At 61.9% G+C, this 57,671-nt stretch carries 51 protein-coding genes and 1 riboswitch (2 of these 52 cut by a window edge); of the genes, 26 read left to right on the top strand and 25 right to left on the bottom strand.

Translation table 11 applies throughout. The annotated features are described in order from the left end of the window. The 9 genes in view from J5Y21_RS06110 to J5Y21_RS06070 are tightly spaced (at most 43 nt apart) and all read left to right on the top strand, a layout consistent with a single transcriptional unit that may run on beyond the window. Nucleotides 1–796: the 3' portion of an anthranilate synthase component 1 gene (locus tag J5Y21_RS06110; protein WP_210573678.1), read on the top strand. It extends 746 nt beyond the left edge of the window; 796 of the gene's 1,542 nt are visible here — the last part of the coding sequence; its start codon lies beyond the left edge, outside the window; the stop codon is at nt 794–796. Next, nucleotides 793–1,449 (top strand): gamma-glutamyl-gamma-aminobutyrate hydrolase family protein, encoded by a 657-nt coding sequence (locus J5Y21_RS06105; protein WP_210573677.1) that lies wholly within the window; start codon nt 793–795, stop codon nt 1,447–1,449. Before J5Y21_RS06110 ends, J5Y21_RS06105 begins: the two co-directional genes overlap by 4 nt. Next, nucleotides 1,442–2,470, top strand: coding sequence for an anthranilate phosphoribosyltransferase (trpD, locus tag J5Y21_RS06100; protein ID WP_210573676.1), 1,029 nt, complete (start codon nt 1,442–1,444; stop codon nt 2,468–2,470). The genes J5Y21_RS06105 and trpD overlap by 8 nt, the downstream gene beginning before the upstream one ends. Further along, complete coding sequence (trpCF, locus tag J5Y21_RS06095) at nt 2,463–3,932, top strand: bifunctional indole-3-glycerol-phosphate synthase TrpC/phosphoribosylanthranilate isomerase TrpF (RefSeq protein WP_210573675.1); 1,470 nt, start codon at nt 2,463–2,465, stop codon at nt 3,930–3,932. The genes trpD and trpCF overlap by 8 nt, the downstream gene beginning before the upstream one ends. A gap of 40 nt (nt 3,933–3,972) precedes the next feature. Next, a complete protein-coding gene (trpB, locus tag J5Y21_RS06090; protein WP_210573674.1) occupies nt 3,973–5,229 on the top strand; it encodes a tryptophan synthase subunit beta in 1,257 nt (418 codons plus the stop codon). After that, nucleotides 5,229–6,071, top strand: a complete 843-nt coding sequence (gene trpA, locus J5Y21_RS06085; protein ID WP_210573672.1) for a tryptophan synthase subunit alpha — start codon at nt 5,229–5,231, stop codon at nt 6,069–6,071. Before trpB ends, trpA begins: the two co-directional genes overlap by 1 nt. Then, nucleotides 6,068–6,451: a Rieske (2Fe-2S) protein gene (locus J5Y21_RS06080; protein ID WP_210573670.1), complete on the top strand. Its 384-nt coding sequence runs from the start codon at nt 6,068–6,070 to the stop codon at nt 6,449–6,451. The genes trpA and J5Y21_RS06080 overlap by 4 nt, the downstream gene beginning before the upstream one ends. Before the next feature lie 43 nt (nt 6,452–6,494). After that, on the top strand, nt 6,495–6,824 hold the full coding sequence (locus J5Y21_RS06075; protein ID WP_296145214.1) for a hypothetical protein: 330 nt from the start codon (nt 6,495–6,497) through the stop codon (nt 6,822–6,824). 26 nt (nt 6,825–6,850) lie between these two features. Next, the gene (locus J5Y21_RS06070; protein WP_210573751.1) at nt 6,851–7,390 is read left to right on the top strand and encodes a hypothetical protein; all 540 of its coding nucleotides are present in this window, start codon (nt 6,851–6,853) and stop codon (nt 7,388–7,390) included. Here J5Y21_RS06070 and J5Y21_RS06065 read toward each other — a convergent pair. From J5Y21_RS06065 to J5Y21_RS06025, 9 genes are all read right to left on the bottom strand, one after another. Beyond that, complete coding sequence (locus J5Y21_RS06065; protein ID WP_210573668.1) at nt 7,387–9,051, bottom strand: HNH endonuclease signature motif containing protein; 1,665 nt, start codon at nt 9,049–9,051, stop codon at nt 7,387–7,389. The two genes, J5Y21_RS06070 and J5Y21_RS06065, sit on opposite strands and share 4 nt — an antisense overlap. Before the next feature lie 269 nt (nt 9,052–9,320). Further along, nucleotides 9,321–9,893, bottom strand: coding sequence for a hypothetical protein (locus J5Y21_RS06060; RefSeq protein WP_210573667.1), 573 nt, complete (start codon nt 9,891–9,893; stop codon nt 9,321–9,323). A gap of 197 nt (nt 9,894–10,090) precedes the next feature. Next, the gene (locus J5Y21_RS06055) at nt 10,091–10,477 is read right to left on the bottom strand and encodes a hypothetical protein (RefSeq protein ID WP_210573666.1); all 387 of its coding nucleotides are present in this window, start codon (nt 10,475–10,477) and stop codon (nt 10,091–10,093) included. A 54-nt stretch (nt 10,478–10,531) separates the two neighbouring features. Continuing rightward, the gene (locus tag J5Y21_RS06050; RefSeq protein ID WP_210573665.1) at nt 10,532–10,894 is read right to left on the bottom strand and encodes a hypothetical protein; all 363 of its coding nucleotides are present in this window, start codon (nt 10,892–10,894) and stop codon (nt 10,532–10,534) included. Nucleotides 10,895–10,948: 54 nt separating this feature from the next. Beyond that, nucleotides 10,949–11,320: a hypothetical protein gene (locus J5Y21_RS06045; RefSeq protein WP_210573664.1), complete on the bottom strand. Its 372-nt coding sequence runs from the start codon at nt 11,318–11,320 to the stop codon at nt 10,949–10,951. Nucleotides 11,321–11,476: 156 nt separating this feature from the next. Continuing rightward, on the bottom strand, nt 11,477–11,794 hold the full coding sequence (locus tag J5Y21_RS06040) for an AzlD domain-containing protein (RefSeq protein ID WP_210573743.1): 318 nt from the start codon (nt 11,792–11,794) through the stop codon (nt 11,477–11,479). Nucleotides 11,795–11,826: 32 nt separating this feature from the next. Then, nucleotides 11,827–12,546 carry an AzlC family ABC transporter permease gene (locus J5Y21_RS06035; protein WP_210573663.1) on the bottom strand — a complete coding sequence of 240 codons (720 nt, stop codon included), beginning with the start codon at nt 12,544–12,546 and terminating at the stop codon, nt 11,827–11,829. A gap of 2 nt (nt 12,547–12,548) precedes the next feature. Further along, nucleotides 12,549–13,157: a YqgE/AlgH family protein gene (locus J5Y21_RS06030; protein ID WP_210573661.1), complete on the bottom strand. Its 609-nt coding sequence runs from the start codon at nt 13,155–13,157 to the stop codon at nt 12,549–12,551. Beyond that, complete coding sequence (locus J5Y21_RS06025; protein WP_210573741.1) at nt 13,150–14,619, bottom strand: CCA tRNA nucleotidyltransferase; 1,470 nt, start codon at nt 14,617–14,619, stop codon at nt 13,150–13,152. The genes J5Y21_RS06030 and J5Y21_RS06025 overlap by 8 nt, the downstream gene beginning before the upstream one ends. 157 nt (nt 14,620–14,776) lie before the next feature. Between J5Y21_RS06025 and J5Y21_RS06020 the strand changes: the two genes are divergently transcribed. The 7 genes from J5Y21_RS06020 (at nt 14,777) to J5Y21_RS05990 (ending at nt 24,765) form a co-directional block, all read left to right on the top strand. Then, on the top strand, nt 14,777–15,595 hold the full coding sequence (locus tag J5Y21_RS06020) for an NUDIX hydrolase (RefSeq protein ID WP_210573659.1): 819 nt from the start codon (nt 14,777–14,779) through the stop codon (nt 15,593–15,595). Further along, nucleotides 15,595–18,063, top strand: coding sequence for a DUF6049 family protein (locus tag J5Y21_RS06015; RefSeq protein ID WP_210573658.1), 2,469 nt, complete (start codon nt 15,595–15,597; stop codon nt 18,061–18,063). The genes J5Y21_RS06020 and J5Y21_RS06015 overlap by 1 nt, the downstream gene beginning before the upstream one ends. Nucleotides 18,064–18,117: 54 nt before the next feature. Continuing rightward, nucleotides 18,118–21,291, top strand: a complete 3,174-nt coding sequence (gene murJ / locus J5Y21_RS06010; protein ID WP_210573656.1) for a murein biosynthesis integral membrane protein MurJ — start codon at nt 18,118–18,120, stop codon at nt 21,289–21,291. A gap of 130 nt (nt 21,292–21,421) precedes the next feature. Further along, the gene (locus J5Y21_RS06005; protein ID WP_259901691.1) at nt 21,422–22,036 is read left to right on the top strand and encodes a sigma-70 family RNA polymerase sigma factor; all 615 of its coding nucleotides are present in this window, start codon (nt 21,422–21,424) and stop codon (nt 22,034–22,036) included. Between the two features lie 122 nt (nt 22,037–22,158). Further along, complete coding sequence (gene trxB, locus J5Y21_RS06000; RefSeq protein ID WP_246875012.1) at nt 22,159–23,124, top strand: thioredoxin-disulfide reductase; 966 nt, start codon at nt 22,159–22,161, stop codon at nt 23,122–23,124. Between the two features lie 44 nt (nt 23,125–23,168). Continuing rightward, a complete protein-coding gene (gene trxA / locus J5Y21_RS05995; protein WP_210573652.1) occupies nt 23,169–23,495 on the top strand; it encodes a thioredoxin in 327 nt (108 codons plus the stop codon). Between the two features lie 91 nt (nt 23,496–23,586). After that, nucleotides 23,587–24,765 (top strand): N-acetylmuramoyl-L-alanine amidase, encoded by a 1,179-nt coding sequence (locus tag J5Y21_RS05990; protein WP_349236955.1) that lies wholly within the window; start codon nt 23,587–23,589, stop codon nt 24,763–24,765. Here J5Y21_RS05990 and J5Y21_RS05985 read toward each other — a convergent pair. From J5Y21_RS05985 to rpmH, 8 genes are all read right to left on the bottom strand, one after another. Further along, the gene (locus tag J5Y21_RS05985) at nt 24,762–25,418 is read right to left on the bottom strand and encodes a hypothetical protein (protein WP_210573650.1); all 657 of its coding nucleotides are present in this window, start codon (nt 25,416–25,418) and stop codon (nt 24,762–24,764) included. The two genes, J5Y21_RS05990 and J5Y21_RS05985, sit on opposite strands and share 4 nt — an antisense overlap. Nucleotides 25,419–25,428: 10 nt before the next feature. Further along, nucleotides 25,429–26,487 (bottom strand): ParB/RepB/Spo0J family partition protein, encoded by a 1,059-nt coding sequence (locus J5Y21_RS05980; RefSeq protein ID WP_210573648.1) that lies wholly within the window; start codon nt 26,485–26,487, stop codon nt 25,429–25,431. Between the two features lie 4 nt (nt 26,488–26,491). Then, nucleotides 26,492–27,439: a ParA family protein gene (locus J5Y21_RS05975; RefSeq protein ID WP_349236957.1), complete on the bottom strand. Its 948-nt coding sequence runs from the start codon at nt 27,437–27,439 to the stop codon at nt 26,492–26,494. Between the two features lie 86 nt (nt 27,440–27,525). Next, complete coding sequence (rsmG, locus tag J5Y21_RS05970) at nt 27,526–28,167, bottom strand: 16S rRNA (guanine(527)-N(7))-methyltransferase RsmG (RefSeq protein WP_210573646.1); 642 nt, start codon at nt 28,165–28,167, stop codon at nt 27,526–27,528. A gap of 5 nt (nt 28,168–28,172) precedes the next feature. Then, nucleotides 28,173–29,366, bottom strand: coding sequence for a membrane protein insertase YidC (gene yidC, locus J5Y21_RS05965; protein ID WP_210573645.1), 1,194 nt, complete (start codon nt 29,364–29,366; stop codon nt 28,173–28,175). 7 nt (nt 29,367–29,373) lie between these two features. Beyond that, the gene (gene yidD / locus J5Y21_RS05960; RefSeq protein WP_210573644.1) at nt 29,374–29,658 is read right to left on the bottom strand and encodes a membrane protein insertion efficiency factor YidD; all 285 of its coding nucleotides are present in this window, start codon (nt 29,656–29,658) and stop codon (nt 29,374–29,376) included. Continuing rightward, a complete protein-coding gene (rnpA, locus tag J5Y21_RS05955; protein ID WP_210573643.1) occupies nt 29,655–30,017 on the bottom strand; it encodes a ribonuclease P protein component in 363 nt (120 codons plus the stop codon). Before rnpA ends, yidD begins: the two co-directional genes overlap by 4 nt. Before the next feature lie 27 nt (nt 30,018–30,044). Next, nucleotides 30,045–30,182, bottom strand: coding sequence for a 50S ribosomal protein L34 (gene rpmH, locus J5Y21_RS05950; RefSeq protein ID WP_076598259.1), 138 nt, complete (start codon nt 30,180–30,182; stop codon nt 30,045–30,047). A gap of 816 nt (nt 30,183–30,998) precedes the next feature. On the opposite strand from rpmH, the gene dnaA reads away from it, so the two are divergent. From dnaA to J5Y21_RS05910, 8 genes are all read left to right on the top strand, one after another. Then, on the top strand, nt 30,999–32,645 hold the full coding sequence (dnaA, locus tag J5Y21_RS05945) for a chromosomal replication initiator protein DnaA (protein WP_210573642.1): 1,647 nt from the start codon (nt 30,999–31,001) through the stop codon (nt 32,643–32,645). A 614-nt stretch (nt 32,646–33,259) separates the two neighbouring features. Continuing rightward, the gene (gene dnaN, locus J5Y21_RS05940) at nt 33,260–34,447 is read left to right on the top strand and encodes a DNA polymerase III subunit beta (RefSeq protein ID WP_210573641.1); all 1,188 of its coding nucleotides are present in this window, start codon (nt 33,260–33,262) and stop codon (nt 34,445–34,447) included. 3 nt (nt 34,448–34,450) lie between these two features. Continuing rightward, nucleotides 34,451–35,647, top strand: coding sequence for a DNA replication/repair protein RecF (gene recF, locus J5Y21_RS05935; RefSeq protein ID WP_210573640.1), 1,197 nt, complete (start codon nt 34,451–34,453; stop codon nt 35,645–35,647). Then, nucleotides 35,644–36,279, top strand: a complete 636-nt coding sequence (locus J5Y21_RS05930) for a DciA family protein (RefSeq protein ID WP_210573639.1) — start codon at nt 35,644–35,646, stop codon at nt 36,277–36,279. Before recF ends, J5Y21_RS05930 begins: the two co-directional genes overlap by 4 nt. Before the next feature lie 144 nt (nt 36,280–36,423). After that, a complete protein-coding gene (locus tag J5Y21_RS05925; protein ID WP_210573637.1) occupies nt 36,424–37,236 on the top strand; it encodes a hypothetical protein in 813 nt (270 codons plus the stop codon). A 149-nt stretch (nt 37,237–37,385) separates the two neighbouring features. Further along, nucleotides 37,386–39,476, top strand: a complete 2,091-nt coding sequence (gene gyrB, locus J5Y21_RS05920; protein ID WP_210573635.1) for a DNA topoisomerase (ATP-hydrolyzing) subunit B — start codon at nt 37,386–37,388, stop codon at nt 39,474–39,476. A 387-nt stretch (nt 39,477–39,863) separates the two neighbouring features. Further along, the gene (locus J5Y21_RS05915) at nt 39,864–47,375 is read left to right on the top strand and encodes a G5 domain-containing protein (RefSeq protein ID WP_210573633.1); all 7,512 of its coding nucleotides are present in this window, start codon (nt 39,864–39,866) and stop codon (nt 47,373–47,375) included. A gap of 120 nt (nt 47,376–47,495) precedes the next feature. Then, on the top strand, nt 47,496–48,395 hold the full coding sequence (locus J5Y21_RS05910) for an alpha/beta fold hydrolase (protein ID WP_210573631.1): 900 nt from the start codon (nt 47,496–47,498) through the stop codon (nt 48,393–48,395). Nucleotides 48,396–48,622: 227 nt separating this feature from the next. On the opposite strand, the gene bioB is transcribed toward J5Y21_RS05910, so the two are convergent. The 8 genes from bioB to J5Y21_RS05870 form a co-directional block, all read right to left on the bottom strand. Further along, nucleotides 48,623–49,699, bottom strand: coding sequence for a biotin synthase BioB (gene bioB / locus J5Y21_RS05905; RefSeq protein WP_210573629.1), 1,077 nt, complete (start codon nt 49,697–49,699; stop codon nt 48,623–48,625). Nucleotides 49,700–49,793: 94 nt separating this feature from the next. Then, entirely contained in the window at nt 49,794–50,456 is a 663-nt protein-coding gene (gene tenA / locus J5Y21_RS05900; protein ID WP_210573627.1) for a thiaminase II, read from the bottom strand. A gap of 4 nt (nt 50,457–50,460) precedes the next feature. Further along, nucleotides 50,461–51,111, bottom strand: coding sequence for a TenA family protein (locus tag J5Y21_RS05895; RefSeq protein ID WP_210573625.1), 651 nt, complete (start codon nt 51,109–51,111; stop codon nt 50,461–50,463). A 39-nt stretch (nt 51,112–51,150) separates the two neighbouring features. Beyond that, nucleotides 51,151–51,249: riboswitch (TPP riboswitch) on the bottom strand. Between the two features lie 57 nt (nt 51,250–51,306). Then, nucleotides 51,307–51,753 (bottom strand): hypothetical protein, encoded by a 447-nt coding sequence (locus J5Y21_RS05890; protein WP_246874996.1) that lies wholly within the window; start codon nt 51,751–51,753, stop codon nt 51,307–51,309. A gap of 217 nt (nt 51,754–51,970) precedes the next feature. Next, the gene (locus J5Y21_RS05885; protein WP_210573621.1) at nt 51,971–52,384 is read right to left on the bottom strand and encodes a hypothetical protein; all 414 of its coding nucleotides are present in this window, start codon (nt 52,382–52,384) and stop codon (nt 51,971–51,973) included. A 36-nt stretch (nt 52,385–52,420) separates the two neighbouring features. Beyond that, the gene (locus tag J5Y21_RS05880; RefSeq protein WP_210573619.1) at nt 52,421–54,319 is read right to left on the bottom strand and encodes a Rib/alpha-like domain-containing protein; all 1,899 of its coding nucleotides are present in this window, start codon (nt 54,317–54,319) and stop codon (nt 52,421–52,423) included. Between the two features lie 108 nt (nt 54,320–54,427). Further along, complete coding sequence (locus J5Y21_RS05875; RefSeq protein WP_210573617.1) at nt 54,428–54,700, bottom strand: TetR family transcriptional regulator; 273 nt, start codon at nt 54,698–54,700, stop codon at nt 54,428–54,430. 30 nt (nt 54,701–54,730) lie between these two features. Continuing rightward, on the bottom strand, nt 54,731–54,955 hold the full coding sequence (locus tag J5Y21_RS05870; protein WP_210573615.1) for a CopG family transcriptional regulator: 225 nt from the start codon (nt 54,953–54,955) through the stop codon (nt 54,731–54,733). Between the two features lie 101 nt (nt 54,956–55,056). On the opposite strand from J5Y21_RS05870, the gene gyrA reads away from it, so the two are divergent. Together gyrA and J5Y21_RS05860 are read left to right on the top strand one after the other, a co-directional pair. Further along, nucleotides 55,057–57,663 (top strand): DNA gyrase subunit A, encoded by a 2,607-nt coding sequence (gene gyrA, locus J5Y21_RS05865; RefSeq protein WP_210573612.1) that lies wholly within the window; start codon nt 55,057–55,059, stop codon nt 57,661–57,663. A gap of 3 nt (nt 57,664–57,666) precedes the next feature. Further along, nucleotides 57,667–57,671: the 5' portion of a DUF3566 domain-containing protein gene (locus J5Y21_RS05860; RefSeq protein ID WP_210573611.1), read on the top strand. It continues 337 nt past the right edge of the window; only the first 5 of its 342 coding nucleotides appear in the window; it begins with the start codon at nt 57,667–57,669; its stop codon lies off the right edge, out of view.

Genomic DNA, 57,671 nt, shown 5'->3' with positions numbered 1-57,671 from the left:
TAACGGCGATATCTATCAGGTGGTTCCTGCGCGCGCGTTCACTGCGGATTGTCCCGATGCTTTCGCCGCGTACCAGTGTTTGCGCGAGACGAACCCGTCGCCGTACATGTTCTACGTGCGTGGCCTCGACCGCAACGGGGAGCCGTACGAACTGTTCGGCGCATCGCCCGAGTCGAATCTGAAATTCGATGCCTCATCCCGCGAGGTTCAGCTGTACCCGATTGCCGGAACCCGCCCGCGCGGCGAGACCCATGAGCTCGATACCCGCATGGAGCTCGAGCTGCGCACCGACGCGAAAGAGATCGCGGAACACACCATGCTCGTCGATCTCGCCCGCAATGACCTCGCCCGCGTCGCCGTGCCCGGGACCCGGCAAGTCCGCGATCTACTGCAGGTCGACCGTTATTCGCGCGTCATGCACCTCGTTTCCCGCGTGACCGCGACACTCGCCGACGATCTCGATGCCCTCGATGCGTACCGCGCCTCGATGAATATGGGCACCCTGACCGGCGCACCGAAGCTGCGCGCCACGGAATTGCTCCGCGAGCTTGAGGGAGTCCGTCGCGGTTCCTACGGCGGCGCGGTCGGGTATCTGCGTGGCGACGGCGAATTCGACACTTGCATCGTGATCCGTTCCGCCTATGTCCACGGCGGGGTGGCCACCGTTCAAGCCGGTGCCGGAGTTGTGCGCGATTCCGTCCCCCAATCCGAAGCCGACGAGACTCTGCACAAGGCCTACGCAGTACTCAACGCCATTGCGACGGCAGCCGGCCAAGACGTGGAGGTGAACCGATGACCGCGCGCATCGTCCTACTGGATAACCGTGATTCCTTCGTCTACAACCTCGTCGACGCGCTGTCGACGCTGCCCGACGTCGAATTCACCGTCTTCCGCAACACCGTCACCGCAGACCACGTCCTCGCCCCGGAACCCGACCTCGTCATTCTCTCACCCGGCCCCGGCTACCCCGCCGACGCGGGCTGCATGATGGAACTCATCGAGCGCATTCACGGCGAGATCCCGATCCTCGGCATTTGCCTCGGCTACCAGGCCCTCATCGAGCATTTCGGCGGCCGCGTTTCACCGTGCGGACCAGTCCACGGGATTAGCGAAGCCATGCAACTCACGGAAGAGGGCATTGGGCATCCGCTTTTCGACGGCCTCACCACCGACTCCGGCCCCCAATACCGCGACACTCCCGGACGCCTCGTCCCGGTGGCTCGTTACCACTCCCTCGGAACCGTTGATGTGCCCCAGGGACTCGTTGCTCTCGCACGTGTACCCGCCAAGATCGGCGACGTGGTCATGGCTGCCGAAAGCACCGACGGAATGTCGATCGGCCTTCAATTCCATCCGGAATCGATTCTCACGCCTCAAGGACCTGTGATTTTGCAACGGTGCGTGGACCAACTATTGGCCCACTCTAAGAAAGGTGATTTCAATGGCTAGCAGTTCTTCACTCGATACGCTCCGCGCATTCCTCGACAACAAGACGCCGACTCTCGAGGAGGCGACTGAAGCATTCGTTCCGCTGACCGTGGGCGATTACGACGATGTCCACATCGCCGCACTACTCGCCACAGTGCGCACCCGCGGCGAAACATTCGCGGATATTGCGGGCGCCGCGAAGGCTTTCCTGGCTGCTGGCCGACCTTTCCCGATCACCGGCGAGGGGCTCATGGACACCGCCGGAACGGGCGGCGACGGCAAGAACACCATCAACATCACCACCGCCGCCTCCCTCGTCGCCGCGGCTGGGGGAGTGAAGATGATCAAGTGCGGAAACCGCTCCGTGTCCTCCAAGTCTGGGTCCGCCGACGTGCTCGAGGCACTGAATATCCCGCTCGACTTGGATCCTGAACGCGCCGTCCGCCAATTCGAGGCATCCAATTTCACGTTCCTCTTCGCCCCTGCGTACAACCCGGCCATCGCTCACGTGCAGCCCGTGCGCAAATCCTTGGGTGTCCCTACCTTGTTCAACACCCTCGGTCCGCTGCTCTCGCCCGGTCGCCCGGAGTACCAGATCATGGGCATCGCCAACCCCGCTCTCGGACAGACCATCGCTGAGACCATGCGCGAACTGGAACGCGGCCGCGCCATGATCGTTCACGGCGCCGGAACCGACGAGCTCGCCGTCCACGGCGATACCCTCGTGTGGGAGCTCGACCGTGAGGGAAATATCGAGCACTATACCATCACTCCCCAAGACATGGGTCTTCCCACCTATTCGCTTGAAGAGCTCGAGGGCGGCGACGGCAAGGAGAATGCCGCGGCCATCCGCGCCATTTTCGACAACACCGCCCCCGATGCGCACCGCGATGCAGTAGCCGCGACCGCCGGCGCCATTTTCTACCTCTACGGCACCGACCCCACGATTGCCGACGGCGTCGCACGCGCCCAAAAACTGCTTATCGACGGCTCCGTCGCCCAGTGGCTCTCCACCCACGAAGGAGCTGATTACAGTGGCTGATAAACAAGCCACTGACCAGAGCTTATCCGATACAGCTCCGTCTGCCGGCTTACCGACAATCCTTGAGGACATAGTCACCGGACGAAAACGTCACATTGACGAAATTAAGGCTCGCACCTCCCATGTGGACCCGGCAAGCCTGCCGCGCTCCGAGCGCTCCCTCTACGATTCGCTGGCACGGCCCGGAACTCGCTTCATCATGGAATGCAAGTCGTCATCGCCGTCGCTCGGCATGATTCGCGAGCACTACGAGCCGGGGGAGATCGCTTCCATCTACTCTCGCTATGCCGCCGGCATTTCCGTTCTGTGCGAACCGGAGCGATTCGGGGGAGACTACGACCACCTTGCCACCGTCGCCGCGACCACCCATCTTCCGGTTCTCTGCAAGGACTTCATCGTTGACCCAGTCCAGATTCACGCCGCCCGTTATTTCGGTGCCGACGCGATCCTCCTCATGCTCAGCGTCCTCGATGACGATGAGTACGCCTCTCTATCTGCCGAAGCTGACCGACTCGGCCTCGACGTTCTCACTGAGGTGATCGACGAAGATGAGGCAGCCCGCGCGACCAAGCTCGGCGCAAAGATCTTCGGCATCAATCACCGAAACCTGCACGACCTGACAATCGACCTCGAACGCTCTGCCCGGCTCGCACCACTCGCTCCGGAAGGTGCCCTGATTGTTTCCGAATCGGGCATTCGGAATGTCGAAACCGTCCGGCGACTCGGCGGTCACTCCGACGGCTTCCTCGTTGGGTCCCACCTCACGGGCGCACCAGATATCGACTGGGCAGCGCGAATGCTGGTCTACGGCCCAAATAAGGTCTGCGGCCTGACTTCTCACACCGCCGCACAGACTGCCCGTGCCGTCGGCGCCGTGTATGGCGGGCTCATCTTCGAGGAAATCAGCCCGCGCAATGTTTCACGTGAAACAGCGAAAAACATCGTTGCTCACGAACCCGGGCTCCACTATGTCGCCGCCAGCCGTCGCACCGACGGCTGGGACGAGCTGGTATTTCCAGGGATTCGCGCCGTGCAAATCCACTCGCCGTACCAAGGTTCGCTCGATGCCGAGCGTGACCTGATTGCGAAGATCCGCGATAGCGTCCGTGCCCTCGACCCGGATATTGAGATCTGGCGCGGAGTATCAATGTCAGATCCCGACGGGCCCGCGGTGGCAAAGGGGCTGGCAGCGGACGTCGATAAGCTCGTTCTCGATGCGAAGGACGGCGGGTCCGGGACTGGATTCGATTGGTCCACGATTCCCGATGACGTGCGGGGCCATTCCCTCCTCGCCGGGGGATTGGGGCCGGAAAATGTCGACGAGGCCCTTAACGTCGGATGCCTCGGCCTCGATCTCAATTCGGGCGTCGAGTATCCCTCTGGCGCAGGCACGTGGGCTGGCGCGAAGGACGCCGGCGCACTGCGCGTGACCTTCGACCGGATCCGCAATTTTCACTACTGATTAACGCTCAATAAAGACTTCCAACTACCAAGGACACTTCATGACTGACTCCACAGACACACGCAACGGGGGACGCACGATTCTGCCCGCGTATTTCGGTGAATTCGGCGGACAGTTCGTCGCTGAATCGCTGCTCCCGGCGCTCGACCAACTTGAAAAAGCATTCGTCGATGCCTGGAATGACGAGCAGTTCATGGACGAGTACCGCGCTCTGCTCCGCGACTATCTCGGCCGACCGACTCCGCTCACCGAAGCGAAGAACCTGACCAAGGGCAACGAGTTCGCGCGTATCTTCCTCAAGCGCGAGGACCTCGTTCACGGCGGAGCCCACAAGACCAACCAGGTCATCGGGCAGGCGTTGCTGGCGAAGAAGATGGGGAAGAAGCGCATCATCGCCGAGACCGGTGCCGGCCAGCATGGCACCGCGACCGCTCTCGCGTGTGCGTTGATGGACCTTGATTGCGTGATCTACATGGGTGCGAAGGACATGGAGCGCCAGGCACCGAATGTCTACCGCATGCGGCTCATGGGCGCGGAGGTGATCGGTGTCGATTCTGGCTCCGGCACCCTCAAGGATGCGGTCAACGAAGCCCTGCGCGATTGGACCGCTACCTTCCACGAATCGCACTACCTGCTCGGCACCGCCGCGGGCCCGCACCCGTTCCCGACTATCGTTCGCGAATTCCACAAGGTCATTTCCGAGGAGGCTAAAGCACAGCTCGCAGAGCGCACGGGAGCGCTTCCCGACGTGGTCGTCGCCTGCGTCGGCGGCGGATCCAACGCGATCGGCATGTTCGCGGACTTCATCGACGACGAGTCGGTCGAGCTCGTCGGCGCCGAGCCCGGAGGCGAGGGCATGGAATCCGGCAAGCATGGTGCCGCCATCGCCGCTGATACCGTGGGTATTCTGCACGGGACGAAGTCCTACCTCATGCGCGATGCCGACGGCCAGATCGAGGAGTCCTATTCGATTTCGGCGGGGCTCGATTACCCGGCCGTCGGTCCGCAGCACGCGCACCTCGCCAAATCCGGCCGCGCGAAGTATGTACCCGTCACCGACGGCGAGGCACTCCGCGCGTTCCAGCAGCTCTCCCGTCACGAGGGCATCATTCCCGCCCTCGAGTCCTCCCACGCGCTCGCGTACGCATTGCGCCGCGCCGAGGAGGCCCGCGACACCAGCACGCCGACGACCATCCTCGTCTCCCTGTCCGGCCGCGGCGACAAGGACATCGCCCACGTCCAGCAGACACTCGAGGAGCACCCGGAGTACGTCCTGAACAACTCGGAGGAGAAATAATGTCCCGCTTTGCCACCCTTTTCGCGGACCTCGACGCCAAAAACGAAGGCGCATTCGTCCCCTTCGTCATGCTCGGAGACCCCTCCGCCGAAGATGCCGTAAACATCATCAGCACGCTTATCGACGCCGGCGCCGACGCCCTCGAGCTCGGCATTCCCTTCTCTGACCCCGCAGCCGACGGCCCGACCATCCAGAAATCGCACTTGCGGGCGTTGGACGGGGGCGCCACCGTCGATAAGTGCTTGGACCAGATCCGTGAGATCCGTCGCCGCTACCCGAATGTCCCGATCGGCATGCTCGTCTACGCGAATGTGCCCTACGTTCGCGGACTCGAGAAATTCTACTCTGACCTGCACGAAGCCGGCGCCGATGCCGTATTGATTCCCGATGTTCCGGTCCGCGAGGGCGCTCCCTTCATCGAGGCCGCGACCGCAGCCGGCATCGACCCAGTCTTCATCGCCCCCGCTCAGGCCCGCCCCGAGGTCCTCGAGGGCGTTGCCGCGAACTCCCGCGGATACATCTACGCCGTCTCCCGCGACGGCGTCACCGGTGCCGAGCGCGAATCCCAGACACAGGGGCTTGCCGACGTCGTCTCCAACATCGCCTCCTACAACGGCGCCCCCGTCCTCCTCGGATTCGGTATTTCTACCCCGCAGCACGTGGCCGACGCCGTTGCCGCTGGCGCTGCCGGCGCGATCACCGGCTCTGCTATCGCGAAGATCATCGATGCCCACGTCGATTACGCGCACCCGAATCCCGGCACCATCCGGGATATCGATGCCCTGAAAGCCGAGCTTCGCGAGTACGTCAGCACCATGAAGCAAGCTACGATCAAGGCATGACTGAGTTCTCCTGTTCCCGTCGCACATTCCTGCTCGGCACCGCGACCACCTTCGCCGGCGCATTCCTCGCCGCTTGCGGCAAAGCCCCGTCCGCGGAGGTCGCCGCCACGGAGGTTCCTGTCGGTAGCGCGGTGATCGTGGACAACCTCATCATCGCCCAACCCAACGAGGGCGAGTTCGTCGCCTACTCCGCCAAATGCCCGCACCAGGGCAGCCCGATCACGCAAGTCGACGGCGATACAGTGCGGTGCCCGTCCCACGGCTCGGTGTTCAATATCGCGACCGGCGATCCCGTTTCCGGACCGGCTGCAACAGGCATGACCACCGTCCCCGTCCGCGAGGAAGGCGACACTGTCGTCGCTGGCGGCAGCAACGAGTAGCAATAGGAGCAAGAAAATCAGCGAAAATCCCATGCGCCTCTTCGTGAAGACAATTTTCACCGCCCCAGACGGGTCCGGGCTGGTGAATGTCGCCGAGCTAGCTGAACTCGACGACACCCGCACTCACTGCCGCATGGTCAGGATGATCGAATTGACCCCTGACAATTCCATCGTCGGCACATACACTGAGGGCACGGTCTACGGCAGTGCTAACAAACCCCTCGATGTCGTGCCACACCCAGACCAGCTTGGCCAATTCGAGGACATCGAGCACCACATGCTCGAGAAAAGCGCTTTCGATGGACTGTGGGCAGAAGCCCAAGCCATTTTCCCGGACATTCCCGATCGCCCAACATCCCCCGACCCGAACTAAGACCCTCAAAGCAGGAGTAGAAGATCATGGTGCGACAGTCCACAAAGATTTTGGCCGGAATTATCTTGGCGGCTGCCTCTCTCACTGGTTGCAGCCAATTTTCCGACGACATTGATGAACCAACCCTCACGGAGCGTAGCTCCACCGCGAGCCCAAGCCCCGCCGCCAACACAGAAGCTGCAGGAACGACAACGATCGAGTCTGGGCCGTCCTTCGTGAAGTGCGAGAAGAAGGACACCGCGCGCCTTGCCGACGGCAGCACCGTTACCGACACCCGCCGATGTGGCGATTTTGAGGAAGAATCCGCACAACCCGAGCAGCCGGAACAACCACAGCGACCGGCACAATCTGAGCAACCAGCAGCCCCGGAAGCTCCCGCAGATCCTCCGGCTGCACCTGCCGCACCTGCTGAACCAGAATGCACCGGCGGTGCCGCGGAGTGCGGTTACGGTACCGATGAACAGGGAAACCCGAACCCATCCTCGGGTGAACTGCAGACCCAGTACGGGTGCGAACAGGGTTATATCACCGACCCCAAGTTGTGCGCCGCGGTGAGAGATCTCTAGAACGGCGGCTCCTCGGGGAGCTGACATCCCCGCTGCTTTTCTGCCCCATTTTTCTGCCGGTTTTCCGGTGATTGTCCATTCACCTCCTCGGCTTCATCTTCGGGAGGCTCCGGACGGAACGGGAATTCCATGTTGAATTCCTTTTCGAGTTCGGCGATCGCTTCGAGCGTCTCCTCGTAGGTGATCGGGGAGAGTTCCTCGGAATCGGTACCGGATTCTGCACCAGAATCGAGTTCGTCGTTGGTGGGGCAGGGGAGTCCTGCCTCGTACGCGTCGATAAGCGTGTGCCCTTTCGCGAGAAAATGGGCCTTTTTACGCTTGCGGTGCTCGATGTCCGCGGTGGAAGCGCGCCAGCGCGGTGCAGTCGGGGTGACCTGACTGCCGATGAATCCGGCGGGTTCGGTGCGAGCGTAGGTTCCATCGTCAAAAAGCCAGATGATTTCGCCGGTGACCGGATCGGGCACGTAGAAGGCACGGCGATCTGTCTTGATGTTGTGGTGGTGAGCGCACAGGCAGTAGAGATTCGCTGCCGTGGTCTGGCCGCCTTCGTCGTAAGGGATGCGGTGGTCGAGCTGGCAGCTCCACGCCGAACGGTGACAACCCGGGAAGATGCAGGTGCCGTCGCGGCCGCGAACGTACGCCTTGACTTTGTCGGGCGCGATATATCCGGCGACTGCGTGGTCCTTGTATTCTTCGAGGTCGATGATCTTGTCGGCCATCTCGTGGAAGGCTTCCGTGCCGGCGCCGGTGGTCCAACCGAATCCGGGGAGGAATGCAGACTTCGACGGATCGGGCATTCCGTTCTTCATCGGCGCGTAACCGTAGATGGTGGCCGACGTGGAACGAACCTTATCGAAGATGAGCAGACGCAGCGCGTCCCACTGATCGACGCCATTTTCGCGCGCGATGGCGTTGAGCTCGGCGCGCATAGCGGCGACTTCCACCTTGTCGCCCGTGACATTCATGTACGCGTTGCTGGGGTCGCCGGAACCGGAAGGGGGCACGGAGAAGGAGATCTCTCCTTCACCCGGCCCGAAAGGTTCTTTCTTCTCTTCCCGGTCCTTGCGCTTCTTCTCGTCGTACGCAGCGGTGGAATCGAAGTTGGCGATCATCGAATTGATGCGGTGCGTGATCGCTTTCTTCGTGGGCAGCTGCTGGTTCATCTTCTCCGGCGTGAACAGGGCCGTGAGCATGTCGTCGAACTTCGCGTACACCTCGTCCGACACGTTGTTGCCCAGATCCGCGAGGCCGTTGGCGATAGCATTGACCCGCTCGAGATCGAGCCGGTAATACTCGAGCTGGAGAGCTCGGAGCTTGGGCAGATTGCGCAGGCACATATACGCGGTGATCGCGTTATCTACCTGCGGCTTCGTCATTCCGGTCTGGGTGCAAACCTGAACGACTTCGCGGTCGTGGTCCTTAGAACAGAACCCATAACCGGGCTCGGAATAGGGTGCGAAAATCTTGGTCTGTGCCTCACGGATGGCCAACGCGGCGCGGCACGTCGCGTTGTCGAAGTTCTCAGTGGCGAAGCAGGCGGGTTTCTTGGAACGGGCTCCTTCCTTCTCGGGCTGGCTATTGGTCGTGCTATTGGAATCGGTGTGGTGTTCGTTCGGAGGGCTGTCAGTCTTTCTATCTTCGGGTGGTCTCGCTGTAGTCATTGTGCTGGCTTTCAGTGAGTGCTTTGTTTGGTTGTATAGAACACTCTTTCACATAGGACGAACCATACCCCTGGAAGGCGTGCTCACATTCGCCCCTATGTTCGACTCTAGTTGCAAAACTCCAGGTCAACCCTGTGGAAAACTTTTGCTTTTCGAACAACCCCGGACGCGAGACCACCATCTAGACAGCGAACCAAGGTCGCACTGAGTACGAACCGCAAAGCAAACCGCGGGCCATGCTGAAAGCCACCGAGCCCACGGCGCAAAAGCTACGGCAAGTACGCCTCAATCTGCGCGCGCACATCGCCCTGGACTCGCGCGAGATTCGACTGCGCATCAGCCTGTAGACGCGCGAAATCAGCAGAAGTGGGGAGCGCGATAAGACCAGCCTGATCAGCCGCGAAAACACCGCCGAACAGACCCACCAAGACACCAGCTGCGATCCACCAGTTCAGAGCCGTGCCCAGTTGCTGTCCACGCGCAGCATCCCACCGCAGGGAGCTTCCAAGCACCGCATTCGCGGATTCGTTGTTGTCGTATCGCGCCACGTTTTCGTCGACCGCATCCATGCGCTCTTCGAACCCGTCGGGGATCTCAAGGTCGTAAATCGACTCAATGATCGGGGAGAAAAAGCCCTTCCGCGAGGCGGCTGCCCACTCCTCGCGAAGCTGCTCGTCAGTTGCCATGCTGGAGTGCTCGGAACTGTGCTCTGGAGAGCTGAGCTCGAGCAACGGCTTGATCGAGCTGTGCTGATCAACAGGCCGCTCCTCGCCAGCATGCGCGGGCACGGCACCCGCAACGAGTGCGACGGTCAGGGCAGCAGCGACGGCACGACGCTTCATGGAAACTCCTTGAACGGCAGAAATACAGCACAGCAAGCATAGGACCTCAACGCAGCTTTAGCAGCACGTTTACAGAAAATTCACTCACCAAGGAAAAGGCATTCGCTTATCGACGCCCACCCCTCCCACGCAGAAGCCCCAACCCGCATCCTTTTGAAGGAGCGTGGTTGGGGCTAAAAGACTGGAGCGCTAGGGCGCTAGAACGGGAGCTTCGGCAGCTGGACCAGACCCTGCTGGACAGCGAAATTACCGAGACCGCCGAGAATCAGGGCGGTGATGCCGGTGCCGAGCAGAATGTTCAAAGTCTTACCCGAGGCGTAACCGTTAGCGGCGTCATTACGGAGGGAACTGTAAAGAGCCTGCGCAGCGGGGGAATCAGCAGCCGGGTTCTGGTGCTCCTTTCTCGCAATCTGCTTCATGAGCGCAGTGACATTTCCATTCCGCGCTTGCTCCAGGAGGTAGCTCTTCAGCTCAGTGTCCGAGATTTCGGACGAGGTTTTATTCTCACCTGCCTGGGCGGGGGCGACGGAGAGGGACAGGGCGGTGGCGGCTGCAAGGCCGGCGGCGACGATACGACGCTTCATGTGGGGACTCCTTTGTGGATCTCTACGACGGCGAGTGAGTTCGCGCGGATGTTCTTAGAACGGCAGCTTCGGCACCGGCAGCTGGCCGGACTGTGCCGCACCAGCTAGGAGCGCCACAACACCGAAACCGAGGGCGGTGCCGAGCAGGATGTCGAAGGTGGTTCCCAATGTATAGCCGTTCTTCAAGTCGTTTTTGGAAGAAGGCTCCAAGAATTTCCTCAGGGAGTCGCGCCGGTCAGCAACACGGTTATACTTTTCCTGGTCACCAGAAGCTCTTTCGAAGCTCCTATGAATCATCTTGCTGCTGGACTCGTACGAGGAAGTCTGCGCAGGCTCGACCGCTGCCTGGGCGGGGGCGACGGAGAGGGACAGGGCGGTGGCGGCTGCAAGGCCGGCGGCGAGGATACGACGCTTCATGTGGGGACTCCTTTGTGGATCTCTACGACGGCGAGTGAGTTCGCGTGGATGTTCTTAGAACGGCAGGTTCGGCAGCGGCAGGTTCGGCACCGGCAGCTGGCCGGACTGTGCCGCAGCTGCGAGGAGAGCCAAAACACCGAAAGAGATGCCGGTGCCGAGCAGGATGTCGAAGGTGGTTCCCAATGTATAGCCGTTCTTCTTGTCGTTATCGGAAGAGGGCTTAATAAACTTGCCGAGGGCTTCAGCGTCTCGAGCTATACGTTCCAGTTTTTTGGGATCACGGCCAGCATCATCCAGCCTCTTTTGAATCATCTTGCTGCTGGACTCGTACGAGGAAGTCTGCTCGACCGCTGCCTGGGCGGGGGCGACGGAGAGGGACAGGGCGGTGGCGGCTGCAAGGCCGGCGGCGACGATACGGCGCTTCATGGTGTGGGCTCCTTGTGGGGTTGTGGACTGAAACTTGAGTGATCGGGGTGTGAACCAGTGAGAAATGATCGACCAATGTAATTGGCGTCACTTGATTAATAGCAGAGCCAAACCGAGTTGTTACTACAACTGACAAAAAGTTACCGAGCAGTGACCCTAGAACACCAGATTGATGAGCAGCATGTAGATGGCGGTGCCGGTGAGGATGGACAGGCCGGCGCGGCGCTTCCAGGCATGCAGTGCGAGGGTGATTCCGGCGGCGATGAGGGCAGCGACGAGGCCATGGGGAATGTCAGGGTCGCGAGAAATGGAGGAAATTGTGTAGATAAGGAGAACAGTCATCACGCCGACTGGCATGGTTGCGCCGAGGAACTGGACAACGGGGCTGTCCTTGAGCAGCCGCAGGAACGAAAAGGGGAGGGCACGCAGGAGCACAGTGACGATGCCGACGGGAATGAGGACAGCGGCGACCATGGCGAGGGTGACGCCTTCGGGAAGGCCCAAGATCACTGACCTCCTTCGTGAGAGGGGCGGAGCTCGAGGGCGCGGTCGAGGTCGGGGTGCGCGTAACGGAGCAGCAGGACAAAGAAGTAGGCGGTCAGGGAGACCATGAGGAGCCAGGAGGGGGCGATGACGGCGACAAGGATGGCGATTGCTGTGGCGGTCAGAGGCAGGGAGAAATCGCGGTTGGAATTGAAGGACTCGTAGGCGAGAACGACGAAGAGGGCGGTCAAGGCGAAGTCCATGCCTTTGACCTCCGGCGGGATGACCTCACCGAGCAAAGCGCCGAGAATGCCGGGGATGACCCAGAGAAGTTGGCAGACGATCCCCACGGTGAGGATGCGGGTGCCGGTAAGGGTCGAGCGGGTGGAGGGGGGAAGGGAGGAGATGACGGCGTAGGTTTCGTCGGTAAGCGCGTAGGTGGAGTACGCGCGGCCGAGAGGCGATGAAATGCGGTGACGGGGAAAGGTGAGGCCGTAGAAAATGTGGCGGAAATTCACCATGAACCCGGTGACCGCGGCGGACAGCGGGCCGACGCCGGCGGAGACAAGCTGGACGGCGAGGAATTCCATGGACCCCGCATAGATGACGATGGAGAAGATGGGTGTCCACCACCACGCGAAGCCAGCTTGGGTCATGACCAGGCCGAATGCGAGGCCGAGGGGAATCAGCCCCAGGCCGACAACCCACAGGTCTTTGAGGGCGGCGCGGATCTCCCGATCCATGGCTAGTTGTCCTCGAGGTCCGCGGGGAAGGTCGAGAAGAGGGGCAGCGGCATCGGTTGACGGCGCAGAACGTCGCTGTACAGATCGGCGGCGGCGGGAGCGATGACGTCGGTGGGCAGGGCGGGGGCGACGTACCAGTCGCCGCGCTCGATCTCCTCGTCAAGCTGGCCCGGGGCCCACTCGGCGTAACCGGAGAAGACGCGCATGCCCTCGAGGAGACCTTCGACAGACTCGGGTTCGGCCTGCAGGTTCACGTGGACAAGGCGATTAGCCAGACGGGTGAACTCGGGGTGGTCCTCAATGACGGTGCCGGAGGACGTCATGCCGACGGCAATAGCAGCCTGGGGGCGCAGGGGTCCGCCGACATAAAGAGCCTGCGGCTTTGCCACGTGGGGGAGCCAATCGGGCAAAACGGAGTGGACGGCCAATTCGGAGCGGCGGTTGAGGACGACGCCGAAGGTGGCGGAAGGGGAGACGTCGATAAGCAAAATGACGGTGCGGGAGAAGTCATCCGCGAGCATGCCTGGGGCGGCGACCAGCAGCATTCCGGGCGCTGGCGTTTCGCGCTCGAGCGCGGTGAATAAGCGGTCCGCGTAAAAGAACTCAGCCATTTTCCTTCTCCCACCAAGCCTTGAGCTCCGCAACGGCTTCGTCGTGGTCGAGCTCGCCGCGTTCGAGGCGCAGGTCCTTCATATACTTCCAGGCTTTGCCGACCTCGGGGCCCGGTTTGAGGTCCAGAATCTTCATGATCTCGTTGCCGTCGAGGTCGGGGCGCACGCGGGCGAGGTCCTCCTTGGCGGAGATCTCCGCGATGCGTTCCTCCAGCTCATCGTACGTGCGGCGGAGGCGCGCGGCCTTCTTCGGATTGCGGGTGGTGCAGTCGGCGCGCACGAGCTTGTGTAGGCGCGGAAGGAGATCGCCGGCATCCGTGACATAACGGCGAACCGCAGAATCGGTCCACTGGCCCTCGCCGAAACCGTGGAAACGCATGTGCAGGTAGACGAGCTGGCCGACGTCCTCGATGACGTGCTTCGGGTACTTGAGCTTGCGCATACGCTTGCGGGTCATCTTCGCGCCCACGACCTCGTGGTGGTGGAAAGAAACGCCGCCGCCGGGCTTGAGCTCGCGCGTGTCCGGCTTGCCGATGTCGTGCATGAGCGCTGCCCACCGCAACTTGAGATCTGGGCCCTCATCCTCGAGCTCCGTGGCCTGGCGCAGGACGGTGAGCGAGTGGGCGTAGACGTCCTTGTGCTGCATGTGCTCATCGCGCTCGAGCTGGAGCGCGGGAATCTCGGGGAGAATATGGTCGGCCAGGCCGGTCTCGACGAGCAGGTCAATGCCCTCCCACGGCTGGAGACCCAGCATGAGTTTGTCGAGCTCAGCCTGGACGCGCTCAACCGTGATGCGGCCGATCTCTTCTGCCATGTCCGTCATCGCACGCTTGACGCGCGGGCTGACGGTGAAGCCGAGCTGGGAGACGAACCGGGCGGCGCGCAGCATGCGCAGCGGATCGTCGCGGAAACTCACCTCGGGTTCTTGCGGGGTGTCCAAGGTACGACCCAGCAGGTCCTTCAGGCCGTCGACGGGGTCGTGGAAATCCAGCGACAACGTGCCGTCGGCGGCGGGAATGAGCTCGATCGCCATCGCATTCGCGCGGAAATCGCGGCGGACGAGATCACCCTCAATCGTGTCGCCGAAGGTGACCTCCGGATTGCGTGTCACTCCGTCATAGAGGTCAGCGCGGAATGTGGTCACCTCCACCTGCTGGTCGTGCTTCACGGTGGACACGGTGCCGAATTCAATTCCGGTGTCCCACACGGCCTCGCCCCACTCGGTCAGGATCGCCTTGATCGTCTCCGGGCGGGCCGAGGTGGTGAAGTCCAAGTCGTGGCCCAAGCGTCCCAGCATCGCATCGCGCACCGGGCCGCCGACGAGAAACAGCGACTCGCCCTCGGCGGCAAAGGCGGCAGCAAGGGGTCCGAGCAGGCCAGCGAGCTCGCCAACGGCACTTTCCGCGCGGGCGAGCAGGGCAATGAACGCTGTCGGATCCCCCTTCTCCGGCAGATTGAACAGCTCCGCCGGGTCGGTCGACGTCGTCTGACTGCTGTTCTGGGTGGTCACCCGCACAACCTTACAGCCCCACGCAAACCACCCTGAAGCACCTCACAGAACACCACCTTGGAGCAACTCAAGTACCACATGGTCACCACGGGCGGATACCATTCAATAGATGGCTCAAGAAACCCCCGGCGATTCGAATTCGCCGCAGCACAACACGCGCAGGCGCAAACGCCGCCGGCGCGCGTCGAGCCGCGCCCACGATAACCAGAGCCAGAACAAGAGCCGAGGCAAGAATCAGGGGCAGAATCAGGGCGAAAAACACGGCGACAAGAATCGCCGCCGCAAGCGTCGCGGGGGAAGCAACAACCGGGGCAATAACCAACGGGGCAACCAACGCGGTAATCAGCGCGGCCGGAATCGCGGCGGCGGGGGCAATAGGTACCGCAAGCCTTCGCACAAAAACGCGCAATACGCGTCGCAAAACATGGAAACGCGCGACGAAACGAGCGCGGGCGGCCTCGTCGTTTCGGGCATGGCGGAGGCAGTTGCGCCGGACGGTTCCGTGGACATGTCGCAGATCTACGTCGCGCTCATCGGGAGACTCGACAGGCGCGGGCGTTTGCTGTGGTCCATGCCGAAAGGGCACGTCGAGCCGGACGAGCACCAGTGGGACACCGCGCGCCGCGAGGTATGGGAAGAAACGGGTATCTCGGGGGAGCCGTTCGCTGAGCTGGGCGTGATCGATTACTGGTTCGTCTCCGACGGGGTGCGCATCCACAAGACGGTTCACCACAATCTGTTGCGCTATGTCGACGGGGTGCTCAATGACGAGGACCCGGAGGTCACGGAAGTCGCGTGGGTGCCGGTCAGCGAGTTGATCGAGCATTTGGCGTACGCGGACGAGCGGAAGCTGGCACGCATCGCATTCGACAAGATGCCGGAGCTCGCCCGCGCGGAAAAAGAAGCGGGAAGGACCACCCCACGGTGATGAGTCGGCGCACGCATCGGGCGGCTGCGGTGCTCACCGCAGCGGTGCTCTCATGCGCGGCCCAGCCCGTCCCCGTCGATCCGAACGATCCCGCAGTCGCACACGAGTGGGTCAACGAGCAGATCCGTCCCGACGACGGGGAGCAAGGACTGAAGCTTTCGCTTATCGACGCCCCGGCCACCGTCCCTTCCGGCAACCCCCTGTCCGTCACTGTTCGTGTCAGGAATGAATCTGACGCGGACGTCTCCGGACTGACCGTGGCACCACTGCGCGGACCCGCCTCCGGCTCGGTGTCGGACGCGCGGGCGGCGAGCGTGGCATCGGTCTCGGAGTACCACGCAGCTGGCGACGAAGTGAAGGTCCCGGAGCTGGCACGAGGCGAGGAGACCGAGATCAAGGTCACCATCCCCACCCAGAAACAGCCGTACAACAGCAGTTTCCCGATGATGCTGGTGCTGGGCCAAGACGGCGCGACGTTGGATACGGAGCGCTGGCACATGGCGGTGAAGGGGGAAACGCCTGAGAATGAAGCAGAAACAGAGGCAACCAAGCCCGCAGGAATGAGCGTGCTGTTCCCGATTTCTGCGCCGGTGGACATCGTGCCGGGGGAGACGGGAGAGGCACCGAACAGGCCACCGCTGATTCTGCGCTCGGAGGAACTCGCCACTCAGGTCGCGCCCGGGGGGCGCTTGGACGAACTGGTGAACACGTACGAGGAAGCGACGGAGGACGAGGGCATACGCAGCTCGACGTGTCTCGCGGTCGACCCGGCGCTGCTCGACACCGTGGAACGCATGGCCCAGGGCTACACGGTGGATGACGACCGGCCCTCGCCAGGACTGAACCGGAAGCGGCTGCGCGATTCTTGGGGCGGTGACGAAGCTAGCGCAGGTGCGGAACAAGGCACAGGTGCCGAAGACGCCGCGGCGTGGCTGGATAAGCTTCGCGGGGCCGCAAAAAACAATTGCGCAGTCGCACTGCCGTGGGCGAATACCGATCTGAACGCAGTGGCGCGCACCGGCGACACGTGGCTCATGCGTGAGGCAGTCGAGCGCGGACCCTTCACAGCAGAACGCATCCTTGGAACCCCGGTGGTACGCAACCTGGTGGTGCCCGGCGCGGGCTACCTCACCTCCGAATCTGCGCCGGGCATGGGCTGGGCGGATCTGAGCAAATCGGACCTGCCCGTCACCGGGATGCACACCCAGTGGGAGCTCGACCAGCAGGCGCAGGCGAAGAATGCCGAGGCCCCCGGCGGACGCATCGAGGGGGAGAAGGGCGTTGCCTTGGACAACCTGAATAACCCGGCACTGCCGAGCGTGGCCGACATCGCGGCGCCAGAACCGGCTGAGACCGTGCGAGTGCTGGTGGCGGACAACACGGTGGACACTGTCGAGAGGTTCGCCACTCTCACGCCTGGAGTCACGGCGGTGACATTCGATAGTTCACTGGCGGCCACTTTGGCGGCGACGGGACCAGTGCCGGAAACAACGGGGTATTCCGACGAGCACCTGCGCTACGACTACACGCTCGACTCGGTGCAAGCGCGGGATCTCACTGCGGCGACGGCAGTGCGGACCGCGGCGGAACGGGCAGAACGGGCGGAAGAGCTCGATCCGACGCTGGTGAACCCACCGGCGGCATGGGAGGCTTCAACGGCGCAAGCAGTCATGGCGACGGTGACGGAGCTCTTCGGGGAGCGCACTGCCGCTCCGATGACGCTCGAAAGCTATGTGGGGGCGCCGGGAGAAGTGGGGCAGGGGGACGTCGATAAGCTCGGCGTCCCGGAGAGCGACCCGGCTGAACTCACGGACACCGAGGTGCTCAATTCTGGGCAGCAAGCGCGCTTCATCAACGACCTGACGGCGCTGCTGGCCAACGACAACGCGATCGCGCTGACCCGATACGGGTACACGTTGCCGCTGCGCACAGACCTGCTCACCGCGATGACGGTGACCGGGCGGCGGGCCTACACGGGCTACGCGGAGGCGGAAAAGCGCACCCGGGAGCGCCTCAACGGAGGCCGGGACACGCTGGCGGCGCTGAGGTCATCGATCGCGCTCATCCCGCCGGGAAACGTGTACACGCGCACGTCTGCGTCGTCGCCGCTTTTGATCGTCGCGCAGAACGGCCTGCCGTTGCCCGTCGACGCGACGATTCTCTACCGCGGACCGGAGGGGGCAAAATTGAACACCCCGACGGAATTCCGCATCCCGGCGCGTGGCTCGATCACGCTGCAGATGACAGCGGACCTGCCGTCGAATAACGAACGCACCGACTTGCAGTTATTCCTTGCCACACCACAAAACCAAGCGATTTCTCAACCGGTGGGCATCGGGGTGCAGACGGCGGGGACGTCGATAAGCAACTGGGTGCTCATCTCGCTGCTGGCAGGACTGTTCGTGCTCGCTGTTCTCGCGCAGTTGGGGAAACGCCGACGAGATAGAGATTCGCGGCAGGCCGACTAACATACCCTTGACCCAGAATTCCCGAACCCGGGGTTCTCAAGACTTGGAGTGTGTATGGCGGAAACGACGACGGAGGAGCAAAAGACGACGAGCGATAAATCCGTCGTCCGCTCCACCGGCTCCATGGCTGTGGCGACACTGATGTCGCGCATCACCGGCTTCATCCGCACGGTGATGATCACCTCCGCACTCGGCGGCGCAGTGGCTTCGGCATTCAACACGGCGAACACGCTGCCGAACATGATCACGGAGATCGTGCTCGGGTCGGTGCTCACTGCGCTGGTCGTGCCGGTGCTCGTGCGCGCGGAAAAGGAAGACCCGGACCGCGGCGCCGCATTCATCAGGCGGCTATTCACGCTGACGATCACGCTGCTGACCGCAGTCACGCTGATCACCGTGATCGGTGCGCCGCTGCTCACCGAGGTGATGCTGAAAGAGGGCGGGCACGTCAACCTAGTGCAGGCGACGTCTTTCGCCTATCTGTTGCTGCCACAGATCATGTTCTACGGCCTGTTCTCACTGTTCATGGCCATATTGAATACCAAGGAAGTGTTCCGGCCCGGGGCGTGGGCGCCAGTGGCGAACAACCTGGTCTCCATCGGCGTGATGATGCTGTACATGATCCTGCCGGGCCAGCTTGACCCGAAGGAGCACACCGGGGTCACCGACCCGCACATTCTGCTGCTGGGTCTGGGCACCACGCTCGGCGTGGCGGTGCAATGCCTGATCATGCTGCCGGCGCTGCGCCGGCTGAAGATCGACCTGCGGCCGCTGTGGGGCATCGACGAACGCCTCAAACAATTCGGGGGAATGGCCCTGGCGATCGTGACGTATGTGGCGATCTCGCAGGCGGGATACATCATCAACAACCGCATCGCGTCGGGCGTGGATAGTTCCGCGCCGGTGATCTACATGCAGCACTGGCAACTGCTCCAGGTCCCGTACGGCATCGTCGGCGTGACCCTGCTGACGGCGATCATGCCGCGCCTGTCGCGCAATGCCGCCGACGGCGACGACGAGGCCGTGGTCCGCGATCTGACGTTGGGCACTAAGCTGACGTTCATCGCGCTGATCCCGATCATCATCTTCATGACGGCACTGGGCCCCGACATCGGCAACGCCCTGTTCGGCTACGGCAACTTCACCAACGAAGAAGCCCGCACGCTCGGTCTGACCTTGAGCTTCGCCGCGTTCACGCTCATTCCGTACGCGCTCGTGATGCTCCACCTGCGCGTGTTCTACGCCCGCGAAGAAGCGTGGACGCCGACCTTCATCATCGCCGGCATCACGCTGACCAAGGTGGTTCTGGCCACCTTGGCGCCGACTGTGGCATCGCGGCCGGACCAGGTCGTGGTTCTGCTCGGTGCGGCCAACGGCTTCGGCTTCATTGCCGGCGCAGTGATCGGCGCATTCCTGCTGCACCGCAAGCTGGGCTCCCTGCGCTTTGCTTCGGTACTGCACACCTCCGTGTGGGCGGCCGCCGCAGGCCTGGTGGGTGTTGCCGCGACCATGCTCGTGCGTTTCCTGCTGCGCCTGATCCCCGGCGGCATGCCTGGGCTGGCTGCGGCTTTGGGCCGCCGCGATTCCTTCGGCCTGCTGCTGGAAATCCTGATCCTCGGCATCGTCTTCGTCATCGCCACGGGCATCGCACTGTCGTTCTCCAAGCTCCCTGAAGTTAAAAGCCTGGGCGCGGTGCTGGCACGTGTACCTGGCCTACGCCGCATCGTGCGCACGAGCCCCTCCGACGACATCGCAGCAGGCACCGGCGTCGACCCGCAGTTCCTCGGTACTGACACCTTCAACACCTCCCCGGTCCCGCCGCCGATGTCTGCCGGCGTGGTCCGAGGCCCGCGACTCGTGCCCGGCGCGGCAGTGTCCGACGGCCGCTTCCGCCTCCTGCGCGATTGCGGCGCGTCCAATTCCGCCCGCTTCTGGCAGGCGCGCGAGCAGGCCACCGGCCGCATCGTGGCGCTGACATTCGTGGACACGTGCGGCGCGGCACCGATGGCGCCCGTCACCCCGCGGCAAGCGGCGATCGACGCCGCCGGCATCTGCCACCGCACGAATCAGCTGAACGAGCTAGGCCTGCCCGCGGTCGCACCGGTCCTTGAGACAATCAGCTACCGCACCGGCGCGGTCGTTGTCGCCGACTGGATCCCAGGCTCCGACCTGAAGACAGTCACCGACTCGGGTGCAACGCTTCTCGACGAAGCCGTCGCCGCCGCCATGATCCCCCTGACCGATGCCATCGCACAGTCCCGCGATCGGGGCGTGCCACTGGGTCTGGACAACCGCAACCGCATGCGAGTCAGCGACGACGGCACGGTCGTCCTCGCTTTCCCAGCGATCCTGCCCGACGCCGACGTGGAGGCCGATGCTTCCGCCTACGCATTCGCCCTTGAGTTGCTGGCCGGTTCCGCGGAGACAGACGCGCTCGCGCCTCCCGCCGCCGCCGCGCGCGAAGAGGTGCCCGACTACCGCGCCATCGAGCAGTCGCTCGCCGAGATTGCGCACACGCACGTCGCTCCGGCACCGCTCGTGGAGCGGCCCGAGCAGGACGAACAGGGTGTCGCCGAGGACACCGCGCGCAGAGGCGGCTTCGGCGAGCGCGGCATCGGCGCGCTGGGCACGGCAGGACTGGTTGCCGTCGCCATCACGGCGGTCGTGCTCGTCGCAGCGCTGACCGTCTACCTCGTGGGTATGTTCAGCCACCGCGCCGATTCGCCGATCACCAGTGAATCCGCGCGCGACGGAGCCGACCAGGTCTCCGAAGGCATAGAAAACGGTCCGCTCGGAACACTGCCCGTGATCATCGCACCGCTCACCGCCACCGCATGGGGCGAGGATGCCGCCAGTGACAGGAATATCGACTTCGCCGCGCTTGTCGACGGCGAAGACTCCACCGCCGCCTCCGCAAAGGCGGGGGAGAAGGTCCTGCTCACCGCCGACAACGGTGCCCCGTTCATCCCCGAGGAGCTCAATATCGACTCCGCCAGCGGCGCGGGCATGGACTACGTTATTTATGCCACGACCGAGCAGACCGCGGACGCCACAAACGTCAACCACCTGCGCATTTTGACGAACGGCACGTTGAAAGACGGCCGCACGAGCATCGAGATCGACGGCAGCAAAGAGGCGGTTACCGGTCTCGTCATTGCGTTCAACAGCGAGAACGACGCTGCAGCGATCATCCGCGGCATTTCCGTCGTCGGCACGCGCATGAGGTAGAAGCCCGTTACAAAGCGTTGCGCACTATAGTGCGCACTTTTGGCGAGCGCGTCCCCCACGCGTCAGGGCAAAATGGGTTCCACAGCACACATACAGCTGGAAACAGGGGAGACTTGTTCGGGGGGACAAGGTGAATACGCATAGTCACGGCCGCTTGGCGCGCACATACCGGATCAACGCGCAGCGGAAGCAGCAACAGCTAAAGAAGACCGATAATGCACTGGTCACGGAATACGTCGCGGGGGACAACCGGGCCTTTCAGATCATTGTGGAAAGGCACCGGCAGCGGATGATGGCCGTGGCCAAGCAGTACGCGCGCAATGAGCACGACGCGCAGGACATCGTTCAGGACGCGTTATTCAAGGCCTCGCGCAATATGCACACTTTCCGCGCCGAATCCGCGCTGACCACGTGGCTCTACCGCCTCGTGAAGAATGCGGGCTACGATCACGCGAAGCGCGCGGAGAATAAAAGGCAGCACACGAGCCTGGATGATTCGGAGAAGCTCAGCCCTGACGCGAACCGCTACCTCGCGCATGACCCGCTGGGCAATCTCGACCGCCTGCTCACGCTCCGCCAGGCCCTTTTCAAACTTCCGGCCGCGCAACGACGGGCTTTAATGCTTATCGACGTCGCCGGCTACTCCATCAACTCCGCCGCCTCCCATCTGGGCGTACGCCCCGGCACCGTGAAGTCGCGCCGAAATCGGGCTCGCCAGGCGTTATCTGACGGCTTGCGCAGTTAACTACACTGGCAGCCATGACTGAATCCAACGGGTCCACCGGCTCCAACAACATTCCGAAATTTCCCTCCGTCAATGCCCTGGGCGGATTCAAATCCGCACCGGAGACTGCTCCCACCGAGCAGATGAAGGAATCCGCCGAACGCACCGGCGCGGACGCCGACAGCAACACCATTTACGACGTCATCGTGGTCGGCTCCGGACCTGCCGGCTACACCGCCGCGCTGTACACCGCGCGCGCCGACCTGAAGCCGCTCGTGTTCGAGGGCTACGAGTTCGGCGGCGAGCTGATGAACACCACCGAGGTGGAGAATTTCCCCGGTTTCCAAAATGGCATCCAGGGCCCGGACCTGATGACGGAGATGCGCGCCCAAGCCGAGCGTTTCGGTGCCGATCTCCGCGCTGACCAGGTCGATAGCGTCGAGCTGGACGGCGACATCAAGAAGGTTCACGTCGGCGACGAGGTATTCCAAGCCCGCGCGGTCATCCTGGCCACCGGTGCGGCACCGCGCCACCTGGGCATTCCGGGCGAGCAGGAGCTCACCGGCCGCGGCGTGTCCACCTGCGCAACCTGCGACGGCTTCTTCTTCAAAGACCAGCACATCGCTGTCGTCGGCGGCGGCGATTCCGCGATGGAGGAAGCCACCTTCCTGACCCGTTTCGGCTCCAAGGTGACAATCATTCACCGCCGAGAGGAATTCCGCGCCTCCCAGATCATGCTGGACCGCGCGAAGGAGAACGACAAGATCGAATTCCTCACCAACGCCGTCGTGGAAGAAGTCCTCGAGGACGGCGGCAGGGTCGCCGGTCTTCGCATCAAGGACACCCAGACAGGGCAGGAATCCACCCTGGACGCCACGGCGATGTTCGTCGCCATCGGCCACGACCCGCGTTCCGGCTTCCTTGACGGCCAAGTAGCCACCGACGCAGAAGGCTATGTCACCGTCGAGCACCCCACCACGAAGACGTCGGTGCCGGGCGTTTTCGCCGCTGGCGATTTGGTGGACAACTACTACCGCCAGGCCATCACCGCCGCAGGTTCCGGGTGCCGTGCCGCCATCGACGCGGAGCACTACTTGGAAGCGCTGTAGGGAAACGGAAATCTAAAAGAAAGCAGAATAGGAGCGCAGCGACCATGAGCAAGCCCATCGACATCACGCAGAACACCTTCAAATCGGAGGTCGTCGAATCCGACGTCCCCGTCCTCGTCGACTTCTGGGCGGAATGGTGCGGCCCGTGCCAGAAGCTCTCGCCGATCCTCGACGAGATCGCAGAAGAACTGGACGGCAAGGTCAAGGTAACGAAGGTCGACCTGGACAAAGAACGCACACTCGGTTCGCTGTTCCAGGTCTTGACCATCCCGCACGTGTTGATTTTCAAGGACGGCCAGAAGGTCGACGAGTTCAGCAGCGTGCGCCCCAAGGCCGAGATCCTCTCCCGCCTGGAACCGCACCTGTCGTAAGCAATACCGGCGACACGCATGGTGTTCGGCTTACCCAACGCAGGGGACAGTAAGATGAAACCGTTCCTCAATGCTCATAGAAAGGTGAGTTGTGTTCGGTCCGTATCGAGTGGGAGACTCCAGCGCACGCGTCGCTGAAGTCCGCTCGACCCTTGCGCGTCTGGGTTTGGTGGACGACTTCGAGGGCGATGTGGGGGAGTGGAACCGCCGGCGTTTCTCCCAGTCGGAAATGTATTTCGACGAGGAATTGTGCACCACGCTCAAGGCGTTCCAGCAGTCCCGCGGCATTCTGCCCTCGGGCGAGATCGACGAGCTCACTCTGCGCGAATTGCGCCACGCTTCCTACACCCTCGGTGCGCGTGCTTTGTCGTACCAGCCGAACCAGGTCCTCGTCGGCGACGACGTGGGCCAGCTGCAGAAGCAACTGCAAGAACTCGGCTTCTACTCCGGACGTATCGACGGGCACTTCGGGCCCGACACCCACGCCGCACTATCTAATTACCAGCTGAATTACGGCATCCAGGACGATGGTGTCTGTGGCCCGGAGACCCTGCACGCGCTGAGCTTGCTGGGCCGACGCATTACCGGCGGTTCTACCCAGGCGATCCGCGAACGCGAAGTCGTCCGCATGGCGGGACCACGCCTGACGGGCAAGCGCGTGGTCATCGATCCCAGTATCGACGTCGAGAATATGGCGCGGATCAAGGGGCCGTACGGCGAAATCACCGAGGAAGAAATCCTCTGGGACTTGGCCTCCCGCGTGGAGGCACGCATGATCGCCGCCGGCATGGAGACGATCATGTCGCATCCGCGCGGCGATAACCCTTCGGCGAAGTCGCGGGCGGATCTGGCGAATAGCTTCGAAGCAGACCTGATGATCTCCCTGCAGCTGGACCGCTACCAGAACGAGAAAGCCAACGGCGTAGCCACCTTCTATTTCGGGTCTGAATTGGGCGCGTCGTCCATGACGGGCGAGATGCTTTCCGGCTTCATCCAGCGCGAAATCGTCGCGCGCACGCAGCTGGGCAACTGCTACAACCACGGCCGGACGTGGGAGCTGCTGCGCATGACGCAGATGCCGTCGGTCGAGGTCGTGCTCGGATACGTGACTAACCCGCACGATATGTCCATCATCACCGATCCGACTCAACGAGATGCGATTGCCGAAGCGATCGTCGTTGCCGTGAAGCGCCTCTACCTGCTCGAGCAGGACAACCAGCCGACAGGCACCTTCTCCTTCACGGAGTTGTTGCGCCAGGAACGCGCTTAGCGTCCACCAACGGAAACAGCCGCGAGCAGATCTGCGATCTCCCGCTCAGTGAGCAGATCGTGCACCGGCGGCAATTCCAAACGCAGACGCGGAATCGCCGGGTGATCGGCGACAATCTGAAAGCCCGCTGACTCCAACACATCCACAGGCATCAAGCCGATGGTGGAGCGGTTGGCCACCAACTGGCGGCACATCCGGGTCAGATCGTCGGGCAAATCAGAACGCAACCCGAACGCTTCCACCGCGGGAAGGGAACGTTGGGTGAGGGCGGCAACGGCGGCGTCGATAAGCACTGCTCCCCAACCGATGCCCTCGACCGCCGCATCGATATGCAAGCTGGTCAGGCAAAATGCGTCGGCGGAGAAGGGCGCGGTGGGCATCCGAACAGCGCCGGGCGCTGCCGACGGCGGGCACATGAGCAGACTCGCGTGCGCGCCGGCGGTGATAGCCGGGTCGACAATGGAAAAGCCCACGGCGGGCTGCTCGTAGGCGAGACTTAGAAGCCAGGCGGCCTTGTCCACGTCGGAATCGGTGCCGCTGAACGCGTCACCCAGCGGATCGAGCTCCCAGAACACGCTGCGCGCAGTCGTGCGGTGAATGCGGTCCAAGGTGGCCGCCTCCAGCGGAATCACCCGGACGTGTCGCAGCGCCATGGCCCCAGGGCTAGTCCGTGCCCTCGATGAGCGACATGATGCGCTCGAAATCCTCGCGGTCGCCGAATTCGACGACGATCTTTCCCTTGCGCTTGCCCATGGTCACCGAGACCTTGGTGTCCCACTCATCGGCCAAGCGGTCGGCTGCCTGAGTGAGGAATTCCGGCTGCGGAGTCGGCTCGCGCTTCGGCTTGTCCGGCAAGGCGCCCTGACGGTTGAGCAGGGTCACGGCCTCCTCCGTCGCGCGGACAGACAGACCCTCGGCGACGATGCGGTCCGCGAGCTGCTCCTGAGCCTCCGGGCCCACCTTCACGCCGAGGAGCGCGCGGGCGTGCCCCGCACTGAGAACACCAGCGGCAACGCGGCGCTGCACCGGCACAGGCAGGTTCAGCAGACGGATCGAATTGGTGATCACCGGGCGGGAGCGGCCGAGGCGGTCGGCGAGCTGCTCCTGGGTGACGCCGAATTCATCAAGCAGCTGCTGGTACGCGGCGGCCTCTTCCAGCGGGTTGAGCTGCACTCGGTGGATATTCTCCAGCAAGGCATCGCGGAGCATATCCTCATCGGATGTCTCGCGCACGATCGCCGGAATGCGCTTCAGGCCAGCCTTCGAGGACGCGCGCCAGCGGCGTTCACCCATGATCAGCTCATAGCCGTCCTTCGCCGGGCGAACCACGATCGGCTGGAGCAGACCGAATTCCTTGACCGAGTGAACCAGCTCAGCCAGCTCGTCTTCGTCGAATTGAGTACGCGGCTGCTTCGCGTTCGGGAAAATATCCCCGATCGGGATCTCCTGGTAGGAGGCGCCGAAGGAATCGTTCTTCTCCGTCACCATCGCCGCCGGAACAGAAGAAGGCTGGCTCATCGTCGGCGCACCCGGAATCGTCGGAGCGCCCTTGACCTGTTTCTTCTTGGGCTTGGTGTTCTCATCCCGCGCGCCCTTATTCCCGCCGATGATCACGTCAGCCGCGCCATCACCAAGCGGGCCCGTCTTCTGGTGGTGGTCCGGATTCGACGGGATCAGCGCCGCCAACCCGCGGCCCAGACCGCCCTTGCGTTGCTCTGCCATTGCTCTACTCGTCCTCCTCGCCCAACTGGGCGAAAATCTCGGGGCTCACACCGATCGGCCCCGTCGTCTCATGCGGCTGATAGTCGCCGCGGGTAGCCAATTCACGCGCGGCATCGAAATATGCCAGCGCACCGCGCGAGCCCGGGTCGTACTCGATCACGGTCTGGCCGTAACCCGGCGCCTCCGACACCTTCACCGATCGCGGAATCATATTGCGCATCACCACATCGCCGAACTGGCCGCGAACCTCTTCTGCCACTTGCTCCGACAGCTTCGTGCGGGCGTCATACATCGTCAACAGCACTGCGGAGATGTGCAGGTTCGGGTTCAAAGCGCCGCGGATCATCGTGATGTTATTCAGCAGCTGGCCCACACCCTCGAGTGCGTAATACTCGCACTGGATCGGGATGAGAACCTCATCCACAGCATTCATCGCGTTGATGGTGAGCAGACCGAGCGACGGCGGGCAGTCCACAAAGACGTAATCGAAGCCGTGCTCCTCAAGAAATCCACCGCGCAACGCATCTGCCAAGCGGTACTCGCGCCGGACCAGACTGACCAGCTCAATCTCAGCGCCAGCCAAGTCGATGGTCGCGGGAATGCACCACAAATTGTCGTTGTCCCCGGAGCGCTGCAGAGCCTCTGCCGGACCCGCGGCACCGATGAGGAGCTCATAACTCGATGTCTCGCCGTCACGGTGGCCGGCACCCAGCGCGGTGGACGCATTGCCCTGGGGGTCCAAATCCACCACGAGCACCTTGCAGCCCAGCTTGGCCAGCGACGCCGCGAGGTTCACCGACGTGGTGGTCTTGCCCACGCCGCCCTTCTGGTTTGCCACAGTGATCAGGCGCGGTTGATCCGGCTTCGGCACCGTCGAGCGCCCAGTATTCATCTGCGCCGCACGGCGAGCCGCCGCAGCAATCGGGGTGTCATCCCACTGCTCGTCGTCCACGTGGCCTCCCGTCACTCTCAATATCAGTCAGTGTCAGATTAGTAGAGCGACCGAACATCCGTTACCCGGGACCGCCCGAAAGCGCGCTAACCAGCGCGGAGGATGCGAATGAGGGTGGTGGGTTGCTCCAGCAAGCCCTCACCGACAGTGAGGATCTCCGCATCCGTACCGCGGGCCTTGGTGATCATGGCGGCGTCGCGCTCCAATTCCTCTGCCACGCTCGCACCCTTCATCGCGGTCATAGAACCGCCGGGGCGCACGAGGGGAAGGGACCAACCAGCCAGCTTGCCCAAGGGGGCGACGGCGCGGGAGGTGGTGACGTCGAAAAGCATCTTTTTCTGCTCTTCCGCACGCCCGCGGACAACGGTGACGTTATCGAGTCCGAGTTCTGCGGTGATCTCGCTGAGGTACGTCGAGCGCTTCAGCAACGGCTCGATGAGCGTGATCTGCAAATCCGGGCGAGCGATGGCCAAGGGAATGCCCGGTAGGCCAGCGCCGGAACCGATGTCCGCAACGCTTTGGCCCTCGTCGAAGGCTTCGGCGATGACCGCGCAATTGAGCACGTGGCGACTCCACAGGCGGGAGACTTCCTTCGGGCCGATGAAACCGCGCTCCGCCGCGGTGGTGGCCAGGGAATCGTGGTAGGCCTGCGCGAGCGGCAGCCGGTCACCGAAGATCTCGGCAGCTGCGGCGGGCGCGGTCTCCCACTCAGGCGTGTGCTCAGGCATGTGCCTTATTTCCCTTTCTTCTTTTTCTTCTTCTTGCCCTTCTTCGGGTTGTTGGGCTTAGCTCCCGGCTTGGGCTTGAGGCCGACATTGGAATCCCCATCCGGATCAGCCTTGTCCGACGGCTTGCTCTCCGGCTCATTCGCCACGGACTTTTCCGTGTCGTTTTCCGGGTGATTATTGTTCGCACGCTGCTTCGCGGCATCGCGCTGACGCTGTTTCTTGGAGCGGTTATCCACCGTACGGGCGCCCGCGACCGGTGCGGAAGCACGCTTTGCCTCGCGCTTGGCCTCTTCCTCTTCCGCCTCTTCCTTGTCCATCTTGGCGTAGACAATCTTGGTCTGGAAGAAGGTCCAGATGTTGTTGGACAACGTGTAGGTGAGCAGACCGATGTGCCAAAAAGCACCAGTGATCAGCAGGGTTGCCGGGAGGAACCACAGCATCATGCCGTTCATGGTCTTCATCTGCATTTCCATCATTTCCGGCGAGTTCATGCCGTTTTCCGGCTGCTTCTTGCCGGCCGCTGCCTGCTCCGCCTTACGCTTCGCCATGCGTTCGCGCTGACGGTTCATGGACATACGCGCGTTGAAGTGGGTCAGCAGCACACCGGCGATGACCATCGGAAGTGCAACCAGGATGATGTCGGTGCGGGAGAAGTCTGACGGTTCAAAGGCCGCGAACTGCTCCTCCGGCATGGCCATATAAGACGACAGCGGAACGCCGAACACGCGCGCATCGAGGAAGGACTGCACTTCTTCCGGAGAGAAGATGTAGTTCGCGGTGTTGCGGTTTTGCTCCACGGTCATTCCTAGGCCGGAGCCGGAGGTGCCGGTGCGGTTGAAGGAGCGGAGCACGTGGAACAGACCGATGAACACCGGCATTTGCACCAGCGGAACAATGCAGCTGGCCAGCGGATTCATCTTGGCTTCTTTGTACAGACGCTGCATTTCCTGCGCCTGCCTTTGCTGGTCCTTGGCGTACTTGGCGCGGATCTCCTGCATCTTCGGTTGGAGCTCCTGCATCTTGCGGCCGGCGCGCAGCTGGTTCACCATCGGCTTGACCAAGAAGATACGGATGGTGAAGGTCAAAAACACGATCGCCAGCAGCCACGAGGCGCCGGAGTCCGGCGAGAGTAGGTAGCCGAAGATCTTGTGCCAGAACCACAGCACCGCTGAGATGGGCCAGTAGATGAAATTCAGCACTGGTTGTCTAACTCCTGTTCATAGGTACGGGGTCGTAACCGCCGGGGTGCCATGGACCGCACTTGGCTAGACGCGCAAGGACGAGAAGGCCACCGCGGGCCGCTCCATGCCTGGACACTGCTTCAAGCGCATACGCGCTGCAGGTTGGCTCGAAGCGGCACGTCGATCCCATCTTAAGGGGTGAGAAAAGTTTTTGGTAAAGCCGCACGCACCGCACCATCGCACGGCCGACAGGCCCGGATGGTGCAGGAATGCGCTCACCGTCAGTATTGAAATGCTCGAAATCGGTCATGAGCGCGCGGCTGCTTTCTTGCGGGCCCGTAAGAGACCTGATTCCAGGTCTCCCAGCAGTTCCGCACTTGTGGCGCCGGCACTCGCAGGGAGGGCACGGATGACAATGTCCACTTCCCGGTCGAGCGACTCGGCGACCTCCATGCACAGGTGTCGCAGTTGCCGCGATAGACGGTGACGGGCAACGGCGTTGCCCACCTGCTTAGACACAATTAACCCGAACCGCGGGCCGCCGGAGATGACGGTGTCGGTTCGGGTGTAATAGTGCACCACGAGGGTGCGGGTGCCTGCGCGCCCGCCCTTAGAGATCACCCGGCGGAATTCCGCGGACGAGGTGAGCTTGTGGGCACGGGGCAGCACAGCGCGCTCGAGACGAGCCTAGAAGAACTAGGCAGTGAGCTTGGAACGGCCCTTGCGGCGGCGCGCGGAAACGATGGCGCGGCCAGCACGGGTGTTCATGCGGGTACGGAAGCCGTGCTTGCGTGCACGACGGCGGTTATTCGGCTGGAAAGTCCGCTTAGACATGGCGGGTTACTCCTTGCAATCTATGCGGCGGCCAGCGGCGCACACCGAATATTGCGGTGCGTGCGCCTTCCCGGGAAGAGGCAGCCATTTTCAAAACATGTAAGTGAGATGCTCTTACAGCGAATTCGCTGGTGGCATACATTATCTGCGCTGACTCGCCAACACGGGCGGCCCGGTGCTCGGCGCTGATGATGCTCTCACGCACACCCCGACATCCGCGGAACCGCAGAGGTCACAGAGTGCGACAGACCATGCCAGGATACGTGATCGTCGTCGCACCGGCCAAATCGACGCGCGGGGGTAGTTGACCCGAAATTCGTTCACCCCCGAAATTACAACATTGTGTTTTTCCGCAGGTCAAACCGCGACACGCCGACGTAGCCTGCACAGGACCGGTGGGGGTGTCGAACGTGCTTTCTCATACGCCGTGGACGAGGCCCCGGCCACAGATCAGTCGCCTAGACAGTCGGCGGCGGAGCAGGGTAAGAAAGCTTTATCACCACAACTTCACAGGAAAATTTCCACCACCGCTGTGGATAAACCTCAATCAGACCTTGAGGCTTAATCGAAAGATGCGGTAAAACACGAGGTCAAGGGCGGTAATTTGGCTCCAGGGGGTTATCCACAGCAAGATGAACGTCTTGTGGATAAACTTCGAGTCACCCTGTGGATAACATTGTGAATTCACATGTTCAGGGCGATGTTCACACTCCTGTGAGTTGTGAATAGCCCGCGGCATGCACGGCCCGGAACCGGGGGATCCCGTGCGCGCCGCGGGCTGATTGTTGGGATTTGTATGAGGGAAAGCAGGCTTTCATGGCACACGACCAGCAGAGTTTGAATGCTCTGTGGCAAGACATTGTCGCCGAACTGCTCAACCTGTCCGAACGCCCGAATTCCCACGTTCCCACGTTCAGCCCGGGCGACCGCGCATACCTGCAGCTGGTCACACCCGTCATGCTCGTCGACGGCTACTGCATTCTCTCCGCACCCCACGCGGCCGCGAAGAATGTCGTTGAGAATAATTTGGGCCCCTACATCGTGGAACTGCTCAGCCACCACATGGGCCAGCCCTGCAACCTCGCCGTCTCAGTGAACGCGCCAGCACCCGAACCGCAACCAGCGCCGCAGGAGCAGCCAGCCCCGCAGCCCACGCAGCACACCGACAGCTCCGCCGATGACTGGTACAGCACCTATTCGGAGCCGGCTTTTCCGATGACGCCGCAGCAAGCACCGACGCGGCCGGCGAATCCGTCGCCGTTGGCGGGAGAGCAGTTGCCGATGGGCCTTGACGAGCTCGCCCGCATTCATGCGCAGCAACAGGAGAACCCGGTCGAGGAATCCTCCCGCCAGCAATCGAGCCACCCAATCGTCGCGGCGCCGCAGCGCATTCCGCGCGAGAAACCGGCGCATGATCCCGACCGGGAGATGAGCCTGAACCCGAAGTACACCTTCGAGAATTTCGTCATCGGCTCCTCCAACCGCTTCGCTAACGGCGCCGCCGTCGCTGTCGCAGAGAATCCTGCCCGCGCCTACAACCCGCTGTTCATCTGGGGCGGATCAGGCTTGGGCAAGACGCACTTGCTGCACGCCGCAGGCAATTACGCCCAGGTGCTGCAGCCGAACTTGCGCATCAAGTACGTCTCCTCGGAAGAGTTCACCAACGACTACATCAACTCCGTGCGCGACGACCGGCAGGAATCCTTTAAGCGCCGCTACCGCGACCTAGACATCCTCATGGTCGACGACATCCAGTTCTTGGAAGGCAAGGAAGGTACGCAGGAAGAGTTCTTCCACACGTTCAATGCCCTGCACCAGTCGAATAAGCAGATCATCTTGTCGTCCGACCGTCCGCCGAAGCAGTTGACCACGCTGGAGGATCGCCTTCGCACGCGCTTTGAGGGCGGGTTGATCACGGATATTCAACCGCCGGATCTGGAGACGCGCATTGCGATTTTGATGAAGAAGGCCGCAGCCGACGGCACGCGAGTGAGCGAGGACGTTCTCGAGCTCATCGCATCGCAATTCGAGTCCTCCATCCGCGAGCTCGAGGGCGCTTTGATCAGGGTGTCGGCGTATTCATCGCTGATCAACGAGCCGATTACGCTCGACGTCGCCCAAGTCGCGCTCCGCGACATCCTCCCGGACGAAGGGGATGTGACGATCACGGCGGAGACAATCAAGGAGGCCGCAGCGGAATTCTTCCGCGTCCCGATGGACAAGCTTACCGGCGCCGGCAAAACGCGCGTTGTCGCGCACGCCCGCCAGTTGGCCATGTATCTGTGCCGCGAGCTAACAGATCTGTCTCTGCCGAAGATCGGCCAGGAATTCGGCGGCAAGGACCACACGACGGTGATGTACGCCGACCGCAAGATCCGCAAGGAAATGACGGAAAACCGCGAGACATACGATGAGATCCAGGAGCTCACCCAGATCATCAAGAATCGCGTTCGCGCGCGGTAGTCACAAACGGTAATCACGAACAAGCATGGCGCTTATCGACGCCGCACTCGCGCCATTGAGGGACACACCCCCTCAATGGCGCTTTTTGTTGCCCATGAATTGCAGGTTGTTACAGCGATCGAGTTATCCACAGAGTTATACACACCTGTGTAATTCCACGGTTGTAATTAAGTGGAGTTGGTCACTTCTGGTTTCTCCACAGCCGAAATCCGCTGTCCACAGACGCGGGAGAAGATTGTGATTTGGCGGTGGAATTTCACGCGTCCGCTGTGGGAAACGAAGACCCGGAAAGAGTTATCCACAACATCGCCGAGTTATCCACAGAAATTGCACACCCGCTCCCCACAAGCGACACGCCGATCCGACATGCACCAATGAGGTGAGATCCACAGACTGCACAACGCTTACTGTTACTCCCAATCTTTTTCCTAGTATTGAAACCAAGAGAAAGAGAGCGTGGGGACAACTCCGCCGGGCTGCCGCCGCCGAAGCGAATGACAATGCGCGACAATGGGCAGCCTTCCGTTGAGGCGAAACCACGCACCGCTTAAGGTGAGTTGGACATGAGCTCACCTGACGATGACCGGCAGCGCTAGCAAGGAGCAACGAGGACCATGGACGACAACAACGTGTCATTCCGCGTGCACAAAGACGATCTTTCGGATGCCGTCGCATGGGTGGCACGGAACTTGCCGACGAAGAACACCCAGCCTGTGCTCCGCGCCGTGGTGATCACGGCAGATGACACTGGTCTGGAGCTGGCAGGCTTCGATTACGAAGTCTCCACTCGCGTGCGCATCAGCGCCGAAGTCGCAGAGCCTGGCCGTGTGGCTGTCGCCGGCAAGCTCATGGCGGACATCGTCTCGAATATGCCGGCCAAGCCGGTCGAGGTATCCGTGGACAACTCGCGTTTGCTGCTGCAGGGCGGCTCCGCGCGCTTCGAGCTGCCGCTCATGCCGCTCGACGACTACCCGGTGCTGCCTGAACTGCCGGAGGTGACCGGCACGCTGGACACCTCGACGTTCGTCAACGCTGTCACCCAGGTCGCATCTGCTGCCGGCCGCGACGACACGCTGCCGATGCTCACGGGTGTGCACATGGAAATTGCAGGCAACCAGGTCAAGCTCGCCGCCACCGACCGTTTCCGTCTGGCGCTGCGCTCCCTGGAATGGGATCCGGTAGCAGGCGACGTGCAGGCAAAGCTGCTCGTCCCGGCGAAGACGCTGCTGGACAACGCGCGCACCCTGGATTCCCACCTGCAGGATCCGGTAGAGATCGCGGTGGGCACCGGAGAGAATGTCGGCGGCGATGGCCTGTTCGGCCTGCACTCGCAGAACCGCGAGACCACGACTCGCATGCTGGACGCGGAATTCCCGAATATTCAGCCGCTGCTGCCGAAGACGCACACATCGATGGCCTCAGTGGAGATCGCTCCGCTGGTGGAAGCGATCCGCCGCGTGAGCCTTGTCGCCGACCGCAACGCGCAGCTGCGCATGCATTTCAAGCCGGGCGAGGTCTCGCTGTACGCCTCCGGAGCTGATTCCGGTGAGGCGACCGAGTCGCTGCAGTGCGCTTTCACCGGCGCCGATGAATTGCTCATCGCCTTCAACTCCGGTTACCTGCGCGACGGCCTGAGCGTCATTCCGACGAAGCGCGTCGTTTTCGGCTTCACTGAGGCATCCCGCCCGGCGATCATGATTCCGGAGCCGGAGGAAATGCCGGAAGCAGGAGCGAACGGAACGTTTGAGACGCCGGCGACGGACTTCACTTACCTGCTCATGCCGGTGCGCCTGCCGGGATAGCACGTGTTTGTCCGTGAACTCGATCTGCGTGATTTCCGCTCCTGGCCGGAGCTGAATCTCGCGCTGGATAAAGGAGTCACAGTCTTCTCCGGCCGCAATGGCCACGGCAAGACCAATATCGTCGAGGCGGTCATCTACTCGGCGACGCTGTCCAGTCACCGCGTCTCCCAGGACCAGCCGCTGGTGCGTTCGGGCGCGCAGAATGCCCGAGTATCGGTGACCACGGTCAACGAAGGGCGTGAGCTGACGACCCACCTGCTGATCAAGCCGAAGGAAGCGAACCAGGCGCAGATCAACCGCACCCGGCTGAAAACGCCGCGGGAAATTCTCGGTGTTTTGCGCACAGTGGTTTTCGCGCCGGAGGATTTGGCGCTCGTCGTGGGCGAGCCGGGGGAGCGGCGCCGCTTCTTAGACGGGCTGGCCGCCATCCGCACGCCGCGCTTCGGCGGGGCGAAAGCCGATTACGACAAGGTTCTGCGCCAGCGCAATGCTCTGCTGCGCTCGCAGAATATGCTGCTGCGCCGCGGTTATAACGACGACCAGGGCGCGAGCGCGCTGTCCACCCTCGACGCCTGGGATATGCAGCTGGCCTCCCTCGGGGCGCAGGTGATCGCGGGGCGCAAAAAGCTGGTGGGGGAGCTCGCCCAGCCAGTCCACGACGCATATGCTTCGGTGGCGCCGGAGTCGCGGCCGGCGAGCATTAACTATGTGTCGACGGTGGATGGGGGCGTCGATAAGCTCGCTGGCGTTGATAGTGATGACCCGGAGATTCTTGAGGCCGCTTTTCTCACTGAGCTGTCGCGGCGGCGCAAGGAGGAGATCGACCGGGGCACGACGCTGGTCGGCCCGCACCGCGACGATCTTGTGCTGATGTTGGGTGACCAGCCGGCGAAGGGGTACGCGAGCCACGGCGAGACTTGGTCGTTCGCGCTGTCGCTGCACTTGGCGGAGTACGCGCTGCTGGCCTCCGACGGCGCGGAACCCGTGCTGATTTTGGACGATGTCTTCGCTGAGCTCGACGCCAAGCGCCGTCAGCGACTTGTGTCTGTGGCGGAGAAAGCTGAGCAAGTGCTCATTACTGCCGCTGTCGGCGACGACCTACCTGGGAATCTCGACGACCATGTCTCCGCGCGCTACGGCGTCGTCATGGAGGACAGCGAGGACGGGCGGCGTGTGTCGCGGATTGAGGACGCCCCGTGACGCGGCCGGAAGAACCAGACCTGGTCCGCGCCACGTTCGAGAACCTCCGCGCTACCGCGAAACGCCGCGGCGGGAAAGTCCCGCGCCTCACGGGTCAGGGAAAGAATGTCGTTCCTCGCCGTTCGGTGGGCAAGCTCGCCGTCGCGATGGGCGCGGACGAACCCGCGGCACCGGAGATCTCCGTGCCGGGCTTGGACCTCACGCCTGAGCCGGTGAAAAAGAAAAGGTTCCTGCGGGGCCGCCCGACCGGGCCCGACGGGCGTCCGCTGCAGCGGGAATACACAGTCGCCGGCTTCGGCTCACTGCTGAAAAAAGAGATTTCCCAGCGCGAATGGACCGAACCGATCGCCCACGGCTGGGTGATGGGTAACTGGGAAGCACTCGTGGGGGAGAAGATCGCGCAGCACACTGAAGTCAGCATGATCAAAGACGGCGAGCTGTTCATCTCCTGCGACCAGACCGCCTGGGCGACGAACCTGAAGTACATGCAGTCCACGGTGCTGTCCCAGATCGCGGAGAAGATCGGGCCCGGCGTGATCACCAAGCTGCACGTCTACCCGCCGAAGACCAAGAATTGGCGTTACGGGCCCCTGCACGTGAAGGGCCGCGGGCCGCGGGACACGTATGGATAAGGAGCTTGATCAAAGACAAACAAGGAGATAACATTTTGCTTGTTAGCTCCGAGATTGAGTCGTAAGACGAAGGTTCTGCTCTGCAGGACGCTCGGGGCACTTGAACTGTCGGGGGGCGGGGAATTGAAATTTAGTGATCTTGACATGGACCTCTTGGTATCCGTGCCACGCATGGATACTTACCGGGAGGTCGCTGAAAACGGCGACGGTTCTCAAACCGAGCTTCCAATTGAATGCTTAGCCGAGGACGAAAAACGACTTGAGTTGTCGAAGCGAATCGAAATTGCAGCTGCTCGCCTATATTTCTGGGATTCACATGTAGCTGGGTCTCTTTGGCCGTGGATCTCTTTCGTAGAGGTCGTCGTCCGGAATGCAATAAATGATCATCTATGCGCTTATTTCAAGGTTTCCCCGACTGATGGATGGCACACGCTTGTACGCGATGGCGAAACGTTTGTGCGTGATTCTGTGGAAGGGGATTTTTTCAAATCGAGATATCTACTCTTGACTTCCAAAGACTATGAAGCCTTCGAGAAAAAGTTGTCCGAGGTGAAGCGTAGAAAACGTTCGGACTCGATTACGGGAGATAATTTCGTTGGGAAGGTCTCCCTCGGTATTTGGATCAGCCTCCTCAATGAGGGAAGTTCAGCGCCAGGAAAGGGATACCTCAACTACGAGCAGACTTTGTGGCAGCCATGCCTAAAGGAGGCGTTTCCGAATTTTTCTGGTCGAAGAGCTCAGCTTCGCGATCAATTGAACCGTTTCGCGCGTATCCGTAACAGAATTGCTCATCACGAGCATCTGCTTGGAAGGAACATCCTCAGGGAGCTAAACAATCTCGTAGGGATTGCTCGCTATGTCGATAACGATGCAGCGCAATTAATTGCGGATGCAAACTCAGTAGAGAAAGCATTAGCGGCAAAGGCTGTTTTTCTCTCCGGCAGAGAGCTTCTTTGATGACAGATAAGGAAAAGCAGCAATCTCCCCAAAACGCGCGTGAAACACCCTGTCGCCCGCGCTGGCGCTGCAGCTGTGGGGGACCACAACCGTGTAAGATGACATGGGTTAAAGACGTATTCACGCCGTGACAGGAGAGTTTCGGGAAAGTGGCCGAGCAACAACCGCATTATGACGCGTCATCGATCACCATCCTCGAGGGGTTGGAGGCCGTGCGCAAGCGCCCCGGCATGTACATCGGCTCCACCGGTGTGCGCGGCCTGCACCACTTGGTGTGGGAGGTCGTGGACAACTCCGTCGACGAAGCCATGGCAGGTTACGCGGACAAGGTCGAGGTGACGCTGCTGAAAGACGGCGGCGTCCAGGTCGTGGACAACGGCCGCGGCATTCCGGTGGAAATGCACCCGTCGGGCGCTCCGACCGTCCAAGTCGTCATGACGCAGCTGCACGCCGGCGGCAAGTTCGACTCGGAGTCCTACGCGGTGTCGGGTGGCCTGCACGGTGTGGGTATTTCCGTGGTGAACGCGCTGTCCACCCGCGTTGAGGCGGACATCAAGCGCGACGGAAAGCACTGGTACCAGAACTTCACCAACGCTATTCCCGATGACCTAGTGGAGGGCGACAACGCCCGCGGTACAGGCACCACCATCCGTTTCTGGCCGGACCCGGAGATCTTCGAGACGGTCGACTTCGACTACGACACGATCTCCCGCCGCCTGCAGGAGATGGCCTTCCTGAACAAGGGCCTGACCATCACTTTGAAGGATGAGCGCGTTTCCGAGGAGGAGCTGGAGCTCGAGGCGATTGCCGAAGAGGGCGACACCGCCCAGGTGGTCGAGGGCGATTCTTTCGACGACGCTGAGTCTGAGGGCACCGACAGCGAGACGGAGAAGACTGAGGACAGCGACGACGAGACCGGCGTCGCACCGGACACCAAGAAGAAGCGCGAGAAGAAGATCACGTTCTACTACCCGAACGGCCTGATCGACTACGTGGATTACCTGAACCGAAATAAGACGGCGATCCACCCGACCACGGTCGGCTTTGAGGCGAAGGGTGACGAGCATGAGCTCGAGATCGCCATGCAGTGGAACGGCGGCTTCAAGGAGTCGGTCCACACCTTCGCCAACACCATCAACACGCACGAAGGCGGCACCCACGAGGAGGGGTTCCGCGCGGCGCTGACCACGTTGATGAACCGCTACGCGCGCGAGCACAAGCTGATCAAGGATAAGGATCCGAACCTCACGGGCGACGACTGCCGAGAGGGCCTCGCCGCAATCGTGTCTGTCCGGGTGGGCGACCCGCAGTTCGAGGGCCAGACGAAGACGAAGCTGGGCAACTCGGAGATCAAGGGCTTTGTCCAGCGCGCGGTGAACGAGCACCTCAACGACTGGTTCGACGCGAACCCGGCTGAGGCCAAGGTCATCATTAAAAAGGCCGTGTCCTCCTCCCAGGCACGTGAGGCCGCGCGCAAGGCCCGCGAGTCCGTGCGCCGCAAGTCCGCCACGGATCTCGGCGGCCTGCCGGGCAAGCTCGCGGATTGCCGTTCGAAGGACCCGACAGTCTCCGAGCTGTTCATCGTGGAGGGCGACTCCGCTGGCGGTTCCGCGAAGCAAGGCCGCGACTCGATGTACCAGGCGATTCTTCCGCTACGCGGCAAGATCCTGAACGTGGAGAAGGCCCGCCTCGACCGTGTGCTGAATAACAACGAGGTGCAGGCGATCATCACCGCGCTGGGCACGGGCATCAACGACGAGTTCGATATTTCGAAGCTGCGCTACCACAAGATCGTTCTCATGGCGGATGCGGACGTCGACGGCCAGCATATTGCGACGCTGCTGCTCACTCTGCTCTACCGCCTCATGCCGGATCTGATCGCCAACGGCCACGTGTACCTGGCTAACCCGCCGCTGTACAAGCTGAAGTGGGCCAAGGGCGAGCCGGGCTACGCCTTCAGTGACGCTGAGCGCGACGCTGAGCTTGAGGCCGGTCTGAACGAAGGCCGCAAGATCAACACCGATGACGGCATCCAGCGCTACAAGGGTCTCGGTGAGATGAACCCGGGTGAGCTCTGGGAGACCACCCTGGACAAGGAGCACCGCGTGCTGCGCCGCGTGGACCTGGAGGACGCGCAGCGCGCCGACGAGCTCTTCTCCATCCTCATGGGCGACGACGTCGCCGCCCGCCGCTCGTTCATCACGCGCAAGGCAAAGGACGTCCGCTTCCTCGATATCTAACGCATTTTCGCTTATCGACGAATACTCGTTGCCCCCTGATGCATGTCATCCGGGGGCATCTTGCTTTGCGTGAGAAAGTGTTGAAAATCACAAACCCAAAGACGGGGCTTTAGCTCACATTTCGGCCTGTTTGCCCCCTTGGTGCTGGCTGATGGTTCGATCCAGAAACCTATATTCTTAGAGGAGGGAATATATTCGTATCCTCCCTGCATAAGCACAGATAGGACACTTGACGCTGAACGTAACTGCATGGGAAGCTAGAAAGACCTGTCATGAAACTGGCAAATTTATTCAAATCAACACCACGGCCTTGGGAGGCTCGTGGTTTTCGCGGTTCACAGCCCGTGTAGCAGCGCTTTGGTCCGTGATTATCAAACAGGAGTAGAAGTGACTGAATCATCTCAGCGCCTCAAAAGGTCATCTCGCGCCGGCATCGCCGCCGTGTCCACCATCGCGTTAGCGCTCGGCGGTATTAGTGTCGTCGGCCCCGGCCCCGTTGCCACGGAGGCTGCTGCAGCAGAACTCTCCGGCGGCATCCGCGAGAAATCCGGCGCGGTCGAACAGGACGCCCAGCAGGCGTCCGACCTGCCGGCGGGTGAGTGTGTTGTTAGCAGTGATAAGCCGAGCGGAAGCCAGGCAGGTTTCAGCTGGAGCACCCTTGAGCCAAAGTCGACCAGCCCCTCGAAAACCCTGTGGGGCCTGAGCGTCTCCTTTGATAACTCGAAGGACCGCACATTCGCCGATTGGTACTTTTCCAATTCGGCGAACCTTAGTAATGTCTTGGATGCTGGCACGGTGCCCTCCATGGAGGTCGGCCAGACCTTTATTGATAAAAATGTCACCCGCAAGGCCGACGAAAACATCGACATTACTGCTAGTGGTCGCGCCCTACGAAACTTGAATCTCTACGCAGATCTGACCGATGATAAAGTCAAGCAGTTCGCTTCGGCCTCTGCCGATAACCCTGTACGTTACGCCTGGCAAAGCAACTACAAGAAGGACAATCCTGAGGGTTCGTATGCCACCCAGGGGGGCAGTGCGTCTTTTGGCGTTACTGTAAACCCGTGGCCGAGCGAGAACATCGAATGTAACCCGATCACGGTGTCGTGGGATACTGCCGAAATATCCGAGAAGCATGTGATCGTCCCTGGTGAGGAAACCAAGGTCGGTACGATCAACGTTCCTGCTTTGCAGAAGGGCGGTACGGACGACTCGATGTCCCGCATGGTCGTAGAAGCCTACGACGGCAACGGTAAGTTCATCGGCACCACAGACCCAGAAGCCTCCGGCGGTGAGCAGCTCCTGCGCGTCGACGAAACGACCGGCGAGATCTTCTTCACCTGGCCTGAGTACCGCGGTACCGATCAGGCGACCGACAAGAACGTGAACTTCTCCGTTCTGGCGAAGCCGCGTGACGTTGACCAGCTCCAAGCTGCCACTGAGCATAACAACGGCGGCGTAGGCAGTGCGTTCGACAGCTCCAACTCGCTGGATCGCTATAGCAAGGCGAACGTCATCGACTCCAAGGCGTTCTCCCTGGACGACACCGAGTACCACGACCCGAAGTACGACAAGACTGATGCTTCGATCATCTCTGGCGTCGATAGCGCGACGGGTCCGCTCGCTACCGAGCCGCAGAAGGTGACCTTCAAGCAGGTACCGGACCTGATCAAGGACCTGATGAAGGATAAGGGCGACGGCGGCTTCGAAGCCGAGGTCACCCTCGACGAGAAGTACGTCTACGAGGGCTGGACCGTCGAGATGGACGAGGACCACAACGTCACCGTCACCGCTCCGGAGAACCCGAAGCCGGGCACATTCGCCCGTCCGGTGGTCACCGTCGAGTACTCGAACGGCTCGACCGATGAGCTCGAGCTGCTCGTGGTTGTTGACCCGAACAACACCCAGGTCACCGACCTTGTTCGTCCGAGTCTGACCAAGGGCATCATTGGTGATGACCTCACCGCACAGGTCGGCACCAAGTCCATTATGAAGGGGCACAAACCGGTTCACCCGGCAAAATTCGAGGTTGACCCGTCCACCGTCCCCGGTGGCTGGACCGTAACTGTCGACAAGACCGGCAAGGTCACCGCGAAGGCGGACGACACTGTCGCGCCGGGAACCATCATCACCCCGACGGTGAAAGCTACCTACCCGGACGAGACCACCGACGAGATCGAGACCCAGTTCCAGGCCATCGTCGACATCAAGGTTCCCGATTACGACACGGTGACCAACAAGCCGAACGCCAAGGTCACTCTGCAGCCTTCGATCCCGGAGGTTGGCCTGAGCGGCAACACGACCGATGAAGCCCCGAAGCGCTACACCTTCGAGGACGGCGAAACGGAGTACACCCACACTGACGACAGTGGCACGTGGACGGTTAAGATCGACGAGAACACTGGCGAGATCACCACGACGATCCCGAAGACCGCACCCGAGGGCTATATCCTGAACGTCCCGGTGCTCGCGTACTACGACAACGCCGACAAGCCGCAGCAGGTCAAGGGCACCGTCGTTGTGCTCAAGGGCGATATCGCACCGGTCTACTCCGTTGAGTCCACCGGCCCGAACCAAGCTGTAGATCACCAGGTTGAGGATGCCCCGAAGGGATCGAAGTTCTCCTTTGGCACGGATGAGAACGGCTCGCCGATCACCGAGCAGGAAGTCGACGGCTGGAAGTACAAGGTTGACCCAGACACGGGTGTCGTTTCTTCCACCCCGCCAGCAGACTCCAAGCCAGGCGACAAGAAAACAATCACCGTCACCGTGGAAACGCCTAACGGTGAGCGCCCCGAGGTCCCTGTGACCACTGTGGTGAACCTGGCCAACAATTGGGAAGCTGATCCGACCTACCCTGAAGAAACGGTATATCCGGGTGAGAGCGCGACGTTGCCGGTGACTCTCGAAAAGCCAGAAAACATCAATGTCGCGAAGGAAAACCCCTACAAGCTGGGTGATATCCCGACTGGTTGGGGTGCCACCATTGACGACAATGGCCAGGTCACCGCAACCGCACCTGCGGATGCGAAGCCAGGTGACCAGGTCAAGATTCCGGTTACTGTGACCTACGAGGACGGTTCTACGGATACCGCTTACGCTGTGGTGAACGTTGTCGACGTTCCGACGCGCGAGCTTCCGTTCGACGTCGAGTACAAGTTCGACGACACCATCCCAGCCGGCGAGTACAAGGTTGAGACCGAGGGCGCGCCGGGCGAGGAGAAGCAGAACAAGGACGGCACTTGGAAGCGCATGAAGGAGCCGAAGAACGAGGTCGTCCTCGTCGGCACCAAGCCTGCGGAAAGCGCCAAGGATGTCTCCTGGACGTTCCCGATTCCGTATCCGACCGAGGTTCGCGAAAACCCAGATCTTGCACCTGGTGAGATGAAGGTCATCCAAGAAGGTGAGAACGGCGAGAGGGCTTACAGCGCTAAGTTCACGGCCAAGGGTGACCAGGCTTCAGTTGCTGAAGAAAAGATCACTAAAGAGCCGCAGCCTCGCATCATTGAGGTTGGCCCGCGCCTGGATGCCCAAGAGCTGGTGACCAAGACCGACAAGCCGATTCCGTTTGAGACGGAGATAGTCTTCGACGACACCCTCAAGGCTGGCGAGCAGGTTGTTGACCAGCAGGGTGAGACTGGTACTGAGGTTGTGACGTCGACGCAGAAGCTTGTCGACGGCAAGCCCTCTGGCGACCCGACCGTGACCACTGAGCGCACCAAGGATCCGGTCAATGCGAAGATTCGTGTGGGCACGAAGACCACTGGTGAGACTTCGGAGACTGTTACGTCTGAGGTTCCGTTCGGCGTGAAGGTCGAGTTTGACCCGAACATGCCGGCCGGTACGTCTGAGACTGTGACCGAGGGCGTTCCGGGTGAGAAGACGGTGACGATCAAGCGCGACATCGTCAACTCCAAGCCGGGTGATCCGCAGATCACTGAGGAGATTACGAAGGATCCTGTTGATCAGGTGATCAAGGTTGGTACGAAGCCGTCTGAGGCTTCGGAGAAGGTAACGTGGACTGCTCAGGTTCCGTTTGAGGTTGAGACCCGTCCGAATCCGGAGTTGAAGCCGGGTGAGATCAAGGTTGTCCAGGAGGGTGTTCCGGGTGAGAAGACCTACACCGCTGATTTCACCGCTAAGGGCGACCAGGCTTCGGTGACTCCGGAGGAGAAGCAGACCAAGGATCCGGTCAACGAGATCATCGAGTACGGTCCTGCCCTCGGGGAAGATGAGCTTGTCACCACTGTGAAGAAGCCAGTTCCTTTCGAAACCGAGATCGTCTTCGATGACACCCTCGAAGAAGGCAAGCAGGAAGTCAAGCAGGTCGGTCGACTCGGTGAGGACACCGTCACTTCCACCCAAAAGCTCGTAGATGGTAAGCCGTCTGGCGACCCGGTCGTGGAAACGCAGCGCACCGAAGAGCCGATCAAGCAGATCATCCGCGTTGGTACCAAGACCACCGGTACGAATACCGAGACTTTCACCACCGAGGCGCCGTACGAGGTTGTCGTGAAGTACGACCCAAACATGCCTGCTGGCCAGTCCGAGGTGACCACCAAGGGCGTGCCGGGTGAGAAGACGGTGACGATCGAGCGCGAGATCACCAATTCGACTCCAGGTAAGCCGACGATCACTGAGAAGATCACCAAGGATCCGGTGGACGAGGTCATCACTGTTGGCACCAAGCAGGCAACGGCGACCGAGTCGGTCGAGTGGACGGAGCCGATTCCGTTCGGCACCACTCTGCGTCCGAACCCGGAGTTGAAGCCGGGCGAGACCAAGGTTGTCCAGGAAGGCCAGAATGGCGAGGCTTCTTACACTGCTGTTTTCTCCGGCACTAACGGTGAAGCAACGGTGGAGGAGACCAAGGCACGCACCGAACCGGTCGAGCGCATCGTCGAGTACGGCCCGGGTGCCGAGGATTCTGAGGTCGTCACCAAGACTGAGAAGCCGGTTCCGTTCGAGACTGAGATTGTCTTCGACGACACCCTCAAGGCCGGCGAGCAGGTTGTTGACCAGCAGGGCGAGCTGGGTACTGAGGTCGTGACCTCTACTCAGAAGATCGTTGACGGTAAGCCTTCCGGCGATCCCGAAGTGACGACTGAGCGCACCAAGGAGCCGACCAACGCCAAGATCCGCGTGGGCACGAAGACCGAGGGCTCGACCACCAAGACGGTCGAGACCGACGTTCCGTTTGGTGTGAAGGTTGAGTTCGATCCGAACATGCCGGCCGGCACGTCTGAGACGGTGACCGAGGGTAAGCCGGGCAAAAAGACTATTACTGTGACTCAGAAGGTCACTAACTCTCAGCCGGATGGCGAAGCCACAGTTGAGGAGACGGTGACTGAAGAGCCTGTTGATCAGGTGATCAAGGTTGGTACGAAGCCGTCTGAGGCGTCGGAGAAGGTGACGTGGACTGCTCAGGTTCCGTTTGAGGTTGAGACCCGTCCGAATCCGGAGTTGAAGCCGGGCGAGATCAAGGTTGCCCAGAAGGGTGTACCAGGGGAGAAGACCTACACTGCGGACTTCACCGCGAAGGGTGACCAGGCTTCGGTGACTCCGGAGGAGAAGCAGACCAAGGATCCGGTCAACGAGATCATCGAGTACGGTCCTGCCCTCGGGGAAGATGAGCTTGTCACCACTGTGAAGAAGCCAGTTCCTTTCGAAACCGAGATCGTCTTCGATGACACCCTCGCCGAGGGTGAGCAGAAGGTTGACCAGCAGGGTGAAACCGGCACCGAGGTTGTGACGTCCACGCAGAAGATTGTGGATGGCAAACCGTCTGGTGATCCTGAGGTCAACACTGAGCGCACCAAGGAGCCGATCAAGCAGATCATCCGTGTGGGCACCAAGACCACCGGTGAGACCTCGAAGACTGTCGAGGCTGAGGTTCCTTACGAGATTGAGGTTGTCTACGATCCGTCCCTGAAGCCGGGTGAGTCCCAGGTCACTCAAGAGGGTAAGCCGGGCAAGAAGACCATCACTGTGACCCAAAAGATCGTTAACTCCCAGCCGGATGGCGAGGCCACCGTTGAGGAGAAGATCGTCGAAGAACCGGTGAAGAAGATTGTCAAGGTTGGCACGAAGCCGGCTGAGGCATCGAACACCGCTAAGTGGGTTGCGCCGTTGCCGTACGACACGATTGTGCGTGTGAACCCGGCACTGGCACCGGGTGAGCTCAAGACCGTCCAAGTGGGCGAGTACGGCGAGAAGGAGTTCACTGCAGACTTCACTGCGAAGGACAACACTTCTAAGGTGGATACCACTGAGAAGGTGACTAAGCAGCCGGTTGAGCAGATCATCGAGTATGGTCCGACGATCTCTGACCAGACGTTGAAGTCCACCGAGACCCGTCAGCTGGAGTACCCGACCGAGTTCATCCTGGATGACTCCCTGCCGGCTGGTACCCAGAAAGTGGACCAGCAGGGCGAGAACGGAGTCGAGACCATCACTTCGGTCCAGGAGATCAAGGACGGTAAGCCGGTTGGCGAGCCCAAGATCACCACGGAGCGCACGAAGGAGCCCAAGAAGGCGGTCATCCGCGTGGGCACCAAGGTCGACCCGACCACTGTGTCGACAACGGTTCCGACGACCGTGGAAAAGCCGGTTCCGACGACGGTTCCGACCACCGTGCCGACGACGGTGACGGAGAAATCCACCGAGAAGACAACGGAGACGACCACCGAGCGCACCACGGAGACGGTGACCGCGACGATCACGAATGTGATTGAGAAGCACTTCACCACCACCGTCACCCCGACGCCGGTTACGTCGCTGCTGACCACGACGGTGACGCCATCCCCGGTCACGACCACTGTTACCGAACAGGGCGAGCCCGTGACGACGACGATCACTCCGGACCCGGAGACGACCGTGGTGACCACTACTGTCACCGGTGAGCCGGTGCCGACGACCATCACTGAAACCGAGACTGCTGACCCGGTCACGACCACGGTCGAGGTCCCGGTCAAGGAGGTCGAAGTCAAGGTTGTCGGTGGCACGATCATCGCTAAGGGCAAGCCGGATACCCCGCTGGCACTGGCGCTGCGTGATCCGCTGGTCGACAACAACTCGCTGAAATTCCGTCCGGTCAACGGCGGAACCCTCAGTGACGACGGACGTACCCTCACCGTCGAGGGCCAGGGCGTGTGGAAGGTCAACCCGGAGACCGGCGAAGTCAGCTTTGACCCGGAGAAGGGCTTCAACGGCCAGGTCACCCCAGTTGAGCTGGATTACGAGCGCACTGATGGCGCAGAAGTGATCACCCCGATTCGCATCGAGGCGAGCTACCCGAAGGCCGACGAGCCGGCTAAGCCGGAGGAACCCAGCAAACCGGAAGAACCAGGTAATCCGAAGGATCCGAATCAGCAGGGTTCGTCCGGTAGCGAGACTGCACAGCGTTGCTTCGGTAACGCGGTGCGATCCCCGCTGCTGTGGCTGCTCCCGATCGCTCTGCTCGCTCAGGTTGGCGGCAAGCTGGCTCAGCCGTACATCGGTCAGGTCCAGGGTCAGCTCAACGCACTGAATGCGCAGATCCAGGAAGAGATCCGTCGTAACACGCCGGACTTCGGCTTTGGCCACCACGGTCATGACAATGAACAGTTCAATGAAATTGTTAGTCGCGTGAACGCGGCCAATGCGCAGCTGCAGGGCTACGCGAATGACCCGGCCATCCAGAAGATCGGACAGGGAGCGGGTGTCATCCTGGCAATGGTTGCCGCAGGTGCCGTCCTCTACGACTGGTGCTCCAGCCCGGTGGGTGACGCCAAGACCTCCATCGGTGGTGCTGGGTCTTCCAAACCGGATGGTGGCGAGCCGGCGAAGAGCGGTAGTTCTGCACAGCAGGACCGCGGCTCCTCCCGCAGGGAAGGCAGCTCCGGCAAGTCCGAGAACTAAAAAGAACCCTTCCGGCTCCTCCTCGTGAGGAGCCTGGGGAAGTTGGCTGGCGGCCGTTCGAGCATGAGCTCGAGCGGCCGTTTCCGCTTATCTGGGTCTGTGATCTGGCACACTATCTTCATGAGCGAAAACAGTCATTCACGCGACTACACCTTCGTCAACGCAGATGTGACCTTGCCGGACGGGACCACCTCGCCGGTGTTCGTGTTTCCGGCAAAGGGGGGAGCGGGCAGCGTCGAAAAGCCATTGGTTGCTATTTGGCCCGGTTTCGGCATGGGTGCGCGGTACTTCCGGCCCACGGCGCAGGAACTGGCGGACCGCGGCTACCCGGTCGTGATCGGTGAGCTCCGCGGGCAGGGGAGGAGCAAGGCCAAAGCGTCGCGCAAGGCGCGCTGGGGCTACCACGACACCGCCTCGGAGGATTACCCCAGGACGATCCGCGCGGCAAAAGAGGAGCTGGGTCTTCCGGTAGACCACCCGACGGTGCTGCTGACGCACTCGATGGGCGGGCAGGTGGCGTCGCTGTTCCTCGCGCGCCCGGAGGCGAAAGAGCTCAATGTGGTGGGCATGATGGGCGTCGGCACAGGCAGCCCGTATAAGGAGAGCTTCGTGGGGGCGGACCGCCGTCGTGTAGCGCTGGGAAGCCTGTTCATGACGGCCGTGTCCAAGGTCGTCGGCTACTGGCCGGCGGGACGCGTCGACCTAGCCGGGTACGGCCGACAGTCGGGTGTGCACGTGGAGGAGTGGACCCGGTTCGCGCACTCAAATTCCTTGGCTAAACTGCGGGGCCAAGACATCGATTATGAGGCGGGGATGAAGAACGTCACCGTCCCGATTCTGCTGACACGTTTCACTGATGACGATGACTGCACCTTGGCATCAGCGGCGTACCTGGCAGATAAATTCGACCCCGACAATGTTCATGTTGAACAGTTGATCGGGGGACTGGGGCACACGAAGTGGGCGCGTAAGCCGGAGCGGGTCGCCGACCGGCTGGAGAAATTCGTGGCGTCGCTCTAAGTCGGGGTGGGTCGGGCTCAGAACCTAGCGTTCCAGCCACTCCGAGCGGAGAATCCCGTGGCGGGAGCAGATAGCTTCCCAAGCCACAGGGTTCATTTTCACGACCATCCGGCGCTCGCACAACGGGCAGATCCGGGGTGCGTCATAGGGTCGCGCCGGGTCAAAAGGTAATTGGATCTCGCCGCTCAACACCGCGTCGGCCAGTTCCGTTGAATCAGGGATTCTCACTAGAGCGACTTCAACGTGCTGTACAGGACGCCGTGGTCGGTGCGCTGTTTCTGTCCGACGGGCGTGATGGGAAGGTTCCGCGGAGACTCCATGGCGCGGTCGACCGCATCACGGTCTTTTTCGATCGGCCGGCCGAATGTCGTCAGGTAGTTGCCGCCGATGATGGCGTTAGCCCCGCCAAGGAGACCAGTTTCTGTGCCGTCATCCCCGAGCGCGAGCTCAGTACCGCCGGCAAAACGCAGCTGTGTCGACGGCATGGCTAGTCGGAGAGCGGCGACCGCGCGCAGGGCCTCGCCTTGGGGAACCAAGGGCCGGTCGGCGAACGGGGTCCCGGGGCGGGGGTCGAGGAAGTTGATCGGTGTTTCGTGCGGGTTGATCTCAGCGAGCTGAGCGGCGAATTCGGCGCGCTGTTCGAGAGTCTCGCCGAGACCGATGATCCCGCCGGAGCAGGTCTCCATTCCCTCCGCCAAGACATTGTCCAAAGTGTCCCTACGCTCCTGCCACGTGTGTGTGGTGACGACGTTGGGGAAGAACGACTTCGCGGTCTCCAGATTGTGGTTGTAGCGCATGACACCCATCTGCGAGAGCCGGTGGGCATCCTCACGGGTCAGTGTGCCGAGCGAGGCGGAGATGGAAATGTCCACCTCGTTGTTGATTGCGACGATCGCCTGGGCGACCTGGTCGAGCAGGGATTCAGTCGGGCTCTTCACAGCGGCAACGATGCAGAACTCGCTCGCGCCCATCTTCTCTGATTGCTTCGCGGCCTCGACTAGTTCTGCTGTGTTGAGTGTGACAGAGCGGACGGGGGATTCGAACAGCCCGGACTGGGAGCAGAAGCTACAGTCCTCCGGGCACCCGCCGGTTTTCAGGGAAATGATGCCTTCGAGAGAGATCTCGACACCGCAGTGCTTGATCCGGACCTGGTGGGCGAGATCGAGTAGTTCCTGCAACCGATCATCCTCGATGGTGAGAGCTCGGTAGATCTCACCTTGGGAGAGTCCTTCGCCGTTTTCCAGGCATTTCTCTCGCGCGATGTCGAGGATGTCGGGTTCGTTCACTGAACTGGGTGTAGCCATAGCGACAAATGTAGACCACTCACCGCCAAATAGCAGCATGCAGCAGGTTTTGAACGGTGTTCAGCAGGTGTTTGGCAGTGGGGTAGGGGGTGCGCTAGCTGTCGAGCGCCTGCTGCCAGAAGTCGGCTTCCAGGCGGGTCGCCGTGCGGAAAATGTCCAGTAGGCGCTCGAAGCGTTTCGTGCCCTTGATCTCCTCGGCGGGCACCCCGAGTAGGTCGTCGAGAAGCTTCGTCATGGCTACCGCTTGGTTCTGGAAATCGTCGCCGGCATACTCCTGGATCCACTCCGCGTACGGGTGCTCGGCGTTTTCCTTGAGCTTCGGCTCCAAATAGGTGCCGATCTCCGCATAACCGATCTGGCACGGCGCAAGCGCGATCTGCAGCTCCAGCAGGTCGCCCGCCATGCCCGTGTCGAGCACGTAGCGAGTGTAAGCGACTGTGGACTTCTTCTCCGGCGCGCGCTCAAGCTCCTCGGTGGAAATGCCCCAACGCTCCGTCAAGCGGCGGTGGAGATTCGTTTCATGAATGGTGGCGGACAGGCCCTGCGCCGCGGATTCAACCTCCGCCAACGTGCGGGACTTGTACGCGGCGAGCGCGTTCGCGCGGGCGTACTGCACGAGGAAGAGGTAATCCTGCACCAGGTAGTCCTGGAAAACCGGAAGGGGCAGAGTGCCCTCGCCGAGATCTTCGACGAATGTGTGGTGGATGTAGGCATCCCACTCGGGGGAGTCCTGCTTGAGAAGCTCCAAGAGATTCATGTTTTTACACCTCTAGCGGTTGCTCGTAGGAATTGTTGAAGAAATCCAGCTCCAGTGCGACGGCGCGGCCGAAGTACTCCTCGACGACCTCGCGGTTGTCGGGGCCGACGCGGTCGACCTCGCTGCGGAGGAACTCCACCAGGTCGTGGAACTCCGGGTAGTCGTGCAGCTCGATCCACTCGTTGTGGACGAAGCTCTCCGGCCGTTTCTCCGGAGCGTTCGTGGCCCAGTCGAGGTACAGCCACTCCGCCACGACGAGCACGCCAAGGGCGGCGGCGTAGGAGCGGGTCTCGGCTGCCTCGCGCATCAGGCCGGTGAAGCCGGTACAGGCTGCGGTGTCCGGGGTGTTGTCGCGCTGCTCCTCAGTCACGCCGAGCTCCTCGAAGGAGCGGAGGAAATACGTGTTCTCGTCGCCCGCGACCTCGCCGATGAACTGGGAGAGACGCAGACGCGGAGCGAGCTCGTCCGCAGTGGACATTGCCGCACCGAGCAGCTGCAGGAAGCTGTCCAGGAAGCGGTAGTCCTGCACGAGGTAGCCGGCCATGACACCGTCGTCGATCGTGCCGTCGAAAAGCTCCTGCACGAAACGGTGACCCACTGCGGCGTCCCACTTCTCGCGGTGGGCGTCGCGCAGCTCGTCGCTGAATCTAGTCAATGTTGTGTCCTTCCAGTTGACGTGGAACTAGCGGACACGGGGGCCGTAGCAAGACAATCCCTCCGCGAAGATGGCTTCGATCAGGTTCGGCGGGTGTGATCTCAGCCCTGCTTGAGCAGGGCACCCCGTGTCTTGCCCGCCCACGCTACCAATTTCTGTGAACGGCGGCCTGGGCGCGGGTGTAGTGCGCGTTTACTACTTGGCGTGGCGCTCGATGATGTCGCCGAACTCCGGCAGTGCCGGGGCGATGATCTTGCCCACCTTGCCGCGCATGGAGGAGTACACCTTCTGCACCGGGCCCGGCGCGCGGTCAGCGAAGGAATCACCGATCTTCAGCACGGACTCGGTGACGCTGTCCTCGTTGTCGGCGAGGTGCGCGCCAAAGCTGCCTGTGCCGGAACCTTCGTAGGACTCCCAGTGGGGTGTGAGCTCCTCGACGATGCTCGGCATGAGCTGGTTGATGCCCTTGCTCAGCGCATCCGCGTCCGCCTTCTTCGCGGCGCCGACAGCGGATTTCAATGCCATGCCGGTCAGACCCGACTGGTTGCTGATGGTTGTATCCGCCAGCGTGGTCAGGTCGGCGACGACCTCGGTGCGGGTGGGGGCATTCAGGAGAGATTTCAAGTCAGTCACGCGGACCATCTTAACTGCCTTTTTGATCTGCGAACGGGTCCGGCAACAGGGAAACGGTCCCGCGCGTTCACCCTTGTCGGTGCTCGCGGGACCGCTGATTCCCATTCAAGTTGCAGTTCTTCCGCCACAGGTTCACATGAATCACTGCAACCACAACAGTCACAAATGTAACAAACGTTTCAGAACTCCGCTACATAAGGTGGGGGAGTGTCTGCTCACGGGTGGGTTACTGGCCCTGTCGTTGCTGGTTGGACTGCTGGTTCTGGTTCTGCTGCGGCAGGAGGAGGAACTTCTTCAGCTCGTCCATCGCCTGGCGCTGGACGACCATCCACTGCGCGTTGGCCTTCTGCAGTTCCTTCTGGATCGGCGGGTACTGCGCGATGACACCCAGAATCGCCGCGGTGGCCGCGGTGGCCAGGAAGAGCGAGATCGGCGCCGAACCCGTGTACGCGCTGCCGAACGGCGGCTGCTCCGGCAACTCGTAACCGTCCGGGATGGCGTCCGCGTTGTCCTTATTCCTCGTCACCGAATCATTCGAGGAGCTGGAGCTCCCGCTGCCTTCCGCCGCGACAGCGGCAGGGGCGGTGAGCAACGACACGGACAGTGCGGCTGCGACGGCAGCAGATGTGAGCTTCTTCATGCTCCGCATACTACCGCCCAGCGCTTTCGGCGGAAATTAGAACGGACGGAAACCGCCGCCGCCACCACCGTTGTTGTTCATCCAGTTCCATGCCGCGACACCCAGACCGCCCAGCACACCGAGCACCAGCAGCACGATGCCGATGATGCCGGCCGTGGACGAACCCTCAATGGAGGAGTCACCCGCATTAGCGTCATCGTCCGCGTCATCATCACCCGGCTCAGACGGCTCGGTCGGTTCCGTCGGCTCGGTCGGCTTGGTGGGCTCCGTCGGCTTGGTCGGTTCCGTCGGCTCGGAAGGCTCAGACGGCTTCGTGGTCGTCGGCTTGGTGATGGTCACCTTTGCTTCCACCTTCTTGGTGGTGCCATCCGGGAATTGGACCGTGACTGGGACGGAGGTGGTGCCAGCAGTGTCGGATTTGAAGGTGATAGCACCGGTCTTCTCGTCGGTGGAGATCTTCACACCGTCTTTGTCCTGGTTCGGGCCGACAAACTTGGTGCCCTTCGGTGCGGCGGGTTTCACGGTCGGGTTGATGGTGGTGGACTTGCCGGCTTCGACGTTGGTGTTGGCGGGGTAGGTGACCTCGTGGGCGTCGGCAAGCTTGTTATTTGGTTCGGTGGTTTTGAAGTTCACCGGGTAGGTCGTGGTGCTGCCGTCGGGGAAGGTGGCGTGGATGCGTGCTGTGAATTCCACGCCGGCCTTGGTGTTCTTCGGTGCGGTGATGGTGGCCTTGCCGGTGGACTCGTCGACATCGAGGGTCCAGCCCTCAGGCAGCTCAGTATGCGACGTGAACTTGGTGCCTGTCGGGACGTTGGTCTTTTCCGGGGTGGAGCTGCCCGGCTGGTCGGCCGGGGTGGTGATATCGGGGTAGGTGACCTGGGCCTTCTGCGAGTCGGACTTGCCTTCCTCGGTGACGGTGAAGGTGGCCACCTTCTGCTCCGAGGAGTTGTCCGGGTAGGTGATCTCCACCGGGATCTGGATCTTCGCGTCCTTCTTCAATGGCTTCTTCGGGGTGAGGGTCAGGTCGCCCTTGTCGTTGAAGGAGGTTTCAAGGATTTCGGCGATGTTCTCGGCGTGGCTGGGGGCAACGACGAACTTCGTGCCCGCGGGAACATCCTTGGACTGCTTAGCGGTGGCGGAAACACCAGCGTTGCCGTTCATGTCGGTCGCGGCCCACTCCGGGTCGTATTTCGCCACATCGCGGTCCTGGTGCGGGGTGGTGTTGCCATCCTTGTCGGAGACGATGACGGAGAGGTCGGCGTACTCGTAGGAAGTGTCCGGGTAGGTGACCTTCACGCGCACGGTGGCGGTGGAGCCAGCGCCGATATTTTCCTTCGGAGTGACAGTGACATTGCCCTTGTCATCCACGGTGGCGTCGACGTGATCCGACTTGGCGGCGATGGCGTACTTGGTGCCGGCAGGAGCATCGCCCTTGCGGTTTGCGGTGGCGGACTGCTTTTCCTTGACGGTCAGCTTGTCGTAGGTGACGTCATGGGTGTTGGCGTCGTTGTTGCCGCCTTCTTTGACGGTGACGGTGTGCTTGTACTCGCCGATCGGCAGGTACTTATTAGCGTCCTTGTCCAGCTTGTACACCTGGGTGTTGATGGTGATCGTTTTGCCCGGGCGAGCATCGATCGGCGCCTTCGCGGTGAACACGCCGGTCTTGCTGTCACTGGTAAAGGTCCAGCCGTGCGCGTCGTTGATGCCGCTGAAGCGGTACTCATCCGTGGCGGTCTTGGACGGCTTGATGGTCACCTCACCACCGGCGACGACCTCAACGTCGGGCCAGGAGAAACCATCCACCGGTGCGGACTGAGCTGGAGCCTCAGCGGCGGTGGGAGTGGCGTTTTCCGCAAAGGCGGTGGGGACAGCCAGGCCGGCGCCCACGAGGGCGACGGTGGTGGCCAGGGCGATTGAATAGTGCTTCAACTTCATGGCGGAGCTTCCTTAAAAACGAAAGGTTGGCAGTAAAGGTTTCCACAGCGAAGTCTAGCAATCTTTCCAGAGAAAGATTTGGGGGCGATACGATTTTTCAGCTGCTGATCAGGCCTCACACCAGCGCAGATAGATCTCCCCGGCGGTCTCGGCGAAGTGCGCGTTGAAATCAGCGAGCGGTTCGAGGCGCTCGATGCCGCGGGCGAGGGCGGCGGCCGCGGCGGCGGGGGAGTCGAAGACGGGGAGGCCGTCCAGCTTCGCGCCGGGAATCGCCGCGGCGGCGCAGATCGCGGAATAACTGCGCACAGTGGCGGAAGGGGCCCACTTCGCGCAGCACTCGTCGGCGATGATGAGCAGTTGTTCGGGAGTCAGGGGCTTCATGATTGGGGTGGAGGATGAGGTGGGGCGGTCTTAGTCCGCCTCGTTGGGCCGGGCGCGTCGGATGCGGGCGGCTAAGGCGGCACGGCCGGGGACGGTGTCGTTGGCGAGGGAGGCCACGGCGTCGTCGTCAAGCAGTCTGCTCGCTGAAATGACTACCGCGCGTTTCGCTGCTTCCTGTTTGCTGCACCCCCATGCGCTGGCGAGCAGGACGAGCGCGCGGTCTTCTTCCGCGGAGAGCCTGAGCGTCATTGCCATGATCGCGATGGTATCACTCTGATACCGCATGGGAGCGGGGGAATGGTTCTCACGGCGCGTAAACTGCTGTGTGAACTATCTCTAACTGAAAGGCCTCAACTTTGAGTGACGATATTTTCGGTGGCGGTAGCGAAGGCGACCGCATTCTCCCCATTGACATCAACGAGGAGATGCAGACCAGCTACATCGACTACGCGATGAGCGTCATCGTCGGCCGCGCACTGCCCGATGTGCGCGACGGCATGAAGCCCGTGCACCGCCGCATTGTCTACGCAATGTACGACTCCGGCTACCGCCCGGAGCGCTCGTACGTGAAGTCCGCGCGCCCAGTCTCCGACGCGATGGGTCAATTCCACCCGCACGGCGACTCCGCTATTTACGACACCCTCGTGCGTCTCGCGCAGCCGTGGGTCATGCGCTACCCGCTGGTGGACGGCCAGGGCAACTTCGGCTCCCGCGGCAACGACGGCCCGGCGGCCATGCGATACACGGAGTGCAAGATGACTCCGCTGTCCATGGAGATGGTGCGCGACATCCGCGAAAACGCCGTGGACTTCGTGCCCAACTACGACGGCAAGGCCCAAGAGCCGGTCGTGCTCCCGTCGCGTGTGCCGAACCTGCTGCTCAACGGCTCTTCCGGTATCGCCGTGGGCATGGCCACCAATATCCCGCCGCACAACCTGGGCGAGCTGGCCGAAGCGATCTACTGGATTCTGGACAACCACGACGCGGACGACAAGGCCACGCTCGATGCCTGCATGGAGCGCGTCAAGGGCCCGGATTTCCCCACCGCAGGACTCATCGTCGGCGACCAGGGCATCAAGGACGCCTACACCACCGGCCGTGGTTCCATCCGCATGCGCGGTGTCACTGAGATCGAGGAAATCGGCACTCGCCAGGTCATCGTGATCACGGAGCTGCCGTACAACGTCAACCCAGATAATTTCATCTCCGGCATCGCCGAGCAGGTCGCCGCGGGCAAGCTCACCGGCATCTCCAAGATCGAGGACGAGTCCTCCGACCGCGTGGGCATGCGCATCGTGGTCACGCTCAAGCGCGATGCCGTGCCGCGCGTTGTGCTCAACAACCTGTACAAGCACTCGCCGCTCGAGTCGAACTTCAGCGCGAACATGCTCTCGCTTGTGGACGGTGTGCCGCGCACCCTCCGCCTCGACCAGATGCTCCGCTACTACGTGGCCCACCAGATCGAGGTCATTGTCAGGCGCACCCAGTACCGCCTCGACGAAGCCGAAAAGCGCGCCCACATCCTGCGCGGCCTGGTCAAGGCTTTGGACATGCTCGACGAGGTCATCGCGCTCATCCGCCGTTCCCCGACGGTCGACGAGGCGCGCACGGGCCTCATGGAGCTTCTCGACGTCGACGAGATCCAAGCCGACGCCATCCTCGCCATGCAGCTGCGCCGTCTGGCCGCTCTCGAGCGCCAGAAGATCGTCGACGATTTGGCCGCCATCGAGGCCGAGATCGCCGACTACAAGGACATCCTGGCCAAACCGGAGCGGCAGCGCGCGATTGTGGCTGAGGAGCTGAAGGAGGTCGTCGACAAGCACGGCGACGAGCGTCGCACCCGCCTTGTCGCAGCCACCGGCGACGTGACCGAGGAAGATTTGATCGCGCGCGAGAACGTCGTGGTCACCATCACCGCGACCGGCTATGCCAAGCGCACCAAGGTCGACGCCTACAAGTCGCAGAAGCGCGGCGGCAAGGGCGTGCGCGGTGCTGAGCTGAAGCAGGACGACGTGGTGAAGAACTTCTTCATCTGCTCCACCCACGACTGGATCCTCTTCTTCACCAACTTCGGCCGCGTCTATCGCCTGAAGGCCTACGAGCTGCCGGAGGCAGGCCGTACCGCACGCGGCCAGCACGTGGCCAACCTGCTGGAATTCCAGCCGGAAGAAAAGATCGCGCAGATCATCCAGATCCAGACCTACCAGGACGCCCCGTACCTGGTCCTGGCCACGCGCGACGGCCGCGTGAAGAAGTCCCGCTTGACCGACTACGAATCCGCGCGTTCTGCCGGCCTCATCGCCATCAACCTCAACGAGGGCGATGCCCTGATCGGTGCCTCTCTGGTCAGCGCGGAAGACGACATCTTGCTCGTCTCCGAGCAGGGCCAGTCCATCCGGTTTACCGCCGACGACGAGCAGCTCCGCCCGATGGGCCGCGCCACCGCCGGCGTGAAGGGCATGCGCTTCCGCGGCGACGACCAGCTGCTGGCCATGACCACGGTGAAGGACGACGACTTCCTCCTCGTGGCCACCTCCGGCGGCTACGGCAAGCGCACCCCGATCTCCGAGTACAACCCGCAGGGCCGCGGTGGCATGGGTGTCATGACCTTCAAGTACACCCCGAAGCGCGGCAAGCTCATCGGCGCACTCGCAGTGGAGGAAGACGACCAGATCTTCGCCATCACGTCTGCCGGCGGTGTCATCCGTACCGAGGTCAACCAGATCCGCCCGTCGTCACGCGCCACCATGGGTGTCCGCCTCGTGGACCTGGCCGAGGGCAACGAGCTTCTGGCTATCGACGTCAACGTCGAGGACGAAGGCGAGCAGGAAGCTACCGCCGTGGCCAAGGGCGAGAAGACCCTGGACCAAGGTGCCGAGCCCGTGAACGTCAACTCCGTCGAGACCGACGAGGTGGGCGAGAGCCACGAGTACGACGAGTCTGATTCCGACGGGAAGGAATAAAGCATGGC

It is taken from the genome of Corynebacterium sp. Marseille-P3884, assembly GCF_017942225.1.
Classification (GTDB): domain Bacteria; phylum Actinomycetota; class Actinomycetes; order Mycobacteriales; family Mycobacteriaceae; genus Corynebacterium.
The sequence above is the reverse complement of the archived record's forward strand: the minus strand, read 5'-3'. Positions and strand labels throughout refer to the sequence as shown.

What these genes read in the sequence shown, in the direction of transcription:
- J5Y21_RS06040 (WP_210573743.1), bottom strand. Translation starts at nt 11,794, where the DNA reads ATGGTCGCCGCTGTCCTCATTCCCGTCGGCATCGTCACTGTGCTCCTG.
- J5Y21_RS06060 (WP_210573667.1), bottom strand. Translation starts at nt 9,893, where the DNA reads ATGAAGCGTCGTGCCGTCGCTGCTGCCCTGACCGTCGCACTCGTTGCG.
- J5Y21_RS06055 (WP_210573666.1), bottom strand. Translation starts at nt 10,477, where the DNA reads ATGAAGCGTCGTATCGTCGCCGCCGGCCTTGCAGCCGCCACCGCCCTG.
- J5Y21_RS06015 (WP_210573658.1), top strand. Translation starts at nt 15,595, where the DNA reads ATGAGTCGGCGCACGCATCGGGCGGCTGCGGTGCTCACCGCAGCGGTG.
- J5Y21_RS06020 (WP_210573659.1), top strand. Translation starts at nt 14,777, where the DNA reads ATGGCTCAAGAAACCCCCGGCGATTCGAATTCGCCGCAGCACAACACG.
- murJ (WP_210573656.1), top strand. Translation starts at nt 18,118, where the DNA reads ATGGCGGAAACGACGACGGAGGAGCAAAAGACGACGAGCGATAAATCC.
- trxA (WP_210573652.1), top strand. Translation starts at nt 23,169, where the DNA reads ATGAGCAAGCCCATCGACATCACGCAGAACACCTTCAAATCGGAGGTC.
- rsmG (WP_210573646.1), bottom strand. Translation starts at nt 28,167, where the DNA reads ATGCCTGAGCACACGCCTGAGTGGGAGACCGCGCCCGCCGCAGCTGCC.
- J5Y21_RS05870 (WP_210573615.1), bottom strand. Translation starts at nt 54,955, where the DNA reads ATGGCAATGACGCTCAGGCTCTCCGCGGAAGAAGACCGCGCGCTCGTC.
- J5Y21_RS06030 (WP_210573661.1), bottom strand. Translation starts at nt 13,157, where the DNA reads ATGGCTGAGTTCTTTTACGCGGACCGCTTATTCACCGCGCTCGAGCGC.
- J5Y21_RS05890 (WP_246874996.1), bottom strand. Translation starts at nt 51,753, where the DNA reads ATGGTCCGCGTGACTGACTTGAAATCTCTCCTGAATGCCCCCACCCGC.
- J5Y21_RS05880 (WP_210573619.1), bottom strand. Translation starts at nt 54,319, where the DNA reads ATGAAGTTGAAGCACTATTCAATCGCCCTGGCCACCACCGTCGCCCTC.
- tenA (WP_210573627.1), bottom strand. Translation starts at nt 50,456, where the DNA reads ATGAATCTCTTGGAGCTTCTCAAGCAGGACTCCCCCGAGTGGGATGCC.
- J5Y21_RS05985 (WP_210573650.1), bottom strand. Translation starts at nt 25,418, where the DNA reads ATGGCGCTGCGACACGTCCGGGTGATTCCGCTGGAGGCGGCCACCTTG.
- J5Y21_RS06035 (WP_210573663.1), bottom strand. Translation starts at nt 12,546, where the DNA reads ATGGATCGGGAGATCCGCGCCGCCCTCAAAGACCTGTGGGTTGTCGGC.
- J5Y21_RS06105 (WP_210573677.1), top strand. Translation starts at nt 793, where the DNA reads ATGACCGCGCGCATCGTCCTACTGGATAACCGTGATTCCTTCGTCTAC.
- trxB (WP_246875012.1), top strand. Translation starts at nt 22,159, where the DNA reads ATGAAGGAATCCGCCGAACGCACCGGCGCGGACGCCGACAGCAACACC.
- J5Y21_RS06065 (WP_210573668.1), bottom strand. Translation starts at nt 9,051, where the DNA reads ATGACTACAGCGAGACCACCCGAAGATAGAAAGACTGACAGCCCTCCG.
- rpmH (WP_076598259.1), bottom strand. Translation starts at nt 30,182, where the DNA reads ATGTCTAAGCGGACTTTCCAGCCGAATAACCGCCGTCGTGCACGCAAG.
- J5Y21_RS06045 (WP_210573664.1), bottom strand. Translation starts at nt 11,320, where the DNA reads ATGAAGCGCCGTATCGTCGCCGCCGGCCTTGCAGCCGCCACCGCCCTG.
- yidD (WP_210573644.1), bottom strand. Translation starts at nt 29,658, where the DNA reads ATGACCGATTTCGAGCATTTCAATACTGACGGTGAGCGCATTCCTGCA.
- J5Y21_RS05925 (WP_210573637.1), top strand. Translation starts at nt 36,424, where the DNA reads ATGGACCTCTTGGTATCCGTGCCACGCATGGATACTTACCGGGAGGTC.
- trpD (WP_210573676.1), top strand. Translation starts at nt 1,442, where the DNA reads ATGGCTAGCAGTTCTTCACTCGATACGCTCCGCGCATTCCTCGACAAC.
- J5Y21_RS06050 (WP_210573665.1), bottom strand. Translation starts at nt 10,894, where the DNA reads ATGAAGCGTCGTATCCTCGCCGCCGGCCTTGCAGCCGCCACCGCCCTG.
- trpA (WP_210573672.1), top strand. Translation starts at nt 5,229, where the DNA reads ATGTCCCGCTTTGCCACCCTTTTCGCGGACCTCGACGCCAAAAACGAA.
- J5Y21_RS05875 (WP_210573617.1), bottom strand. Translation starts at nt 54,700, where the DNA reads ATGAAGCCCCTGACTCCCGAACAACTGCTCATCATCGCCGACGAGTGC.
- J5Y21_RS05910 (WP_210573631.1), top strand. Translation starts at nt 47,496, where the DNA reads ATGAGCGAAAACAGTCATTCACGCGACTACACCTTCGTCAACGCAGAT.
- dnaA (WP_210573642.1), top strand. Translation starts at nt 30,999, where the DNA reads ATGGCACACGACCAGCAGAGTTTGAATGCTCTGTGGCAAGACATTGTC.
- J5Y21_RS06070 (WP_210573751.1), top strand. Translation starts at nt 6,851, where the DNA reads ATGGTGCGACAGTCCACAAAGATTTTGGCCGGAATTATCTTGGCGGCT.
- J5Y21_RS06080 (WP_210573670.1), top strand. Translation starts at nt 6,068, where the DNA reads ATGACTGAGTTCTCCTGTTCCCGTCGCACATTCCTGCTCGGCACCGCG.
- bioB (WP_210573629.1), bottom strand. Translation starts at nt 49,699, where the DNA reads ATGGCTACACCCAGTTCAGTGAACGAACCCGACATCCTCGACATCGCG.
- J5Y21_RS05885 (WP_210573621.1), bottom strand. Translation starts at nt 52,384, where the DNA reads ATGAAGAAGCTCACATCTGCTGCCGTCGCAGCCGCACTGTCCGTGTCG.
- J5Y21_RS05980 (WP_210573648.1), bottom strand. Translation starts at nt 26,487, where the DNA reads ATGGCAGAGCAACGCAAGGGCGGTCTGGGCCGCGGGTTGGCGGCGCTG.
- dnaN (WP_210573641.1), top strand. Translation starts at nt 33,260, where the DNA reads ATGGACGACAACAACGTGTCATTCCGCGTGCACAAAGACGATCTTTCG.
- trpB (WP_210573674.1), top strand. Translation starts at nt 3,973, where the DNA reads ATGACTGACTCCACAGACACACGCAACGGGGGACGCACGATTCTGCCC.